58 protein-coding genes (1 of these 58 running past the window's edge) are annotated in these 57,671 nt (G+C 45.1%); 26 read left to right on the forward strand and 32 right to left on the reverse strand.

Annotated elements, in window-relative coordinates; translation table 11 throughout:
• Positions 1-181 precede the first annotated feature (181 nt).
• The 4 genes from FFR00_RS14730 to FFR00_RS14745 form a co-directional block, all read right to left on the reverse strand.
• Complete coding sequence (locus FFR00_RS14730; protein WP_137674182.1) at positions 182-922, reverse strand: OmpA family protein; 741 nt, start codon at positions 920-922, stop codon at positions 182-184.
• A gap of 662 nt (positions 923-1,584) precedes the next feature.
• A complete protein-coding gene (yaaA, locus tag FFR00_RS14735) occupies positions 1,585-2,364 on the reverse strand; it encodes a peroxide stress protein YaaA (protein WP_137674183.1) in 780 nt (259 codons plus the stop codon).
• 18 nt (positions 2,365-2,382) lie between these two features.
• Positions 2,383-3,501: a PilT/PilU family type 4a pilus ATPase gene (locus tag FFR00_RS14740; RefSeq protein WP_137674184.1), complete on the reverse strand. Its 1,119-nt coding sequence runs from the start codon at positions 3,499-3,501 to the stop codon at positions 2,383-2,385.
• A gap of 8 nt (positions 3,502-3,509) precedes the next feature.
• Positions 3,510-4,544 (reverse strand): type IV pilus twitching motility protein PilT, encoded by a 1,035-nt coding sequence (locus FFR00_RS14745; protein ID WP_137674185.1) that lies wholly within the window; start codon positions 4,542-4,544, stop codon positions 3,510-3,512.
• A 25-nt stretch (positions 4,545-4,569) separates the two neighbouring features.
• On the opposite strand from FFR00_RS14745, the gene FFR00_RS14750 reads away from it, so the two are divergent.
• From FFR00_RS14750 to hemW, 7 genes are all read left to right on the forward strand, one after another.
• Complete coding sequence (locus tag FFR00_RS14750; RefSeq protein ID WP_137674186.1) at positions 4,570-5,268, forward strand: YggS family pyridoxal phosphate-dependent enzyme; 699 nt, start codon at positions 4,570-4,572, stop codon at positions 5,266-5,268.
• A 24-nt stretch (positions 5,269-5,292) separates the two neighbouring features.
• Entirely contained in the window at positions 5,293-6,114 is an 822-nt protein-coding gene (gene proC, locus FFR00_RS14755; RefSeq protein WP_137674187.1) for a pyrroline-5-carboxylate reductase, read from the forward strand.
• A 17-nt stretch (positions 6,115-6,131) separates the two neighbouring features.
• Positions 6,132-6,707 carry a YggT family protein gene (locus FFR00_RS14760; RefSeq protein ID WP_137674188.1) on the forward strand — a complete coding sequence of 192 codons (576 nt, stop codon included), beginning with the start codon at positions 6,132-6,134 and terminating at the stop codon, positions 6,705-6,707.
• On the forward strand, positions 6,708-6,995 hold the full coding sequence (yggU, locus tag FFR00_RS14765; protein WP_137674189.1) for a DUF167 family protein YggU: 288 nt from the start codon (positions 6,708-6,710) through the stop codon (positions 6,993-6,995). It begins immediately after the preceding gene.
• A 58-nt stretch (positions 6,996-7,053) separates the two neighbouring features.
• Complete coding sequence (locus FFR00_RS14770) at positions 7,054-7,488, forward strand: DUF4426 domain-containing protein (protein ID WP_137674190.1); 435 nt, start codon at positions 7,054-7,056, stop codon at positions 7,486-7,488.
• A 101-nt stretch (positions 7,489-7,589) separates the two neighbouring features.
• A complete protein-coding gene (gene rdgB, locus FFR00_RS14775) occupies positions 7,590-8,189 on the forward strand; it encodes an RdgB/HAM1 family non-canonical purine NTP pyrophosphatase (RefSeq protein ID WP_137674191.1) in 600 nt (199 codons plus the stop codon).
• On the forward strand, positions 8,183-9,331 hold the full coding sequence (gene hemW / locus FFR00_RS14780) for a radical SAM family heme chaperone HemW (RefSeq protein WP_137674192.1): 1,149 nt from the start codon (positions 8,183-8,185) through the stop codon (positions 9,329-9,331). The genes rdgB and hemW overlap by 7 nt, the downstream gene beginning before the upstream one ends.
• 8 nt (positions 9,332-9,339) lie before the next feature.
• Here the strand turns inward: hemW and trmB are convergent, their stop codons facing one another.
• Together trmB and FFR00_RS14790 are read right to left on the reverse strand one after the other, a co-directional pair.
• Positions 9,340-10,074 (reverse strand): tRNA (guanosine(46)-N7)-methyltransferase TrmB, encoded by a 735-nt coding sequence (trmB, locus tag FFR00_RS14785; protein ID WP_137674193.1) that lies wholly within the window; start codon positions 10,072-10,074, stop codon positions 9,340-9,342.
• Between the two features lie 113 nt (positions 10,075-10,187).
• A complete protein-coding gene (locus FFR00_RS14790; RefSeq protein ID WP_137674194.1) occupies positions 10,188-10,496 on the reverse strand; it encodes a DUF1272 domain-containing protein in 309 nt (102 codons plus the stop codon).
• A gap of 78 nt (positions 10,497-10,574) precedes the next feature.
• On the opposite strand from FFR00_RS14790, the gene FFR00_RS14795 reads away from it, so the two are divergent.
• From FFR00_RS14795 to FFR00_RS14830, 8 genes are all read left to right on the forward strand, one after another.
• On the forward strand, positions 10,575-11,111 hold the full coding sequence (locus FFR00_RS14795; RefSeq protein WP_137674195.1) for a type II secretion system protein: 537 nt from the start codon (positions 10,575-10,577) through the stop codon (positions 11,109-11,111).
• A 69-nt stretch (positions 11,112-11,180) separates the two neighbouring features.
• A complete protein-coding gene (locus tag FFR00_RS14800; RefSeq protein WP_137674196.1) occupies positions 11,181-11,672 on the forward strand; it encodes a cupin domain-containing protein in 492 nt (163 codons plus the stop codon).
• Positions 11,673-11,677: 5 nt separating this feature from the next.
• Positions 11,678-12,607 (forward strand): Gfo/Idh/MocA family oxidoreductase, encoded by a 930-nt coding sequence (locus FFR00_RS14805; RefSeq protein WP_137674197.1) that lies wholly within the window; start codon positions 11,678-11,680, stop codon positions 12,605-12,607.
• A gap of 82 nt (positions 12,608-12,689) precedes the next feature.
• Complete coding sequence (locus FFR00_RS14810) at positions 12,690-13,157, forward strand: Lrp/AsnC family transcriptional regulator (protein WP_137674198.1); 468 nt, start codon at positions 12,690-12,692, stop codon at positions 13,155-13,157.
• A 9-nt stretch (positions 13,158-13,166) separates the two neighbouring features.
• Complete coding sequence (gene mutY, locus FFR00_RS14815) at positions 13,167-14,225, forward strand: A/G-specific adenine glycosylase (RefSeq protein ID WP_137674199.1); 1,059 nt, start codon at positions 13,167-13,169, stop codon at positions 14,223-14,225.
• A gap of 49 nt (positions 14,226-14,274) precedes the next feature.
• Positions 14,275-14,547: an oxidative damage protection protein gene (locus FFR00_RS14820; RefSeq protein WP_137674200.1), complete on the forward strand. Its 273-nt coding sequence runs from the start codon at positions 14,275-14,277 to the stop codon at positions 14,545-14,547.
• A gap of 261 nt (positions 14,548-14,808) precedes the next feature.
• Complete coding sequence (locus FFR00_RS14825) at positions 14,809-15,690, forward strand: AEC family transporter (protein WP_137674201.1); 882 nt, start codon at positions 14,809-14,811, stop codon at positions 15,688-15,690.
• Positions 15,691-15,806: 116 nt separating this feature from the next.
• Entirely contained in the window at positions 15,807-17,756 is a 1,950-nt protein-coding gene (locus FFR00_RS14830) for a methyl-accepting chemotaxis protein (protein ID WP_137674202.1), read from the forward strand.
• A 68-nt stretch (positions 17,757-17,824) separates the two neighbouring features.
• Here FFR00_RS14830 and FFR00_RS14835 read toward each other — a convergent pair whose 3' ends face one another.
• Positions 17,825-20,194 carry a fatty acid cis/trans isomerase gene (locus FFR00_RS14835; protein WP_137674203.1) on the reverse strand — a complete coding sequence of 790 codons (2,370 nt, stop codon included), beginning with the start codon at positions 20,192-20,194 and terminating at the stop codon, positions 17,825-17,827.
• Positions 20,195-20,395: 201 nt separating this feature from the next.
• Here FFR00_RS14835 and FFR00_RS14840 point away from each other — a divergent pair, with 201 nt between their 5' ends.
• Positions 20,396-20,584, forward strand: coding sequence for a DUF2061 domain-containing protein (locus FFR00_RS14840; RefSeq protein ID WP_137674204.1), 189 nt, complete (start codon positions 20,396-20,398; stop codon positions 20,582-20,584).
• Positions 20,585-20,595: 11 nt separating this feature from the next.
• Positions 20,596-20,790, forward strand: coding sequence for a DUF4250 domain-containing protein (locus tag FFR00_RS14845; RefSeq protein ID WP_137674205.1), 195 nt, complete (start codon positions 20,596-20,598; stop codon positions 20,788-20,790).
• Here the strand turns inward: FFR00_RS14845 and FFR00_RS14850 are convergent.
• The 3 genes from FFR00_RS14850 to FFR00_RS14860 all read right to left on the reverse strand — a co-directional run bounded on the left by FFR00_RS14850 (position 20,777) and on the right by FFR00_RS14860 (position 22,773).
• Entirely contained in the window at positions 20,777-21,325 is a 549-nt protein-coding gene (locus tag FFR00_RS14850) for a peptide deformylase (protein WP_161985178.1), read from the reverse strand. The genes FFR00_RS14845 and FFR00_RS14850 overlap by 14 nt on opposite strands.
• Positions 21,312-21,992, reverse strand: coding sequence for a hypothetical protein (locus FFR00_RS14855; protein WP_137674207.1), 681 nt, complete (start codon positions 21,990-21,992; stop codon positions 21,312-21,314). Before FFR00_RS14855 ends, FFR00_RS14850 begins: the two co-directional genes overlap by 14 nt.
• 67 nt (positions 21,993-22,059) lie before the next feature.
• Positions 22,060-22,773: an HAD family hydrolase gene (locus tag FFR00_RS14860; protein WP_137674208.1), complete on the reverse strand. Its 714-nt coding sequence runs from the start codon at positions 22,771-22,773 to the stop codon at positions 22,060-22,062.
• 152 nt (positions 22,774-22,925) lie between these two features.
• On the opposite strand from FFR00_RS14860, the gene FFR00_RS14865 reads away from it, so the two are divergent.
• Positions 22,926-23,162: a DUF2375 family protein gene (locus tag FFR00_RS14865; RefSeq protein WP_161985179.1), complete on the forward strand. Its 237-nt coding sequence runs from the start codon at positions 22,926-22,928 to the stop codon at positions 23,160-23,162.
• Here FFR00_RS14865 and FFR00_RS14870 read toward each other — a convergent pair.
• Both FFR00_RS14870 and metE read right to left on the reverse strand, forming a co-directional pair.
• Positions 23,159-24,631 carry an MATE family efflux transporter gene (locus FFR00_RS14870; protein ID WP_137674210.1) on the reverse strand — a complete coding sequence of 491 codons (1,473 nt, stop codon included), beginning with the start codon at positions 24,629-24,631 and terminating at the stop codon, positions 23,159-23,161. The genes FFR00_RS14865 and FFR00_RS14870 overlap by 4 nt on opposite strands.
• Before the next feature lie 109 nt (positions 24,632-24,740).
• On the reverse strand, positions 24,741-27,008 hold the full coding sequence (metE, locus tag FFR00_RS14875; RefSeq protein ID WP_137674211.1) for a 5-methyltetrahydropteroyltriglutamate--homocysteine S-methyltransferase: 2,268 nt from the start codon (positions 27,006-27,008) through the stop codon (positions 24,741-24,743).
• Between the two features lie 271 nt (positions 27,009-27,279).
• Between metE and FFR00_RS14880 the strand changes: the two genes are divergently transcribed.
• On the forward strand, positions 27,280-28,203 hold the full coding sequence (locus tag FFR00_RS14880) for a LysR substrate-binding domain-containing protein (RefSeq protein ID WP_161985180.1): 924 nt from the start codon (positions 27,280-27,282) through the stop codon (positions 28,201-28,203).
• Between the two features lie 106 nt (positions 28,204-28,309).
• Complete coding sequence (locus FFR00_RS14885; RefSeq protein ID WP_137674213.1) at positions 28,310-29,326, forward strand: GGDEF domain-containing protein; 1,017 nt, start codon at positions 28,310-28,312, stop codon at positions 29,324-29,326.
• 162 nt (positions 29,327-29,488) lie between these two features.
• On the opposite strand, the gene FFR00_RS14890 is transcribed toward FFR00_RS14885, so the two are convergent.
• Positions 29,489-29,878, reverse strand: a complete 390-nt coding sequence (locus FFR00_RS14890; protein ID WP_137674214.1) for a hypothetical protein — start codon at positions 29,876-29,878, stop codon at positions 29,489-29,491.
• A gap of 206 nt (positions 29,879-30,084) precedes the next feature.
• Here FFR00_RS14890 and FFR00_RS14895 point away from each other — a divergent pair, with 206 nt between their 5' ends.
• The gene (locus FFR00_RS14895) at positions 30,085-31,044 is read left to right on the forward strand and encodes an endonuclease/exonuclease/phosphatase family protein (protein ID WP_137674215.1); all 960 of its coding nucleotides are present in this window, start codon (positions 30,085-30,087) and stop codon (positions 31,042-31,044) included.
• On the opposite strand, the gene rarD is transcribed toward FFR00_RS14895, so the two are convergent.
• From rarD to FFR00_RS14920, 5 genes are all read right to left on the reverse strand, one after another.
• Positions 31,025-31,969 (reverse strand): EamA family transporter RarD, encoded by a 945-nt coding sequence (gene rarD, locus FFR00_RS14900; protein WP_235836239.1) that lies wholly within the window; start codon positions 31,967-31,969, stop codon positions 31,025-31,027. The two genes, FFR00_RS14895 and rarD, sit on opposite strands and share 20 nt — an antisense overlap.
• 68 nt (positions 31,970-32,037) lie before the next feature.
• A complete protein-coding gene (locus FFR00_RS14905) occupies positions 32,038-32,616 on the reverse strand; it encodes a hypothetical protein (protein ID WP_137674216.1) in 579 nt (192 codons plus the stop codon).
• Between the two features lie 75 nt (positions 32,617-32,691).
• A complete protein-coding gene (locus FFR00_RS14910) occupies positions 32,692-33,339 on the reverse strand; it encodes an HAD family phosphatase (protein ID WP_137674217.1) in 648 nt (215 codons plus the stop codon).
• 59 nt (positions 33,340-33,398) lie between these two features.
• Positions 33,399-34,763, reverse strand: a complete 1,365-nt coding sequence (locus FFR00_RS14915; protein ID WP_235836240.1) for a YjiH family protein — start codon at positions 34,761-34,763, stop codon at positions 33,399-33,401.
• Positions 34,764-35,018: 255 nt separating this feature from the next.
• Positions 35,019-35,372 carry a hypothetical protein gene (locus FFR00_RS14920; protein WP_137674219.1) on the reverse strand — a complete coding sequence of 118 codons (354 nt, stop codon included), beginning with the start codon at positions 35,370-35,372 and terminating at the stop codon, positions 35,019-35,021.
• A gap of 299 nt (positions 35,373-35,671) precedes the next feature.
• On the opposite strand from FFR00_RS14920, the gene FFR00_RS14925 reads away from it, so the two are divergent.
• Complete coding sequence (locus tag FFR00_RS14925; RefSeq protein ID WP_137674220.1) at positions 35,672-36,052, forward strand: PilZ domain-containing protein; 381 nt, start codon at positions 35,672-35,674, stop codon at positions 36,050-36,052.
• On the opposite strand, the gene radA is transcribed toward FFR00_RS14925, so the two are convergent.
• On the reverse strand, positions 36,049-37,410 hold the full coding sequence (gene radA, locus FFR00_RS14930) for a DNA repair protein RadA (RefSeq protein ID WP_137674221.1): 1,362 nt from the start codon (positions 37,408-37,410) through the stop codon (positions 36,049-36,051). The two genes, FFR00_RS14925 and radA, sit on opposite strands and share 4 nt — an antisense overlap.
• Positions 37,411-37,566: 156 nt before the next feature.
• Here radA and FFR00_RS14935 point away from each other — a divergent pair, with 156 nt between their 5' ends.
• Positions 37,567-39,966, forward strand: a complete 2,400-nt coding sequence (locus tag FFR00_RS14935; RefSeq protein WP_137674222.1) for a PilZ domain-containing protein — start codon at positions 37,567-37,569, stop codon at positions 39,964-39,966.
• Here the strand turns inward: FFR00_RS14935 and serB are convergent.
• Entirely contained in the window at positions 39,955-40,953 is a 999-nt protein-coding gene (gene serB / locus FFR00_RS14940) for a phosphoserine phosphatase SerB (protein WP_235836241.1), read from the reverse strand. The genes FFR00_RS14935 and serB overlap by 12 nt on opposite strands.
• Before the next feature lie 10 nt (positions 40,954-40,963).
• Here serB and FFR00_RS14945 point away from each other — a divergent pair, with 10 nt between their 5' ends.
• Complete coding sequence (locus FFR00_RS14945; RefSeq protein ID WP_137674223.1) at positions 40,964-41,740, forward strand: YtjB family periplasmic protein; 777 nt, start codon at positions 40,964-40,966, stop codon at positions 41,738-41,740.
• Here FFR00_RS14945 and deoD read toward each other — a convergent pair.
• From deoD to FFR00_RS14975, 6 genes are all read right to left on the reverse strand, one after another.
• Positions 41,737-42,441, reverse strand: a complete 705-nt coding sequence (gene deoD / locus FFR00_RS14950) for a purine-nucleoside phosphorylase (protein WP_137674224.1) — start codon at positions 42,439-42,441, stop codon at positions 41,737-41,739. The two genes, FFR00_RS14945 and deoD, sit on opposite strands and share 4 nt — an antisense overlap.
• A 59-nt stretch (positions 42,442-42,500) precedes the next feature.
• Positions 42,501-43,721 (reverse strand): phosphopentomutase, encoded by a 1,221-nt coding sequence (locus FFR00_RS14955; protein ID WP_137674225.1) that lies wholly within the window; start codon positions 43,719-43,721, stop codon positions 42,501-42,503.
• Between the two features lie 9 nt (positions 43,722-43,730).
• Positions 43,731-45,062, reverse strand: coding sequence for a thymidine phosphorylase (deoA, locus tag FFR00_RS14960; RefSeq protein WP_137674226.1), 1,332 nt, complete (start codon positions 45,060-45,062; stop codon positions 43,731-43,733).
• 25 nt (positions 45,063-45,087) lie between these two features.
• Positions 45,088-45,861 (reverse strand): deoxyribose-phosphate aldolase, encoded by a 774-nt coding sequence (deoC, locus tag FFR00_RS14965; protein WP_137674227.1) that lies wholly within the window; start codon positions 45,859-45,861, stop codon positions 45,088-45,090.
• A gap of 101 nt (positions 45,862-45,962) precedes the next feature.
• The gene (locus FFR00_RS14970) at positions 45,963-47,201 is read right to left on the reverse strand and encodes a NupC/NupG family nucleoside CNT transporter (protein ID WP_137674228.1); all 1,239 of its coding nucleotides are present in this window, start codon (positions 47,199-47,201) and stop codon (positions 45,963-45,965) included.
• A gap of 383 nt (positions 47,202-47,584) precedes the next feature.
• Positions 47,585-47,755, reverse strand: coding sequence for a XapX domain-containing protein (locus tag FFR00_RS14975; protein ID WP_137674229.1), 171 nt, complete (start codon positions 47,753-47,755; stop codon positions 47,585-47,587).
• Between the two features lie 186 nt (positions 47,756-47,941).
• Between FFR00_RS14975 and FFR00_RS14980 the strand changes: the two genes are divergently transcribed.
• A complete protein-coding gene (locus FFR00_RS14980; RefSeq protein ID WP_137674230.1) occupies positions 47,942-49,363 on the forward strand; it encodes a hypothetical protein in 1,422 nt (473 codons plus the stop codon).
• Between the two features lie 87 nt (positions 49,364-49,450).
• On the opposite strand, the gene FFR00_RS14985 is transcribed toward FFR00_RS14980, so the two are convergent.
• The 3 genes from FFR00_RS14985 to prfC are packed head-to-tail and all read right to left on the reverse strand — an operon-like array spanning position 49,451 to position 52,018.
• Complete coding sequence (locus tag FFR00_RS14985) at positions 49,451-50,245, reverse strand: TatD family hydrolase (RefSeq protein ID WP_137674231.1); 795 nt, start codon at positions 50,243-50,245, stop codon at positions 49,451-49,453.
• Position 50,246: 1 nt separating this feature from the next.
• Positions 50,247-50,378: a hypothetical protein gene (locus FFR00_RS21980; RefSeq protein WP_255437904.1), complete on the reverse strand. Its 132-nt coding sequence runs from the start codon at positions 50,376-50,378 to the stop codon at positions 50,247-50,249.
• 50 nt (positions 50,379-50,428) lie between these two features.
• Positions 50,429-52,018: a peptide chain release factor 3 gene (gene prfC, locus FFR00_RS14990; protein ID WP_137674232.1), complete on the reverse strand. Its 1,590-nt coding sequence runs from the start codon at positions 52,016-52,018 to the stop codon at positions 50,429-50,431.
• 452 nt (positions 52,019-52,470) lie between these two features.
• On the opposite strand from prfC, the gene FFR00_RS14995 reads away from it, so the two are divergent.
• Positions 52,471-53,172, forward strand: a complete 702-nt coding sequence (locus FFR00_RS14995) for a PEP-CTERM sorting domain-containing protein (RefSeq protein ID WP_137674233.1) — start codon at positions 52,471-52,473, stop codon at positions 53,170-53,172.
• Positions 53,173-53,236: 64 nt separating this feature from the next.
• Here FFR00_RS14995 and FFR00_RS15000 read toward each other — a convergent pair whose 3' ends face one another.
• The 3 genes in view from FFR00_RS15000 to FFR00_RS15010 are tightly spaced (at most 2 nt apart) and all read right to left on the reverse strand, a layout consistent with a single transcriptional unit that may run on beyond the window.
• The gene (locus FFR00_RS15000; RefSeq protein ID WP_137674234.1) at positions 53,237-56,302 is read right to left on the reverse strand and encodes an efflux RND transporter permease subunit; all 3,066 of its coding nucleotides are present in this window, start codon (positions 56,300-56,302) and stop codon (positions 53,237-53,239) included.
• A gap of 2 nt (positions 56,303-56,304) precedes the next feature.
• Complete coding sequence (locus FFR00_RS15005; protein WP_137674235.1) at positions 56,305-57,372, reverse strand: efflux RND transporter periplasmic adaptor subunit; 1,068 nt, start codon at positions 57,370-57,372, stop codon at positions 56,305-56,307.
• On the reverse strand, positions 57,372-57,671 hold the 3' portion of the coding sequence (locus FFR00_RS15010) for an efflux RND transporter periplasmic adaptor subunit (protein WP_137674236.1). It continues 780 nt past the right edge of the window; the window shows 300 of its 1,080 coding nt (coding positions 781-1,080); its start codon lies off the right edge, out of view — the gene reads right to left on this strand; the stop codon is at positions 57,372-57,374. Before FFR00_RS15010 ends, FFR00_RS15005 begins: the two co-directional genes overlap by 1 nt.

Below are 57,671 nucleotides of genomic sequence, written 5' to 3' on the forward strand. Positions count from 1 at the left end.
ACTTGGTCTACCACTGCCAATTTAAAGGCAAGAGAATAATTTCGTTGGGTACGTTTACTGGTTGTTTTCATGACACTCTCCAATTTCATGTTGGATATGTGTCAACCTTATTTAGGACGGTACACAATCACTAAAAAAGCCACGTTATGCGTGGCTTTTTGTATTTAAGAGAGCAGTAATGTTAATGGTATACGCGTACTTCCACTCTTCGGTTATGCGCGCGTCCTTCTTCAGTTGCATTACTAGCAATGGGAGCGGCAATACCTTTACCTTCTTCAACTGCAGCATCTCTAGTGACACCGGCAGCCAATAACGCTACACCAACGTTATGAGCACGACGATTACTTAATTCTATATTGTAACCTGGGTCACCAATGTTATCGGTATAACCAACCGCATCAATTTTGAGGTCATTGGCAATCACGGTTTTAGCGATACACTCTACTTTATGTTGCTCGTCGTGATGATATTCATCTTTATTAAAGCCAAACAAAATGTGTTCAAAGCTCATTATTTTATTGTCTTCAACCAACACATATTGCTCACAAGATTCGGGGATTAAAACCGCCGCTGCAACAGCAACTACCGCGACTTCTTCAATGACGACTTCTTCAACAACAATTTCTTCAACGATAACTTCTTCTACAATTTCACAGCCACGTTCATCAACTTTTGCACCAGCAGACGTGTCTGGACATTCATCAATACTGTTGGCCACACCGTCGCCGTCTAAATCAGGGTTTGAACATATTAAGGCACCAGCGATAACACCACCAACCATGCCTCCTCCGCCAGCAACAGAACCAAAAGCACCGCCAATAATGGGACACAATACTCTAACATCTCCCTCAGGAGGACTTGAACACCCTGCCAAGGTGGTTGCGCCAACTAGCGCCAATATCACTGCAATCTTATTTTTCATATTATCTCCATATGGCCTTGCTCGACGATTCTTGTCGATTACCTTGAGTAAAAAATAAGTCAGTTATTTACCAAAAAAAGCTGCTCTTCGGCCGCTACTTTTGATATTGGCAGGGCAGGAGTAAAAGCTCAAGTGAATTTAAGGTTAAAATCAATAAGGTGGTTTTGTTAAACTGATTAGTGAACTCCAACAGAGGTCTTTGGCGACTCGCAATCAAAGCCTATACCAATAGGAAAGCAGCTGCGTAGATCATAAGCGAAATCAAAATCACGGCAGGCAAACAACAACTCATTAACACCTATAGAGGGTTAGCGACACCTTGCTGAGGAATTCTTTAACCGTGTAATCCCACCCAAATAAAGGCGTAGCCTTAGATCTAGCTAAGTACTATTTCCAGATTACACATTTAGCGCGAAAACTTAGCCCCATCGAATACCACGCATAATTATCTGTCCTATGGCGAATAACGAGTTTATCTAATTTGCAAATAGGACTTCAGAAAAAAATTATGGGCTGGCGAAGGCTACAAACAATAGGCGCGAGCTTGGTTAAGCTGATTCTTAGCGTAAACAGTTCACCTACTTTTCACGAGGCGCTGTAAAGATTTTACGTATAAAAAAGCCCCATCGAAATGAGGCTTTATCATCTAAAAAAGAGAATGACTATTGCTGGGCTTCGTCGCGCAGAAACACGAGAGTGCTGGCATCAGAGCTCGCTTCATCAAAGTAGTAACCCTGGTAATCAAAATCACTCAATTGTTCCAAGCTAGTCACCTGCTTATCGAACATGTAGCGAGCCATTAAACCACGCGCTTTTTTCGCGTAAAAGCTGATGATTTTGTATTGGCCGTTCTTTTGATCTTTAAAGACCGGCGTAATTACCGTGCCATCAAGTTGCTTGGTTTTTACTGCCTTAAAGTACTCATTCGACGCCAAGTTCACCAGCACATTGTCACCTTGTTCAGCTAAAGCCTGATTTAACTTGCTGGTGATTATGTCACCCCAAAACTGATACAAATTAGTACCGCGAGCATTGGCCAGCTTTATGCCCATTTCTAAGCGATAAGCCATCATCAAATCAAGCGGACGTAACAAACCATATAAACCCGACAATATACGTAAATGCTGCTGAGCAAAATCCAGCTGTTTGCCGCTTAAGCTGGCAGCATCTAAGCCGGTGTAAACGTCGCCTTTAAACGCAAAAATAGCCTGGCGAGCCAAGTCTTGCGGTAGCTCAGTGCTCCATTCAGCAAATCGAGCCGCATTTAACCCCGCAAGTTTATCGCTTATTTTCATCAAGCTAGAAATGTCCGCCGGGCTTAACTGCCTAGCCACATCAATTAGCTCAGCACTATGCTCTAGCAACTCCGGGCGAGTATGCGATTGCTTGGCTAACTCTGAACTAAAATCTAAGGTTTTAGCGGGTGAAATAACGGCTAACATAATGCTCCTTTAATGACCTTAAAAATCGATGGTTACCCCATCTAACATTCCGCCATCTAAGTTATTCGATTTTTCAGAGCCATGCAATTTAATCATCAAGCGCAAATCGTTTGGCGAATCTGCGTGCGCAATTGACTCGGCATAGCCAATCACACCCGATTCATAGAGTTCAAACAAGCTTTGGTCAAAGGTTAACATGCCCTGTTCACGCGACTTAGTCATGAGCTCTTTCAGCTTATGCATGTCGCCTTTACGAATTAAATCTGCAGCCAATGGGGTGTTAAGTAGGATCTCAAATACACCACGGCGCCCATTACCATCTTTGGTTGGCACTAACTGCTGCGCCACAATCGCTCGCAAGTTAAAAGACAAATCAAAACATAACTGGCGATGGCGTTCTTCAGGCACAAGGTGCATAATTCGGTCTAAGGCTTGGTTGGCGTTGTTGGCGTGCAAGGTCGCCATACATAAATGACCGGTTTCAGAGAACTGCAGGGCAAATTCCATGGTTTCACGAGTACGGATCTCACCAATAAGAATAACGTCTGGCGCTTGGCGCAACGAGTTTTTCAACGCTTCTTCAAACGACGGCGTATCAATGCCCACTTCTCGCTGATTAACAATACAACCAGCATGTTTGTGCATAAATTCCACTGGGTCTTCAATGGTAAGAATATGCCCACTTGAGTTATGGTTACGGTAATCAATCATGCTCGCCTGAGTAGTCGATTTACCGGCACCCGTTGCCCCTACAAACAGAATCAAACCACGTTTAGACATTCCCACTTCTTTAAGAATTTGTGGTAGTTGAAGCTGCTCAAAACTGGGAATATCGGTTTCAATTCTACGAATCACCATACTTGGCTGTTCGCGCTGAAAAAATGCGCTCACACGATAACGACCCAAACCTTTACGGGCGATAGCAAAGTTAGCCTCTCGTCCGCTTTCAAATGCCTCAATTTGAGCGGGCGTGCGAATGGTTGCCAGCATTTCCATAACATTTTCAGGCATGAGCTTATGCTCGCTTAACGGTGTTAAGCGACCACTCACTTTTGCGCTAGGAGGAACGCCAACCGATAAGTATAAATCGGAGGCTTTACGCTCCGACATATCACTCAGTAGTTCATCAATTAACATGGTGACTCCTAAAAGTTATTTGCGTCAGCTGCTTTAAGCTTAGCGTCTTCATATGACACCATACCTTGGTTCACTAACTCTTTAAGGTTTTGATCAAGAGTTTGCATGCCATGCGCCATACCGGTTTGAATTACCGAGTACATTTGCGCCACTTTATCTTCACGGATCAAGTTACGAATGGCTGGTATACCAATCATAATTTCATGGGCTGCAACACGGCCGCCACCTAGTTTTTTAAGCAGGGTTTGCGCAATTACTGCACGTAATGATTCAGACAACATTGAACGAACCATGTCTTTTTCTGCCGCTGGGAATACATCAATCACACGGTCAATGGTTTTAGCCGCCGAGGTAGTGTGCAAGGTGCCAAATACTAAGTGACCGGTTTCGGCCGCGGTAAGCGCTAAGCGAATGGTTTCCAAATCACGTAATTCACCCACCAGAATAATATCGGGATCTTCACGCAGCGCCGAACGTAAGGCGTTGTTAAAGCTGTGGGTATCACGGTGTACTTCACGCTGGTTAATCAAACAGTTTTTGTTTTTGTGTACAAATTCGATAGGGTCTTCAATCGTCAGAATATGCTCGTGACGTTGCTCATTCACATAATCAATCATCGCCGCCAAGGTCGTTGATTTACCCGAACCAGTAGGGCCGGTGACTAAAACTAAGCCACGTGGGTGATCTGCAATTTGGCGAAAGATAGCAGGCGCGCCCAATTGGTCTAAATTCAATACTTCCGAGGGAATGGTACGAAACACTGCTGCTGCGCCGCGGCTTTGTTGAAAAGCATTTACCCTGAAGCGAGCAACACTTGGCACTTCAAACGAGAAATCGATCTCTAAGTTTTCTTCGTACTCTTTGCGCTGCTTGTCGTTCATAATGTCATAAATCAAGCTGTGTACTTGTTTATGCTCTAATGCTGGCATATTAATTTTACGCACTTCGCCATCAACTCGAATCATTGGTGGTAATTCGGCAGATAGGTGTAGATCCGACGCGTTATGTTTTACACTAAAGGCCAGTAATTCAGTAACATCCATTTAATTGTTTCCTCAATGTGAGACTATGAGCAGTATTACCCAAGCACTTCAATTTGTTAACCACGAAATTCAGCAAGCGTTAGCTCAAGCACATCGCCCCAGTGATGCTGTTGATTTATTAGCCGTTAGTAAAACCAAGCCTTTGAGTGACATTGCTGCCGCTTATCAAGCAGGCCAGCGCAAGTTTGGCGAGAACTACGTGCAAGAAGGCGTGGACAAAATAAACCTTAGCCAGCAACAAGCGTGGCTAAACGATCCCATTGAATGGCATTTTATTGGTCCCTTACAATCCAATAAAACCCGCTTGGTCGCAGAACACTTCGATTGGATGCAAACGCTAGAGCGCGCCAAAATCGCCGACCGCCTAGCCGCTCAACGCCCTAGCAACATGGCACCGCTACAAGTATGTATTCAAGTTAATATTAGCGGAGAGCAAGCCAAATCAGGAGTGAGCCTAGAAGATGTTAATCATTTGGCTGCACACATATCGCAACAGCCACAGCTGTGTTTACGCGGTTTAATGGCCATTCCACAAAATTTGAATCAAGGCCAAGAGCTTGCGCAACAATTTGCCGCAATGGCCAAAAAATATGCTGAATTGCAAAGCCAGTATGCTAGTGTCGATACCCTTTCCATGGGGATGAGCGGCGATATGCAGCTAGCCATCAATAACGGCAGCACCATGGTGCGGGTCGGCAGTGCTATCTTTGGCCAACGAAGCTAACTTTCACGAATAAAGGAATACAACATGACAGCTCGAATTGCGTTTATTGGTGGCGGTAACATGGCCAGCAGTTTAATTGGCGGCCTAATTGCCAACGGCGCAAAAGCTGGCGACATTACCGCTAGCGATCCCAATGTTGAACAACAGCAAAAGCTTCAGCAGCAGTTTTCAGTAAATGTTACCGGTGATAATGGCCAAGCCATAAACCAAAGTGATGTTATTGTGTTAGCCGTTAAACCGCAGCTTATGGCAGTTGTTTGTCAGGCCATCGCCGACTTAGGTATAAACCTAAGCAGTAAGTTATTTGTATCAATTGCCGCTGGTATTAGCGTACAACGCTTAAAAGGTTTGTTAGGTGAGCAGGTAGCCGTTGTTCGCACCATGCCTAATACTCCTGCTTTAGTTGGCCGCGGCATGACCGGTTTATACGCCCCTAGCGACGTAAGTGCCGAGCAAATCGCCGCAGCAGAACAGCTAATGCAAGCGGTAGGCGAAACCTGCTGGGTGAAGCAAGAAGACGACATTAACCACATTATTGCTGCTGCAGGTAGTGCACCTGCCTATTTCTTCATGTTTATGGAAGCCATGCAACAGCATGCTGAGCAACTTGGCTTTAGCCCAGAGCAAGCCAGAACCTTAGTGCAACAATCAGCTTTAGGCAGTGCCGAATTGGTTGCAGCAAACCCAGACCTTGATTTAGCGACACTTCGGGCCAATGTTACTTCTAAAGGTGGTACCACTGCCGAGGCGGTTCGAATTTTTGAAGAACAAGGTTTACGTAAAGTGGTTGCCAACGCCATGAACGCTGCGGTAGAACGCGGTCGTGAAATGGAAAGTTTGTTTTAATTTAATCAGAGGATCCTATGCAAGCGTCTAGTTACTTAATTGAAGTTGTATTCAACCTCTACTTAATGGTGGTGTTGTTACGTGTATGGCTGCAATTGGCTCGTGCCGATTTCTACAACCCACTCAGCCAATTTGTGGTTAAAGTTACTAACCCTGTGGTAGTGCCATTGCGTCGAATCATTCCCGGTTTTGCCGGAGTAGATTGGGCAGCAGTAGTGATTGCTTTTGCTGTAGTGGCTGCAAAATGGGTGGCTTTATACTTTATCACTGGCGGGCAAATATCTACGAGACTTGGAGTCGTGGGATTTGACTTATCTTCTGTACCTTTGTTATCGCTTGTAAATATTATAAAAGAAGCTGGAATGCTGCTGTTCTGGGTATTGTTACTGCGCGCTATTTTAAGCTGGGTAAGCCAGGGAAGAAGCCCGGTTGAATACGTACTTGGCCAATTAACCGAACCACTACTGTCGCCAATTCGCCGTATTCTGCCATCAATTGGCGGGTTAGATTTGTCCGTCTTGGTATTGTTTATCGGACTTAACTTCCTTAACCTTCTCATCGGCGAATGGTTTTATATATGGCAGATCGTTTAATTGCCGGCGATTAGTTATGATGACGTAAGCCTGCTTTTGCAGGTTTACGTGCAACCCAAGGCCAGCCGAGATGCCATTGTAGGTTTACATGACGAAGAGTTAAAAATTGCCATTACCGCCCCACCCATTGATGGTAAAGCTAATCAGCACCTCGTCAAGTATTTAGCCAAGCAATGCAAAGTGGCTAAGTCTCAAGTGAGCATTATACGGGGCGAACTGGGGAGACATAAAACGGTGAGCGTAAGCAACCCCACTATTATTCCCGAGATAATTGCCAAGTTGATGTAACTTTTGTTAGCTACATTCTTTCTATACTAAAACCATATTTGTTTAAAAGGTCGCCATTATGAGTAAGTTTTTATTAATAAGCTTAATCTCAAGTTTGATGTTGTTTACCCTACCTAGCCGCGCAGAACAAAAGGTAGTATTGGGTGATTACGAAGTCCATTACGTGGCATTTAATTCTACTTTTATTCCCGCAGAAGTCGCCAAAGTATATGGGCTGCAACGCAGCCGCTATAACGGCCTAATCAACATAACGGTATTGGATGGTAAATCGGCTGATAAAAAGCCCGTCGCCGTCAAAATATCAGGCACAGCGCGCAACTTAATTGGCAATCAAACCAATCTAGAATTTAAAGAAATTCGCGAAGGTGAATCGGTGTATTACATCGCTGAATTGCGCCACAGCAATGAAGAAACCTTTCGCTTTAAAGTGATTGTAGATGATGGGAAACGCCAGCAAACCCTCGAGTTTCAGCAAAAGTTTTACGTTGACTAAACGTTTTTCTGGCTAAGTTTCGCCCTAAGGTTATCTTTAGGGCGAATGGTTTTAAGCCCCTATCTCCATTCTTCAACCACTGCTACTTTATAGGAACCGTCATGCAAAAAGTTGTACTCGCCACCGGTAACCCCGGCAAAGTTGCCGAGCTCTCTGAGCTACTCAAACCGCTGCAAAAACAAATTATTGCCCAAAGTGAATTTACAGTTGAAGACGCAGACGAAACCGGCACTACCTTTGTAGAAAATGCCATCATCAAAGCCCGTCATGCTGCCAAAATCACTGGCCTTGCGGCCATTGCTGATGACTCAGGTTTAGCCGTAGATTATCTAAATGGTGCGCCAGGCTTGTACTCTTCTCGCTATGCTGGCGCGAATGCAAGCGACCACGATAATGTGCTTAAACTGCTTGAAGCATTGAAAGATGTGCCCAGCGACCAACGCGGCGCTGAGTTTCATTGTGTATTGGTGTATCTACGTCATGCCGAAGACCCTGCTCCGCTAATTTGTCATGGCAAATGGCGTGGCACAATTACCACAGATATTCATGGTGCTGGCGGGTTTGGCTATGACCCTGTGTTTTGGGTTGAGCAACACCAAGCGACTTCTGCGCAAATTAGCAAAGCCGATAAAAATGCCTTAAGCCATCGCGGCAAGGCACTACGCCAGTTGCTTACGCAAATGGAAACAGAAGCATGCTAAGCCCTGCGCTAAGTTTGTATGTGCACGTGCCTTGGTGCGTGCAAAAATGCCCCTATTGCGATTTTAATTCCCACGGCTTAAAGCAAAACCTACCCGAGAAAGAGTACATTCAAGCCTTGCTGGCTGATTTAGACCAAGATTTACAGCGCTTCCCTGCCATGCAAGGGCGAGAATTACACAGTATTTTTATTGGCGGTGGCACTCCTAGTTTGCTTTCCGCTCAAGCGATTAGTGATTTACTTAATGGTGTAAAGCAGCGTTTAGTCCTCAGCTCTAACACTGAAGTCACCATGGAAGCCAACCCTAGCACAGCAGAAGCCGATCGTTTTGCTGGCTATTTTCAAGCTGGCGTAAATCGCTTATCAATTGGTGTACAAAGTTTTCAGCAACAACACTTAGACAAACTAGGTCGCATCCATAATGGTGAAGAAGCGATTCGTGCCTTTGAGTTTGCTCAACAAGCGGGCTTTAAACGGATTAACCTAGATTTAATGCATGGCTTACCTAATCAAACGCTTGAGCAAGCCATGCAAGACCTACAGCAAGCTTTTGCCCTTGGCCCAAGCCATTTGTCTTGGTATCAACTTACCATTGAAGCCAACACTGCTTTTGCTTCACGCCCGCCTAAATTGCCTAACGAAGATTTACTCTGGGATATTTATGAACAAGGCCACCAGCAATTACAGCAAGCGGGGTTTAATCAATACGAAGTATCGGCGTATTGCCGCGATAGTGACCGCTCGCAACACAACCTCAATTACTGGCGCTTTGGCGATTACCTCGGCATAGGCTGTGGCGCTCATGGCAAACTAAGCGACTTAACTGGCCAGCGTTTACTTAGAACCGAAAAAGTAAAACACCCTAAAGGCTACCTGGAACAAGATCGCGACTTTTTGTTTAAGCAATGGGCAGTGGAGCCTAGCGACTTAGCCTTTGAGTACTTTTTAAATCGTTTACGTTTGTTTGAAGATATTCCTAAGGCCGAATTTGAAAACCTAACGGGCTTAGGGCTGGATACGCTTGAATCTTCATTAAGCGATGCCAAGCAGCAAAGCTTATTGGAAGAAAATGAGCACTATTGGATAGTGACAAAAAAAGGCCGTTTATTTCTAAACGACCTTCTTAATTGCTTTACCGATTAAGGATAGGCTTAGGCTTCTCTAGCGAAGATTAAATCCCACACGCCGTGGCCTAAACGGTGGCCGCGGTTTTCAAACTTGGTTAATGGGCGCCATTCTGGGCGTGGCACGTAATCATTGGTTTCTGAGGTGTTTTTATAACCTGGAGCCGCTTGCATCACTTCCAACATATGCTCTGCATAGTTTTCCCAATCGGTCGCCATGTGGAACACACCGCCAACTTTTAGCTTTTTGCGCAGCACTTCTACAAACTCTAATTGCACAATACGGCGTTTATGATGGCGAGATTTATGCCACGGATCTGGGAAGAACAATTGCACAGTATCGAGGCTGTTATCAGCAATACTATCATTCAATATTTCTACGGCGTCGTGTTCAAATACACGCAGGTTTTTAATCTCAGCGTCAATGGCGTCGGCCATACAAGCGCCTACGCCAGGGCGGTGCACTTCAATGCCAATAAAGTTGGTGTCTGGTGCGTTTTTAGCCATTTCAACTAACGATGCGCCCATACCAAAGCCAATTTCTAGTACCGTTTTAGCGTCGCGACCAAATACCGCTTCAAGCGAATAATTGCTTGCCTGATGATCCAAGCCTAACGTAGGCCAAAACTCGCTTAGCGCATTCTCTTGGCGTTTGGTTAAACGGCCTTCGCGTTTAACAAAGCTACGAATCTTACGTAAACGTTTGTCTTCTACTTGCTCTTGAGGTGCCTCAGGAGTTGGATTTTGGTCTTGCTCGCTCATGATATTTCCAGACTAGATATTACAGTGACATTCTAAATGTAGAACAGGGCTGGCATTATCCAAAGATCTCGCAGTTGTGCAAGCTTTGCACGCGCGAGTCCTTAAGATTTTTCCTAGCGTTGTTCAGGTAACTTACCCGCCAAGCGCGTGACTAACAACTGCTGAACAAGCGGGTCTACCGGCTTAACAACCCGCTCTGTGCTAGCGGGATAATGAGTGACACAATTGCCGTTTACCCAATCGTGCTTAGGCCGAATAGGCCGCGCAGTAAAACCACCGCCGCAATTGGGGCAAACATTATCTAAGTGGGTCTCCACGCATTCCACACAAAAAGTGCACTCAAAAGAGCAAATCATTGCGTTGCTAGCATCGGCAGGTAATGGTGCTTCACAACACTCACAGCACGGACGTAATTCCAGCATAGTCACTCCTATTCGTTATTGAGTATCTATAATAGAACAAGAAACGGTTTTATAAACATATTGGATACAACACTATTGATGACAAGCTTTAGGCAACAGCAATTTGGCTTCACCCTGATTGAACTAGTGATGGTGATTGTTATTCTTGCCATTATTGCGGTGGTGGCAGTGCCTAAACTTATCAACCTTAAAACCGATGGCAAAGCTGCAGTACTCAACACCATCGGCGGCTCTATGCAAGAAGGCCTGAGACTGGTTTACACTGAGGCTGCACTGGAAAATAAAGCCATTGGTAATCAGCAAATCAACTACCTTGGCACGCCTTTACCAATTTACAATGGTCACCCTGCCGTAGAGGGAACAGACAGCTTTGAAGAACTGAATCGACAAGTACAAGCTTGGCTCAGCATCGACTCTGTAGCACTAACCACCATTACCGCAGACAACAATGCAGCCCCATTTTTTATAGATAAATCCACCGCGTTTAATCATATCTATATTTTCTTTTCTGAAGACTTAGCGAGTAAGAGTGTGTTCTTTAATTGCCATGTGCTTTATACCAACCAAGAAAATGGTAGCGGGCCTAGCGTTACGGTAAAAACTAGCGATTGTTAAAGCAAACCGCTGCTTCATCATCTCACAGATATCTATTACACTAAGTTTGAATACATTGAAGGACACATCATGAAGTCAAAGCCAGCAGTCCGCTTGTTTAGAGAGCAGCAATTTCATGGTGGCGACCACCCACTTTATCTCGGTAACGGACACAGTTTTAAGCAAGCAGAACATATGGCCACCGTGGTTTACCAACCCGCTCATTTAAACCACAACGCACCACAAGGCATGCAGGGTAAAGGCCGATTAGACGGCACTTGGATTTATAGCGAAGAGCCAGATAAAGCCGAAGGTATTCTGGCTAGCGGCATTGAACTGGTCATGGACTCAAGCTTAGAAGCAAACGCTAGCATCGGGCTACATCAGCATACACACACCGAAGAATTGTATTACCTGCTGAATGGCGAACTTCAGATCACTGTTGTCGACGGGAAGCAACAGCAAACCCAGCATCTAAAGGCTGGTGACTCACACTGCATTCACCCAGGCCAAAGCCATTTTGTGCAAGCCGGTGAAGATGGTGCTCGCTTCATTGTTGTTGCAGCTAAAGCTAGTACGTAGAGCGTATGACTGTGTTAAAAAATCCGCTAATCAACAACATTAACACCGCAGCAATAATTGGCTGTAACTGGGGCATGGTGCATGTTGATGCGCTCAAACAAAGTGGCCTAAAAGTCGTTAGCCTTGTCGACTTGGAGCTGGCAAAAGCGCAGCGAGTTGCTCAGCAACACAATATTGCGCATGCCTGCAACCACATTCAGCACGTTCCCGCTGTAGACTTGGTGCTTATTGCCACACCAGCGCTAAGCCACCAAAAGCTTATTCAACACTTTAAAGACAGTGCGATTATTTGTGAAAAACCACTACTGGGTTTAAGCCAAGTAGATAACAACTTTATTTGGCCGCAGCGGCTTTGGGTGAATTATGCCTTTAGCCAACTGGCCAGCGCTAAGCTGCTTGATTCATTGCTTAGCGGCTATTCTCAGCCAGCCCATGTGCGGTTGAACTCACAGGTTAACCTGCCCCTCAACTTTACCTTAGAGCAGTGGTTTTTAGAAACCACTAGCCATCCTTTATCTTGGCTATTACACCGTTTTGGTAAACCTTCTCAACAGCAAAAAATAGTGGACGGCCAAAGGCTGAAATTACAACTACAAGCTGGTAAACACCTCATCGATGTGGATTTTCACTTAGGTGGAACTGCTGGTATTTTTCATCAAATAGACATCACCATTGGGCAAGATAGTTTATCCCTGAACGGCGAATATGTACCGGGTAAACCTTGGCGATTTTCGCCGGTAATGCTGAATCAACAAGCACAAAACCAAGGTGAATATAGCCCACAAGACTGCTGGATTGAGGCTAATCAACGCTCCAGCCAAAAAATGATTGAACAATTTAGGGGTAACATCTCTCACGCCGATTTTCTTGAGCAAGGGGGTTTTGATGCCAGTAAAGCACTGTGGTTAGAACAAGCCTTATTCGGTGACAAGTAGCCACACAAAGATAGCGGTTGTTAATTGGCGTAAAGCACGTAAAAATAGAATCACTTTTCTTGATTTGGGCAATCGTTAAAAAATGAAACTCGATAGTAAAGACAAGTTAATACTCGATTTGCTGCAACGAGACGTGAGTATTGCGCTCAACGAGATTGCCGAGCGTGTAGGTTTATCGGCCACACCTTGCTGGCGCCGCGTGCAAAAACTAGAGCAAGCCGGGTTTATTCGCCATAAAGTGGCTCTACTCGACAGAAACAAACTCAATCTAGGTGTCACGGTGTTTGTTAGTGTTCGCACTTCACAGCACGATCCCTCTTGGTTAGCGCAGTTTAACCAAGCAGTACAAGACATTCCTGAAATCATTGAAGCCCATCGCATGAGTGGCAGCATCGACTATTTGCTTCAAGTCGTAGTGCCCAGCATTAACGACTACGACAAAGTGTATAAACAACTGATTGAGCGTTTAGCCTTTACCGATGTCAGCTCTGCCTTTTCAATGGAAGTCATGAAATCCACCACTTCTTTGCCCACACATTATTTAAGCTAGCCCTACGTTATGAGTAATACAATTCAAGCATTTCCCACTCGAGTGGTGGACTGGTACCACCGCGCTGGCCGTAAACATCTGCCTTGGCAGCAAGACAAAACACCTTACAAAGTGTGGCTGTCGGAAATTATGTTGCAACAAACCCAAGTCGCTACGGTAATACCTTATTTCGAACGCTTTATGCAACGCTTTCCTAATGTCACTCACTTAGCAGCAGCAGATACTGATGAAGTACTACACCTATGGACAGGCTTAGGTTATTACGCCCGCGCCCGCAATTTACATAAAGCAGCCAAAGTGATTGCCGAGCAGTACCAAGGGCAGTTTCCAGAAGACATTGAGCAAGTCATAGCGCTGCCAGGTATTGGCCGCTCTACCGCAGGTGCGGTGTTATCACTTTCTCTTGGTCAGCACCACGCCATACTCGATGGCAATGTAAAGCGGGTATTAGCTCGTCATCAGGCCATCGCTGGCTGGCCCGGTAAAAAGCCCGTAGAAAACCAACTTTGGGAACTTGCTGAAGCAAACACTCCTGCTCAGCAAACCACTGCTTACAACCAAGCAATGATGGATTTAGGCGCGATGATTTGTACTCGCTCAAAACCTAAATGCGAGCTCTGCCCTGTGGCGGAAGACTGTGTGGCACTAGCCACTCAGCGCCAAGGCGACTTTCCAGGGAAAAAACCTAAAAAGGTACTGCCAGAAAAGCCAGTGCAAATGTTAATACTGCACTGGCAACATGAATACTTGCTGTTTCAACGCCCCATGCAGGGTTTATGGGGCGGTTTGTACTGCTTTCCAGAAATAGCGCTAGAAGACAGCATTAGCCAATGGTTAGAGGCACAGCAATTAAGTGCCGATGCGATTTACGAGCTAGAACCACTTCGCCACACCTTTAGCCACTACCATTTGGATATTCAGCCAGCATTGGTTGAGCTAAGTGAAGCGCCGCCACTACAAGTCATGGCAGACAACCAACAACTTTGGTATAACATGCAAAACCCGCCAAAAGTTGGCTTAGCGGCCGTAACCGAAAAGCTGCTAAAAATAGCGCAACACGCACTTTAAAATTTAAGCCTGCCGTACAACACAGCAGCGCATGTAATAAGGGATAATTATGGCTAGAACAGTATTTTGCCAACGTTTAAAGAAAGAAGCCGATGGCTTAGATTTCCAACTGATTCCTGGTGATGTCGGTAAGCGCGTGTTTGATAACATCAGCAAAGAAGCTTGGACTGAGTGGCAAAAGAAACAAACCATGTTCATTAACGAAAAAAAGCTCAACTTGATGAATCAAGACGATCGTGAGTTGCTTCAGGCTGAAATGGTGAAATACTTATTTGAAGACGGCGAAGTAGACATTGAAGGCTACACCCCGCCAAGCAAATAGCTCATGCTAATACCGCATTAAAAAACAGAGCCTTGGCTCTGTTTTTTTCACATGGATTATTTGCTATTAGGCGGCACTTGAAAATAAGCACTTTTTGCTGCTTGGTAAGCATTCAAGTCAACACCTTTCCCCTGATAAGTCATTCGAATTTGAGTCGGGTGCTTACTGTGACCGCAAACGGCGCTTGCCCTTGCCACTATTTGCTAATGAGCTTATCAATGCGTTTCTGCTAAGCTAGTTTTTTTATTCGGGGTAAACGCCGTGGCTTGGCAAATATTAAGTATTGTTGCTCCACTTGTAATTATAGTGGTGCTAGGACTGCTTTACGGGCGCAAACATCGCCCCGACATTAGTGCTGCAAATCGCATGAATATGGAAATATTCTGCCCTGCATTAATCTTTTCGGTATTGGCGAACACTCAACTTGAACTAAGCGATTACAGTGAATTACTGCTGGCATCCATTTGGGTGGTATTAGGTTCAGGGCTTATTTTATGGCCGCTAATCAAAATTTTTAAACTTAAAGCGCGCACCTTTCTACCACCAATGATGTTCAACAATGCCGGTAACCTTGGACTACCGCTGATTATTTTGGCCTTTGGTGAAGCCGCCATGCCCATTGCAGTGATCCTGTTTGTGGTAGAAATGGTATTGCACTTCTCGGTGGGGCTGTATTTTATCGACTCCCAAGCCAAGCTGCTTTCTACCCTAAAAATCCCGGTGATTATTGCTGCTATCGCTGGCCTCATTTGGGGCGGCTTGGAGCTATCCTTGCCCACCATCATTGCTACTCCAATCGACCTGCTCGGTCAAATATCGGTACCACTTATGTTGTTTACCCTAGGTGTAAGATTGATTGACGTGGATTTGAAAGACTGGAAAATTGGCTTATTAGGCGCTGTAGCTTGCCCGCTTAGTGGCTTGATATGTGCAAGTATTACCATAATGATATTGCCGCTAACACCGCTACAACAGTCTTGTTTGATTTTGTTTTCTGCGCTGCCACCAGCAGTACTCAACTTTATTGTTGCTGAGCAATATCAGGTAGAGCCACAACGCGTGGCCTCTATTGTGATGTTAGGAAACATCGCCAGCCTGTTTTTTATTCCCTTAACATTATTCTGGATATTACCTGCAGCTTAAGCCAATGCTTAGTCTTCTAAACTCCCGAGCCATTTAAACAAAGCACAATCCTCATTTAGTAATGCCGTTTAATTTAACTATATTTATCTATACAAACTCGATTAATGGATTAACAAATGAAAATAAGAACAAAGTTTTTGTTGCTGTTACTCGCTGGTGTAGTTTTTCCGGTTTTAGTCATCTCAATCATTACTGTATGGAACGTTAGAAGTAATGCCGAACTCAGTTTTGAACAACGAAGTACCGCGGAACTAGGGCATATCGACACAACCTTTTCTATCTACCTCAATGGCTTGGCCGAAGATGCTAAGTTTCTTGCCAACTCCTATACCATCCGTCAATTAGATCACTCTATTACCACCTATATGGGCAAAGCAAGTAAACCTATGACCCCCGATAAAAACGGTGGCGTTGAACAAACTGCGTTTCATTTCATGCGCGAATTTGGTGAAGCTCGCCCAGACTTAGCCTACGTATATTTAGCCATGGACCACGGTGGCTATATCCAATGGCCACTCGGCAAAAACTCTGCTGATTATGATCCTCGTATACGCCCTTGGTATCCGCTTTCCATCGACTCTACTACGCCGGTTCGTATTCCTGCTTATCAAGACCTAGTCAGCAAGACACCTTTAGTGGATTACATGGTACGTTTTGAAGGACAAAATGGCGCCTTTGGTACCATTGGTGTAGACGTGACGCTAAACAAACTCACCGACTTAATTAAAAAGATTAAATTTGGAGAACAAGGCTACATCATCATGATTGAGGACTCCAATACCATATTGGCCGACCCCTCCAGCGAAGATAATCTATTCCAAGACATTAGCGACGTAACCAGCTACCAAGCCATTAAAGACTCGCCCCCCGGTTTGCACACTATTGAAAAAGATGGTGAAACTTGGTTAGCCAACGTGTATTTATCTCCCGACCTCAATTGGCGCTTTATTGGCTTTATGCCCGCCAGCGAGGTTTACCAGCAAGCCAACTCCTTAATTACCTTAATCATGGGCGTGGCTATTTTAATGGTGGTGGTCTTTATTGCACTTGGGTTCACCTTGATGAATGTCATCACTAAACCAATGATAACCATTACCGAAGGCCTAGAAGGTATAGCCTCAGGTGAAGGCGACTTAACCCAGCGCCTTAATATCCACTCCAATGATGAATCGGGACAGATGGCCGATGCCTTTAACCGCTTTGTTGAGTCTATAAATTCCTTAGTGGCCAGTATCAAAGGCAATAGTGAGCAAGTAGATAATTCAGCGGCTCATGCCAGCGAACTGTCTAGTACCATGAAACAAATAGCCGAAGGACAATTAGCCGCGGTAGAGCAAGTATCCACCGCTTTTCATGAAATGGTGGCCACCTCTAACGAAGTGGCCTCAAACTGCAGCCAAGCAGCCACCAGCGCCGATGATAGCCAACAGCAAGTGGAAGAAGGTCATCAGTTGATTCAAGATACTGTACTAGCCGTTGGGCAGCTCGAAACGACCTTAAACGAATCTAATCAGGCTATGGATGAACTGTCACAAGAATCGGCCAATATTACGGTCATTTTAGATACCATTCGTGGTATTGCTGAACAAACCAACTTACTGGCGCTCAACGCAGCTATTGAAGCGGCGCGTGCTGGTGAACAAGGCCGTGGCTTTGCAGTAGTCGCCGATGAAGTTCGTACTTTAGCTGGGCGTACCGCTGAGTCCACCGAAGAAATCGATAAACTACTAAGTAACCTACGCCAACAAACCGCTAATGTTGCCTCTAAGCTGTCGAGCAGCATTGAGCATTCATCAACCTCAGTTACGGCCACCAATCAAACCAGTACGGTATTTGAGGCTATTTTGCAGTCGGTACTCACTATACGGGATATGGCGACCCAGATTGCCGCTTCGGCAGAAGAGCAGCATTTAGTCGCCGAGGAAATTAATCGTAACATCACTGATATTCACGACGGCTCTAGTCAAGCTAATCAAGTATCACAAGAGCTTGAAGATAGCGCGACCACCTTAAACTCCCTGGCCGGTAGCCTACAGGAAATGGTCTCACGCTTTAAAACTAGTTAGTCACTCTCTAATACAAAAAGCCCAAGCAAACTTGCCTGGGCTTTTTCTGTTTCTATCGCACATCTGGCTTAGCGATTTTCTAAACGGCTGTAATCCAATATTCCAGACTCAAGCGGCTCTGCTTGTAGGTATGCTTGATGCAAACGGTCGCTAAATGGCCAGAACTCTTGGCTTGTTCTGCGAATACCATAGCGCTTCATAAAGGCTTGATATGAAGCTTCGTCATTCACATGCACAAGTTGCTGCTGCAAGCGTTTAAGTTCAGATTTCTGTACCTGCCAAAATGCGCCAGGATAAGCCCCCACTATACCGGGTAACAAAGAAACATGATCTTGGTCTGGGATACGATTATCGTCTTCTAGGAATAAACTAGAGATGTTGGTATGCGCATTGTGTCGCAATAAGGTGAAATACTCGGGTTCAGTTTTACTCGGTTCATCCACTTGAATAAACACCACCTGCGGTAACAGTTTAACCGCCCCTCCTTTCCAAGCATCTATCTGAATCGCAAAGTCGCTGATTTCGCGAGAAAACTTAGGGAAGGTAATATCATGTTTCTTAGGTAATGCCGACGCTAGCTTCTCATCAAGCATATCAAACAGTTGCTGTTTATAGGGTAAGTCATCTCGGTATTCAACTGCGCTTTTAAAAAATGCTTCTTGTGGACGAGACTCTACAAAATCAACAATTTGTTTATCGGCTCCCACATACCAGCTGCGTAGTTCGTCGTAACGCATTTCGGCAGGTAACAAAGAAGTAAAGCTGCCCTCGCCTTCCATACGTAAAAAGTCCATATACAAGCGCGTAACTAACTGATGACCTAAATTGCCATAAGGGTCAAAGCCAGCCACCAATAAATAATGAATACGCTCAAATAAGGAATAATCAATTACCCATGCTGTTTTAGGTTGTTTACCTACAGTGCCTTTGAGTACGCTGGCACTGTCAAAGTGACGAAATATGGTTAATGCAGCGTTGGGGTTGTCACCATCACCATCCCAAAGTAAATCTAAGTTCAATAGGCTATCGTCTTTATTTAACCAGTTTTTCGCTTCTTCAATACTGGCTTTAATGTATTTACGGTGACGCTTGGAATAGCTGATCCAAGTACTAATTGGCAGTACATTACTTTGCTCCACAGAAGGCATGCGTAAATGTTCACTTTGCTCTACCAAAAACTTTGCTTGTTGCTGTTCATAGCGGTTATCTGGATTAGCAAAATACACCCAAAAATGATCTTGAATCACATTGAGCGCGACCTGACCTCTACATACTGGGCCTTTCATAAAGCCCATAATGAAGGTTTCCGCATCGTCTAACATAAAGCGGTAACGGCCATTAACGGTGAGATCCTGAAAGGCCACAAATGGGTTGCCAGCCACTTTAGGTTCATAACCAGGCAGCTCATTCACGACCGTATCATCACCCAAAAACCAGTTTTTCCAACGCTCGGCGCGAGCCTGATCTAAACGGTAAGGAATATGCGTTTTTACCACTATGCTTTCACGTTCTGGCGCAAGGCGGTAATAAACTCGCTCAACTTTTGGATCATCATAAGGTCTGCGAGTAGCAATTTGATCAATAGGATTGCCCGGCGCGGTGCGCGAGCGAACTAGCTTAAAAAAGGCCGGACGAGTATTGGGATCGTCAGCAAAATAAAGGTGGGTTATAAACAAATGCTCGTAAATATAACGGGCCATCAGGCGTTGTTTTTTTGAATCGCCATTTAACAAGGCTTCCCATTGTTCAACCTTATCCATTAGTTTGTTATGGGCGCTTAAGTCATCAGCCATTGGAGCACCACTAGCTAACCAAGCGGTGAGTGTATCGAACTCCTCATCGCTTATCTCGGGCAAGCCGTAAGGCATGCCCCACTCAGGGTGAGATGCTTGCACCTTAGCGTAACCCTCAATGCCTACACATTGCTGGGTTCTATCCAATGCGAAGTCAAACGCTTCGGGGTCGAGGATCTCATCGCCGGGATCTACATAGCTGCGCTTTTGTTTTAACGCTTGATACATTACGCCCGCTTCAAGGTTTGCCTCTTCAGTTTGAACCCGTTCATTTAATACCGGATTAAACCCTTTTTGACGCCACATTTGAGTAGATTTAGCATCGGTATATAAACGTGTTGTTGGCGCAGCAGTAACCCGGCTTCCATGATAAACGCGAGCAGTAGTAACACCCCGGTCGATGCCAGCAGCTGAGGTTAGTTTTAATTGGCAGGGCGCGTCGTAACAGGCGTGGCACATAACGCAGCGTTGATCGAGGATCGGTTTAACCTCACTCAAAAACTCAGCGGCTGGAGGATAATTTTCAGAAAACACGCGGGGTTGCACAGAGGCTTTGCCAAAGCGCTGGTCGAATTGATTAACAATAATGGTAGAACAGCCTGCAATTAACAGCAGGAGCCAAAAAACACTAAAACGTCGAAACATAGCTCTTCCCTGATCAAGTTAGCGCGGCATCTTACACTACTTACAATGCCTTAAGTATACATCAACTCATGATTTTTTAGCCTGGCTTTACACTTCACCACAGTAGCGTTTCAACAAAGATTAAAAAAACATCAAAAACTACTTGAACCATCAAATGATAATGATTATCATTTAGATATAGATTAAAGAGGGGACAGACAAATGATTAAAACAATAACTTTTGCCAGCATGCACTTTAGCATCGCTTTTTTGGTCACTTGGTTATTAACTGGCGATATTATGATTGGTGGTTTAGTAGCTATTGTAGAGCCTGCAGTGAACAGCGTGGCCTACTTCTTCCATGAAAAAGCTTGGGTAAAATGGGGTTTAAGCCCTACTCCTCAGCATTAAGGAGCGGATAAATGTTAGACCAAAACCGTGTACAAACAATGGATATTAATATCTTACTGAGCATTATTAACATGCAGGTGAGAAATGACTTTTCGAGCTTTGAGGAGTTATGCCATTTTTACGAGCTCAACCAAAACCAATTAGTACAGCGCTTGGCACTTGCAGGTTATACCTTACAAGCAAACCAGCAATTTACTGCGGCATAAACTGTTGCTGGTAGTCTTGTTCAGAGATAAGACACGCCGCATCAGGTACCCGTTCAACAATACAAATACCTTGTAAGTGGTCATACTCGTGTTGAATGATCCTGGCAACAAAACCACTATAGCGCGCTTCTAAATACTCGCCTTGCACGTTTTGATAACGCAGCATAATTTCGCTAGCCCGAGCAATCTTCGCTCGCTTACCTGGCACACTTAAGCATCCCTCCCAACCAAGCTCTTGCTGTTCGCTATACGCGACAATCTTAGGGTTACAAATTTCAAAGGCCGGCAGATTTGGGGCATCGGGATAACGCTGATTTGCCTTACTGGCCACAATCATTAACTGCCACGACTTTCCTGCTTGCGGCGCGGCTATACCTACACCTTGAGCGTCTAACATGGTAAAACGTAAACGTTCTATCCATGCCAGTTCTTGCTCATTTAAAGGAAAGCGCACAAGGCCTGCCACTTGTTTAAGCACAGGGTCTGGGTAAGTCGCTAATGTTAAAGGCTGAATGCTTATGTTAGCTGGCCTCACTCTCACTGTTCATGGCACTATAAGCCCGATAAGCAAATACTAGAAAGAATGCTTCAAGTATTTGTCCTAGCACTCGGTTACTAAACACCAGTACTTCACTGGCTTGCTGCGCCAACAACCAACGATGAACGCCCCATACAGGAATCATAGTGACTCCAGCTACAATAATCACACCAGCTAATAGTGGCCACTTGTATTCTTCGGTTTGTTTCCAACTGGCGCTAATCGCTTGCAGCGGTGTAGTTCTATGTAATACGCAGTGCAAATCGGCCACAATTAAACGGCTGGCGATAACAATGCCCGGCAAAACAAAAAAACTCAGCCCTAACATCACTAAGCTAAAAGTCATGGCAATTACTAAAAATAAACTGGGCCAGATGCTCAGGGCAGCTTCAAAGCAACGACTAATCGACCACGGCTGTTGCTTAATGTGACTTCGCATATAAAGAATGATTGCGCCTTGGTAGATTGGCTGCATTAACAAGCCCAAGCCAACAAACATCCAATAATTAATCGCCGACTCTTCGGGTAAGTTCTGTACATACATACTTTGAATTGCCGCAAAGGGGATTGCAAAAGGCAACACCATTAAAGCAATAGCCATAAAGTGCCGACGGTAGAAATGAACACTGTCGGCTAACCAATCCCACAAACCACTAACTGCCATGGTACTCCTTTAACCATTTCCCTTGCGTTAAATACAAAACCACCTCTTAAACCTGTTTGCGCCAGCGCTACGCCAAGCGAACACATTCCAATAATTGAGAAAGACCCGAAATTTGCCAAGTCACATTATCAAAAGGTTGAGCAACTACTTCACCAGCGACTTGGCGCTGTAACCATACACTAGTAAGGCCAGCTGCTTCAGCCCCTTGAGCGTCATTTTTAAAGTTATCCCCCACATAACAGCAATCTTTGGCAGAAAGCTTGGCCATAGCGAGGGCTTTATCAAAAATGGCGGGATCAGGTTTAGCGGAACCGGCCGCTTCGGCAGTTAATACAAACTCAAAATAGTGAGTAAGACCAGCCGCTCTAACCTTACGCTGCTGCATATCTTCTGGGCCGTTCGAGACCAATGCTAATCGCCACCCTTGCTGACGCAATTTGTCTAAACAAACTAAAGTATCGGGGTAAAGCTGAGTGGCAGCTATATATTGCTGCATAAAATACTCAAAAGCGTCTTCAGCTTGCTTATCGCTTAATTCAGGTTTTTGTAAGGCTTCGCGGGCGCGCGCTTGGCGCATTTCTGCAGCACTTAACTGGCCCTGCAAAAAAGCGGGATAATGCTGTTTAAGCGCGCGACGCCAATGGCTCATTGCTTCAGCTTCGAGCTCTGGTTGGTAGTGTGTAAACAGCGCTTTAGCCGCGGTTTCAGTGGCGATGGCATCATCAACCAAAGTATCGTCTAAATCGAATAACAGCATGCTTGCTGAGGTTTGAGACGTCATTCATTTCCCCTTTTTTCAGCCAGATTAGCGAGCTAGCTTTAGAAGTCAACGATTGTTTACAGGCTGCATATTAAGCCTGACAACAAAATGCAGTGATCTATCAGTAGCCTGCTACCGTTATTTGTATGAGTAACATATTAAAGGGCATAAAGATGAACACTCCATCAGTCAGCTTAAGTGAAGTGACCCTGCTATTTTACCCTGAAGATAAGCCCTATCAGCTACAATCACTGGTGCTTAAAGATCAAGTAAAAACCCAGCAAGGCCGGGTAATGATCAGCGCTAAATACAAGCAAGGCAAAATCATTGTGGCGGTTATTGAAGGCCATGCTGAATTGCTAAACCTATTGGGCGATCGCTTTGATGGGCGACCCGCCTCGGCAGCTTAAGACTTGGCTTGCGCAGGTTCAGCTTCGCCGTTGCTTATGTTGTCCACTTCCGCTTCGGCGCACATGTAGGCGCGACTAGAACAAAATGGGGTAAGCGGCACACTTGGCTCCATTGCTTGCTCTTGCTCTGTAATGTGAGATTGATGTTTATCGGTCACTTTACCTACCACATAAAACGCCATTCTTAAGGCCAACAAGCCAAACACAACGGTGCCTAAGGCTTGCCCACCCAGCACACCTAATGGGCCAAACCACTCCCCGCCTAAATATACAAACGGCATGGTGCCTAAAGTTGCTTTACCAAAATTGAGCATGGTAGATGTGCTGGGATAACCTAGATTATTAAAGGCGGCGTTGGCCACAAACATGGCGCCGTTAAATACAAAACTAAAGCTAATCCACGTACAAAAAAAGGCGATCACTGTGGCGGCTTCCCCACCCACTCCAAACACCCTAATGATGTGGTTTTGGCCCAATAACATAAGCAGAGATACCACGACCACAAAGCCACCGTTAAACCATAAAGCCTTGCTCAGTGCTTCACGAACGCGATCGTAATAATGGGCACCAAAGTTTTGTCCGACTATCGGGCCAATAGCACCAGATAAGGAGAAAATCATCCCAAAGGCCACCGGCATGATCCGTCCAACCACAGCCCAACCAGCAACGTAAGCATCGCCAAAAACCGCAATCGCGGCAGTAACATAAGCATTTCCGAGCGGCGTTGCTACATTGGTCATCATCGCAGGGCCAGCTACTTTTAAAATACCGCGTAAATCTTCCAGCAACCTTTGCCCGCTGAATCGAGCAAACAGGTTATGCTCGTACACCACGCCGTATAGCGCGACACCAGCCACCACAAAACGAGCGATAACAGACGCAATAGCCGCTCCTGGCAAACCTAAACCAAGGGCAAAAATGAAAATAGGGTCAAGAACAGCATTCACCCCTCCCCCAGCCAAAGTAGACCACATGGCTCGCTTGGCATCGCCCACCGAGCGCAATGCTGCGCCAGCACTCATGGCTAAACCCAGTATCGGCAATGAAGGCAGCAAAATACGAATATAAGTTACCGCCAGCTCATGGGTACGCGCTTTAGCACCAATAAGGCTTAATAATTCAGGGGCGAAATACCACACTAAAGCGGCAAAGGATGCGCTAATGATAAAGCCAGTAAACAGAATATTGGTGACCAGTTGCCTAGCTCTAGCTTTGTCTTGCTGGCCAATGGCCTTAGAGACCAGCGCGGTCATAGCAATGGATAAACCAATGGAAATAGAGGTAGTAAAAAATGCGATAGTTCCAGCGTAACCTACCGCGGCAGCCAGCTCTGCTTCCCCCAGTAAACTGATGAAAAATAGATCGGCCAAATCAACGAGAAAAAGAGCAGTTAAACCAATAGCATTGGTTGAAGACATCACCACTATGTGGCGAAAAATATCACCGGAAACAAACTTGGCCTTTGGCATAGAAACTCGCAACACGATTGGATAGCTTCTAGTGTAGGCGCAAACTGGTGTTGAGTCATGGGCAGAATAGCCCCTTATTTAAAGGGGCTATTGCTCTGCAACGCTAAAACTATACTAAGCTGGCGCGTAACTCTTTAGTCGCTAACACCATGTTTTTAAGGGCAGCTTCGGTTTCTTCCCAATTACGGGTTTTAAGGCCACAATCTGGATTTACCCATAAACGCTGATGAGGGATCCACTCGGCGGCTTTATCGATTAAGCCTTTTATATCAGCAATGCTTGGAATGTTTGGCGAGTGAATATCGTAAACGCCCGGACCAATTTCATTGGGGTACTCAAAGTGCTCAAAAGCCTGCAGCAAACTCATTGCCGAACGTGAGGTTTCAATGGTTAATACATCGGCATCTAGCGCTGCAACGGAGGGCATAATGTCGTTAAACTCGCTGTAACACATATGCGTATGGATCTGGGTTTCAGGTTGAGCACTAGCTGCAGACAATTTAAAGGCTGATACTGCCCAATCTAGATAGTGCTGCCATTCGCTGCGCTTAAGCGGCATACCTTCGCGAATAGCTGGCTCATCAATTTGAATAACCTGAATACCTGCTTGTTGCAGCTCAGCCACTTCATCATTCAAAGCCAAAGCTATTTGTTCGGCAATTTCTGCTCGGCTAATGTCTTCACGAGCAAAGCTCCAAGTAAGAATGGTTACCGGTCCTGTAAGCATGCCTTTTACTGGCTTCTTGGTGAGTGATTGTGCGTAGTTGGTCCACTCAAGCGTTAATGGTTTAGAGCGCTCGATATCATCAACAATGATTGCCGGTTTCACGCAGCGTGAACCGTAGCTTTGCACCCAGCCAAAACGGCTAGCGATAAAGCCATCTAATAACTCGGCAAAGTATTCCACCATGTCATTTCGCTCAGCTTCGCCATGTACTAATACATCTAGGCCTAGCTTCTCTTGGCGCTCAATAGCATCGGCAATGTGTTTTGCTAACGCGGCATCGTAATCCACTTGGCTTAACTCACCAGCTTTGTATTCACGACGTTGACGGCGAATTTCATTGGTTTGCGGAAACGAACCAATCGTAGTAGTTGGCAGTGGTGGCAATTGTAAGCTTTGTTGCTGAATAGCTTGGCGCTGAGTAAACGCTAACTTACGCTCGCGCTGTTCCGGCGCCAGCTGTTCTATACGCTGCTGTAGTTCTGTATTTTTCTGATTACTAAGCGATTGCAAAGCAGCGCTGTATTGGCGCGATAAACGTAAGGCATCAGCGTCGCCATTTAAGGCATCATCTAATATTTGTAGCTCTGTTAGTTTTTGCTCTGCAAAGGCTAAGCGGAATTTTGCATCGCCTAAATCTGTTTCACTTTCTAAATCAAGTGGGCTGTGCAGCAACGAACATGATGAAGCAAACCACAAACGTTCACCTAAGCGCACTTTCAGTGAACTATATTGCTCGATAAGCTGCGGTAAGTTAGCGCGCCATACATTGCGACCATTAACTACGCCAGCCGACAGCACCCAATGCTCTGGCAGCCAAGTGAGCACTTGCTCCAATTGCTCTGGTGCAGCACTTAAATCTAGGTGTAAACCGTCTACGGCCAACTGTTTAATTACTTCAGCGTTATAAAGCACATCGGCAAAGTAGCTGGTAAGAAGTAACTTACTAGAGCTTATGCGCGTGCTGTAGGCGTCTAGCAAGGCTGCTTGCCACTGCGGCTCTAGCTCCAAACCAAGCACTGGCTCATCAACTTGCACCCACTCAATGCCTAAATCAGCGATTTTTTGGAAAATCTCGCGATAAACGGTAAGCAATTGTGGAAGCAAAGAGATACGTTGAAAGCCGTCTTCTGCTGCATCATCATTTTTACCTAGGTATAAATACGATACAGGGCCAAGAATAACCGGTTTAACTTCGTGCCCTAAGGCTAGTGCTTCTTTAATTTCATCAAACAATTGTTGCCACTGTAAGCTAAATTCAGTCTTTTCAGAAAACTCAGGAACAATGTAGTGGTAGTTAGTGTTAAACCATTTACTCATGTCAGACGCAGCATGGTTACAACCACAACCTTGCTGGCCACGAGCCACTGCAAATGTGCTGTCTAAGGTAATCTCATCTGACTGATGACGCTTCGGCACATTGCCTAATAGCAGTGAAGTATTCAGCACTTGGTCGTACCAAGCAAAGTCACCTACCGTTACCCAAGCCTGACCACTGTCTTGCTGGGCTTGCCAATTTTGTTGGCGAATTGTTTTGCCTACTTCAAGTAGTTGCTGCTGCGATGACTCACCGCGCCAGTAACTTTCTAAGGCAAACTTTAGCTCTCGCTGCTTACCTATTCGCGGATAACCCAATACGTGTGTAATGCTCATTTCAATAATCCTTTTAGCCGTCTAGATGTATATAAATCCATAGTGACTAGTCGAACCAAGCAATACAATTGAAAAGCTATCAAGTGAAATTGAAGTTTATTCAACACCATCAATCTCATACCCAAATTAGCAAGGCTTGAAAGCGAACAACTTATTTGCAAAATTGAATATTATTCATGATTAACTAAGTAACTAAGCCTCACGCTATACAAGCTGAGTAGCCATGCTTAAGCTGGCAACTTAGTGTTAAGAAATGGAGGGCAAGGCACACATGTTAGAGTTAAAACACTTACGCAGTATTAAAGCTATCGCCAATAGTTCTTCACTAAAAGCAGCGGCCGCTAAGCTGTTTATTACTGATTCTGCGTTATCTCATCAGCTAAAAGATATTGAGCAGCGCATTGGAGCCAGCTTAGTCGTAAGAAAACAGCAACCTTTGGCGCTTACCGAGCAAGGCTGCCAATTGTTATCCCTTGCCACACAAGTATTGCCGCTAATAGAAAAAGCGGAGCAAACACTCTTACACTCTCATCAGCAACAGAGTCGATTGAACATTAGTGTCGATTGTCACGCTTGCTTTCAGTGGTTACTGCCTAGCTTGCAGCAATTTCAACACACCTGGCCACAGGTTAGCAGTAGCTTTTGCCAAGATAAGGACTACAACGGGTTGCCGCTGTTGCAAAGTGGTGAAGCAGATTTACTCCTCACCTCCAATGTGAAAGTAGATCAGCAGATTCATTATCAGGCATTATTTGAATATGAAATGGTATTAATTTGCCCTCCGCAGCATCGTTTAAGTCAGCACCAAAGCATTCAAGCTGCAGACTTAGTCGGTGAAACGGTTATTAGCTACCCAGTAGCGCTGCAACGATTAGACCTGCACCAACACATACTCGCGCCCGCCAACATTGAACCAAAGCAATGGAAGCATGCCGACAACCCCGCCATGCTGCTACAAATGGTTGCAGCAGGAATGGGTGTGGCAGCCATGCCTTATTGGGCTGTGGAGCATTATGCGGCCCAGCAATTCATTAGCCTACGATCGTTTAAACAAGCACTATGGCGACCTATGTACGCTGCATACTCCACTAACCTGCGAACCAGCACTCCCTTACAAGCGTTTATTTCTCTCATTCTAGAGCAAGCCTTTAGCCAACTAAAAGGCACCAGAACCCTGCGCGCTAAACCGCAATAATCCTCACTAATTATTTGACGAAACGCACAAAAAGAGTTTACTTTTAATAACATAAGTTAAGTTGTTCCCTTCTCATCAATTTGCAGTTTGGCAAAGGTTTCGCACTATGGTGTCTGACTGGTCTCCAGCAGAATTTACAGAAAGAAAAATGAGCCTTGTTATGCACTTGGCCGGTTTAATTCCTTGTATTTATTTCTCTTACGTTCACCTTTTTGGTGGCGTTTTTTGGTATGGCTTAGTGGTTCTTCCCTGCACATTTGCCATTTTGGTTTCATTATTTTTATTATTCACTCAACCAGACTCACAGAGTTACAAAATAGCCGATGTGTGGTTTTTGCTGCTAGCAATTCCGCCAGTGTTATTAGCACTAACCCGCCATGATATGCATGGTGAATTTTTTGTCCCGCCGTTAATTCTTGCTTGTTTTATTCACCTACCGTTAAAGGTGGCGGAACGCTTAGTGTTAGCAGTGAGTATTGTGGCGGTTGTACTTGGGGTTAACCATCTGGGTATTCATCAAGGTATACGTTTTGGCATCGGGATCCTTGCTACCCACATATTCGCTTGGGGCTTAGCAAGGGTGTTGGTTAAACAACATAACGAGCTAAAAGATCTCGCCTTTAAAGATTCGCTCACTCGCTGTTACAACCGCAGAGCCCTATTCGATGAACTATTAAAGGCAAAACAGCAAGATAAGCGCAGCGGCATTAAAGCAGCGATTGTGTTATTAGATTTAGACCACTTTAAACAAGTGAACGATCAACTAGGGCACAATGTAGGGGATCAAGTACTGGTGTGGTTTGCTCATTTTCTGCAGCAGAATACTCGAGTCAACGACCGAGTATTTCGTTATGGAGGGGAAGAGTTCTTAATTCTTTTTCACGATGCTGACTTTGACATGGCTTACAAAACCAGCGAGAAGCTGGTGAGTACCATCGCCAAGATAATAGCGCCAGAGCAATTAAGCGTTAGCTTTAGTGCCGGAATTTCGGTGATTAAAGATGGTGAAAGTATCGACGATTGGATTCAACGTGCAGATATGGCCTTGTATCAAGCTAAACAAGCTGGCCGTAATCAAACCTGGCCGAGTCAGTTTTCCTCTGCTGAAGTCACCATTGAGTGAAAGTGGGTAATTAGGGATTAAGTACCAAGGCAAGCGATATAAATATTTGAGCGGAGAATAGAGCGCCAATGCTTGTTCTATTCACCAGTATTTTTGAGCATACTAAGAAATGAGTAAAGCGGTAAACCGAGTTGAATATACCGCTCGGTTTAGGTGGTAGGGTTAAGAAGTACTAACACACTTGGTTTGTTGTACGGCTAGGCTCTCTTGTTCAGTACGCCACAACCGGTGGCCACACTCTAAACAAACACATTCTCGACGGTAATCCATTAAGCTTTCTAAGCCGTACTCCCAAGTTTGGTTGCTATTACAATGAATACAACGAATAGTGGCTTCGCTCTCCACCTTTTCAGGGTAGCGCTGTTGGTAATCTTTTAGTGTTGGCAAGCGTAGCCATGTGCGCTCGTTGTTATCACGCCGACTAAAAAACAACACCACCGCACCAAACAAAATCAACAACAGTTGAAGCAAAACACCCACCTTGGTTTTTTTTAAGCTTAAGTTCTTAATATCGAACTCTATTTCCGCTACAGATCCTTGCTTAGATACCATTTTAAATCAACCTGGTTTTTAACAAATATGCCAATAACAGCAAAAAGGCTCTTCACTAACTGTTACATATTGTTTACGTTTTAGTGGTTAATAATACTAATCGAGTTTTATTACGCTTAAACGACGTGTTTTTGCTATATTTTGACTTTCCTCGTGCAACAATAATTACAGCATCTCGTACGACTAAGGACAGTCTCTGTAAACCCATGAATAAACTGCTAAAAGCATCATCCGTTATACTTTCTCTTATCAGTTTGCTGTTAGCAGCACTGATCCTCATTTTGGAATATTTACCCGATACCACTTGGGGTATCTCGCTCAGTTATTTAATGTTATTTTCACCCCGCTGGTGGGCGATTTTAGTGTTGTTAAGTCCAGTCGTGTTCTTAAGCATAATGACCAAGTGGCAATATTTGTCTTGGGCACTTTGCGCGGTAATTTTTGTTCAGTTTCAAGATGTTCAGCTCGCACTGCCTAATCAAAGTGCTGGCGAATTTACCGTGTTGTCCTTAAACAACGGTAATGGGGCCAGTTCAGAACAGATTCGAACCTTGGTGGCTCAGCTGCAACCAGATGTTGTGTTTATGCAGGAGTCAAAACCGGAACGTGTTGGGCAAATCTTTGATGACAGCTGGTTTAGCCATTGTGATCACCTGTGTACAGTGAGTAGAACCCCAATTGAGCATCAGGGGAGTTTGTCACGGGAGACCTTTGGCGGTTGGGGAAAATTTGCGGTGTTTTACCAAACTCAAATTGGCGATACCACACTGCAACTTGCCAACATCCACATGGATACCCCACGCCCTACTATTAATGCCTTGATACACCGGAGTGTCGCCGCTGAAGAATTTGCCAATCTGCACTTTGCCCGCAACATGCAAGCTTCATTGTTGGCATCATGGGCCAAGCAACAGGCTAACTTTATCGCCGCTGGTGATTTCAATATGACCACCTATGAAAATATCTATCAGCGCCATTTAGCAGAGTTAAATAATGCGATTGATATTGCCGGTAGCGGCGTAAATTACACCAAATATACTTCATGGCATGGCGCAAGAATCGACCACCTACTGGCCTCGAAACATTTTGAAGTAACCCGAGCAATGGTATTGGAGTCGATGGGCGGAGATCACCGCCCTATTACGGTTAGTTTAAACTTACGCTAGCTTTACGTTTAAATCCTCTTCTACTGCCATCAATTGCCAATAACAGTAAGGCCAGCACTATCAATATATAGGTTGGCCATTGCTCGGCAGATAAACGCTCTCCCAATAGCCAGCCTACACTAAACACCAAAACTGGCTCTAAATAGCCCATTAAGCCAAACAAGCTAAGCGGTAAGTGGTTAGATGCCAATAAAAACAACAGCATAGGCACTGTACCAGCAATACCTAAACCAAAATAATAGAGCCAAGGGGAGTGATTATAAAAGCTGACTATTTGGCTTTGTTCAACGCTTACACCGTCATTGAGCAATAGATACACAATCGCCAGTGGCAACAACAATAAGTTGTCTACGGTGAATGCGATATGGCTTGGCAGCGGATACTTACGTCGCAACATAAAATATAAGGGGTATCCAAAGGCTACCAGCAACACCACCCATGATAAGCCATCAGCCATTAGGTAAGCATAAGCAACCCCCAATCCTGCTACACATACGGCCACCCACTGAACGCGACTGAGTCGCTCTTGGTAAACAAATCGTCCTACCAACACCAATACCAACGGCAAAGAAAAGTAGCCCAATGCAACTGGCAATGTTTGCCCGTTGGCTGGTGCCCAAATAAATAGCCAGAATTGCAAACCCACTAATATTGAGGCGACCATCAATCGTGGCCAAGCTTTAACATTAACCAATTGGCTTACGATCAGAGGAAGTTGCTTCATTAGGCCTAAGCCAATCAGCATCAATAAACAACTCCATACAATACGTTGCGCAGCTAACCAGTTACCGCTATTTGGCTCTAGGGGAAATTGATGGATATACCAAGGTAAAAAAGCAAACATGCAGGAGGCGGCTACCGAGCTTAGCAGGCCCACATAGAGCTGAGAATTTTGTGAGGAAGGTAAGGCCAATTTACTGCTCAATCATTCGGCTAAAGAACTGATTAAGCAGTAAATAATGACTCGCCGCAAGTATTTTGACTAATTTTTAACTAGTGCAATACTGGGCTAGGAATTGGTGCAGCAGTCAGTTGGCTAAGCTGAGCCGAAGCCGCCATTGCTTGCCATTGCTGCTGCATTTTTTGATATGGGCTAATGCCAGTTTGGCGCTGGGCGTAATCGTTTAAAATGACTCCCCAACGAAACTCTTCCATTTGTTGGTTAGGCACCTTGGTTTCTCGTTTAGCCATGGCCAGTACTAAAGCCTTAACCTTCTCTAATTGCGGCGCTACCGGGTGATTTACCCCGTCGGTTACCAACACATTCTGAAAGTCAGCCAACATATTTTGTTTTAAGGCGTCCACTTCTTCGTCTTGTAAATCAGCAACGGCGATAGCTTCGGTTAATACTCGTAACTGCCATACGCGAGAAAAGTTTTGGTAATCATCTTGGTGTAAATCAAAAAACAACATCACGTAACCGCTGGCGCGCTCTAACACTGCTAAACATTCATGCGAGCCAACTGCAAAAGAATGCGCACTCCAGCTATGGCGAACGGAGGCATTTTCTAGGGAAGGTAACTCTCGTGGCAAGCTTGCTTGCACATTGTTACTAATTTGAATTTCTATCATAAGTTGCTCATCACTGATCCTAATAATCACTAATGAGCAAAAACAATGCCAGCACTTGGCGTCAAAAAAACGCTGCTAACGTAATTCGCTTAATACTTCATGCAAAGAAGGTCGAATTTGATGACCTAACTGTTTAAGCTGCTCGCTAGGTGGTATCAGGTCTGGAATTTGATAAACCCGCATACCCGCTGCTACAGCCGCTCTTACACCATTGTCTGAATCTTCAAAGGCTAAACAATCTTCGGCTTGAATATTTAAGGCATTGGCCGCCGTTAAAAATATCTCAGGGTGGGGTTTGCTATAAGTCACTTCGCAGCCTGAAGAAATGCTGTCAAAGAAGTCGATTAAGCCTGCGTTTGCTAATTTAGTTTCGGCAGCGTGGCGATTCGATGAGGTAGCTACAGCCAAGGGAATCGACTGTGAGCGCAACCACTTAAGTAGCGCAACAGCGCCGACTTTAACCGGTACCGGTTTATGTAAAATAACCGCATGGTATTTTTCCAACCAGCAAGCGCGCAACTCATCGTAAGCTAAATGTTCACCATAACCAGCACAGATGATCTGTTTTATCTTCTCAGCATTAGAACCAATAATGCCAAGGTAAACTTGCTCTTTAAACTCTAAACCCAAGTCACCACAGGCCGCAGCAAAGGTATCATAAGCAAGACGCTCACTGTCGAGTAACAAACCGTCCATATCAAATACCGCAGCACGATAAGTCATTACAATCTCCACTAAGCTAGGTAAAAACTGCTCGCCAGTAGCCTAGCGAGCAAACGGGTTTAAAAGAACAAATGCGCCATTAAGCTGATAATGGGTAACGTCACCAGCGTACGGATTAAGAAAATAGCGAACAATTGCCATAATTTAACCGGTAATTGGCTGCCCATAATAAGCGCACCCACTTCAGATAAGTAAATTAACTGAGTGACCGACACTGCTGCGATAACAAAGCGAGTGATATCGGCTTCAATAGAAGCCGCTAGAATGGATGGGATGAACATATCAGCAAACCCCACCACTAGCGTCTCAGAAGCACGCGCAGCTTCAGGCAATTGCAGCAGTTCTAATAGCGGAATAAAGGGCTTACCCAAATAGCTAAAGATAGGCGTGTACTCAGCCACAACTAAAGCTACTGTACCCACCGCCATAATGACTGGCAGCACACCAAGCACCATATCTAGTACGTTGTGCATGCCTTGTTTAACCAGTTGCTTCGGATGGCTAGCGCGACCAGCTTGGGTTAAAGCTTGCTGCCAACCCCAAGTAAAACTGTTGTAGCCACTGGGGATCATTTCATCATCTTGCTGGCGTTTACTGCCATCAATAAACTGATCTTTAAAACCAGACAAAGGCGGTAAGCGTGGAACAATCACTGCGGCAGCAAGACCCGCAACACAAACCGTTAGGTAAAATGGGGCAAACATATGCTCAAGGTTTACCTGTGCCAATACCACCAAGCTAAAGGTAATAGACACTGCAGAGAATGTAGTCGCAATCACTACTCCTTCGCGTTGAGTGTAGTGTTTTTCTTCATACTGTTTATTGGTCAACAGTATTCCCACACTACCGTCACCCAGCCAAGATGCCATTGAATCAACGGCACTGCGCCCTGGCAAACCAAATACCGGGCGCATCACTTTAGTGAGCAAAGTGCCAATGAATTCAAGTAAACCAAAGTTAAGTAATAGTGGCAGCAATAAGCCAGCAAAAATAAACACGCTTAATAACGTTGGCAGCAAGTCACCTAAAATTAGACCGCCGGTGTCACCAGACCACAGGGCTTCAGGGCCTATTTTAAAAGCACACACTAACACCAATAGCCAACCGAGCATTCTTACTGAGTACCAAGCCTTTGACACTTGAAACAAAGAGGTTAGCAAGGCATTTTTACCTAGAAAAGCGGGTTTAGCCAGTAAAGTATAGGTCGACATTACAGCGCTAATGCTAATCAAACCCACCAATACCCATAGCGCGCTGTCACCCAAAACCGCCACTAACGCTTTGGCTAAAATAGCCACCGGTATGGTGTAAGAACCGTCGTAAGGCAGCGGTAGCATAAATAGGAAGATACCTAGCAGCGAAGGTATAACAAATTTCCAGGCTGCTACATTTTTTTGGGGGCTAGTTGAGCTAGCTGTTGGCATAGGTGCCGTCTCCGCTTCACGCATACAAAATCACTCGAATATGTAAATCTAGTAGTTGTATTCACTAAAGGTGAATAAATTTTCGCGAAAGAATACAAGCAACAAGCCAATCAATCAAGATTTATGAACTACTAAAAGCCAAATAAGCAACATCTTGAACCATAAATTGCAAATTATGCGACACAGTTTCACCACTAGGCGCGAGATTTAACTCACTTTAGCCCTAGTGTTACAGCGAGCAGATTGGAGGTTGGTTTAAAAATCTTCACCACGAAAGCTAAACTCTGCTAGCTGAGCCGAACCTAAAGTGTGTTTAATCACCAGCTTTTTACCGCTAGAGTTATAAGCGAAACCTACACTGGGACTTTGCTGCCACACACTATCTGCAGATCGCCGCCACAGCACATTGTCGGCTTGCAGTTCACAATAAAAGCTGTGCGTGTTGCCACCTTGGCTCAAACGAAGTTGCATAGTGTCACCGTTACGCCGGTACTGGCGAACCAAGTGAGGCTCAACGCCTTGCAAACTAGCGATTGCAGCTTGGCATACTTGTTCGGGTTTAAAACCTCCCAAGTTGGGTTTGGCCGCAATCAAAAAACTTGCTGCCATTAGCAACAGGGCTGTTTTAATCCATGGCCTCATCTCATTAACACTCGTTTTATCAACTCCATTCATTTAGACACATATTGCGAGCGCCCAATTAGGCGAATCAATACTCTGCTATCGACGTTTATTATTCGTTAGCAGCGTTTCACAATAAGCCCTTAAAAAGCAGCGCTTTATTGTTGTCTTGCGGGCTCAATAATCAGTTAACTTAAGTTTACGTTAAATAGCGATGGCTTAGCTGCAACTTTGCCGTAATTAAGCTAGGCTTAAGCTTAGATTATAAGAGAAATAGGAAACCCAGTATGCACGAGCGCCGCCAATTTTTGCGAGTTCTATTTGATCGCCCCGCTTACTTGAATCATGGGGAGCAATCTTGGTCATGCCAACTGTTGGATTTATCGTTGCAAGGAGCATTAGTCACCTTGCCTAATGACTGGGATAGCACCCTTACTCAACTCACCTTAAGCTTTAGTTTAAGTGATGTAGCAATCGATGAGCTAAGTATTACTATGGATGTTGAAGTAAAACACGAACGTAACCAGCAACTTGGTTTGCGCTGTGTTCACATTGACATTGAAAGTGCCAGCCACCTCAAGCGCCTAATCGAATTAAATTTAGGTGACGACGATTTACTGCATCGCGAGTTAGAGCACTTGATTGATCAAAAGCAGCAACAAGACTAAACCGCTTCTAGCGCCTCTGCGAGTTTACTTACCGCTATCACTTCTAAACCTGCAATCGGCTGTTTTGGCCGATTGCCTAAAGGCACAATCGCTCGTTTAAAACCATGTTTAGATGCTTCGTTTAAACGCTCTTGCCCATTACTCACCGGGCGAATCTCTCCCGATAATCCTACTTCACCAAATACCACTAAATCTTGCGGTAATACTTGATTTCTAAAGCTCGATACCATAGCAACCAATAGCGCTAAATCAGCCCCTGTTTCAGCTACTCGTACTCCGCCTACAACATTGGTGAATACATCTTGATCAGACATTTGTACGCCAGCATGGCGATGCATAACCGCTAACAACATGGCTAACCGGTTTTGTTCTAAACCTACTGCAACTCGGCGTGGATTGGCCATTTGGCTGTAATCGACCAAGGCTTGAATTTCTACTAACAAAGGGCGTGTGCCTTCCCACACCACCATTACCACCGAGCCAGGAGCGGCTTCTTGGCCACGCGATAAGAATATCGCCGATGGGTTAGACACTTCACGCATGCCTTGCTCTGTCATGGCAAATACGCCGAGCTCGTTAATTGCGCCAAAGCGGTTTTTGTTGCCACGTAAGGTGCGAAAACGGCCGTCGGCATCCCCTTCCAGCATAATCGAGCAATCAATACAGTGCTCTAATACTTTAGGGCCTGCCAACGATCCGTCTTTAGTTACGTGCCCCACCATAAACATGGCAATATTGTGCTGCTTGGCAAAGCGCGTTAACCAAGCGGCACTTTCGCGAACTTGACTTACACCACCCGGTGCCGACTGAATATCAGCCATGTGCATCACCTGGATAGAGTCAATCACCATCATCTTTGGCTTAACTTCCAAAGCAACTTGGCCAATTTGCTCAACACTGGTTTCGGCTAACAGTTTTAGTTTGTCTTTAGGCAGGCCTAAACGCTGAGCACGCAAGGCAATTTGCTGCAAAGATTCTTCACCCGTAACATACAAGGTATCCATGGTTTGCGCTAAGCCACACATGGTTTGCAGCAACAAGGTACTTTTACCCGCGCCAGGGCTTCCGCCAATTAAAATAGCGCTGCCCGGCACTACACCGCCACCCAGCACGCGATCAAACTCAGTAAAACCGGTAGAAAATCGCGGCAGTTCGGCTAAATCGATACTCTCAAGCGTTTGCACCTTACCAGTGGCGTTGCCAGCGTAGCCGGTAAAACGGTCATTACGCGCTGGCGCGGCACTTAAACGTACTTCGCTAATGGTATTCCAGGCTTTACACTCTCCACATTGCCCCTGCCAACGAGGGAAATCGGCTCCACAATCGTTACACACATAGGCCGTTTTCACTTTTGCCATTTTCACTCCGGGCGGTCACATAATGCTAAAATACTGTTAATAATGCTTGCCTTAGCCGAGTCACAAGGCACAATCTTTGCTTATTATCTAAGATTGTAAAGACTGAGACAGAGTTTTGACAGCAAAACAACCGTTTAAGGAATAATACCCAGCAATATGGCGGACACCAAGCACTACGCAATAATTGAACGTTTATTACCACTAATGGGAAGCAGTGACTTTAACCAAGTATTTAGTCGCGCCACCCAAGAGCTGTCTAATAATGAACGCTTCTTATTAAAAATGGAAATGAACCGCTTATCGGCTCCTTGCCAACGCTTGGTTGATCTTAGAACTAAAGTAGATGGCGAATGTGAAGAGTTTCACTATCAAGGTAAAACACACTATCTAGACGACATTGCCATTAAAGTCTTTAAACAGCAGCTCAAACTCTATAACAACCAGTACACCTTAGGCATATTTGAAAAACTGCAAACTACCGAGAATAACTTCAAGGTAATGCAGAAGAACAATATCAGCCCACAAGAAGCGGCCGCCCGTCGCCCCAAAAATATCGTCGCTCGCGCAGTACGTTTAGGCCATTACATCGGGCGCAGTGAAGAGCGCATGCACCTTACCGCGCCATTAAAAATGGCAGGCGTAAACGGCGTATTGTTTGATGCTCGTACTTCAAACATGTCAGTTTCGGGACTTAGAGCTAAGGTCGACTCGCAGCGAGAGTTTGTCGTTGGCGAGCATTACTTCATTTACTTTAGCGGCTTAGAAAAAGAATTTGTTAATCGCGTGCTGAGCGCTGGCACGGAATACCAAGTAGTAGGCATCGACCGTAAAGGTAGCCAGCAATGGGTACGCTTAATTGTGGTCGATCCAGGGGAGGAGTTTAATAACTTCTTCAAAAACTTTTTACGCTCTTATCGTGGGCGCTATAAAGTAGATGTAGATAACATCACTGCAGCGGTTATCACTAAAGGTTATGAGCAATATTTAATGCCGCGCTTAAGCAGTGTGCCGTTGTATTTTTCTGGTGAAACACCCGCGCAACTCAACTATGTGTTAGCCACACAAAATAATTTAGAACTGCTGTCTTATTGGCGAGATGAAACCAATAACAGCCATTTGTCGCAGTTGTTTCACCCGCCAAGAATGATGCGTTATCAGCAGCAGGGCCAAGGGGAAAGCTTAATTTATTGCTTTACTCACACTGCCAACAACAAGTTATTTTTCTATTCTGCCTCTAGTGAGGAACTGGCCGAGCACCCAGAACTTCGAGAATTATATTTTGCTTTTGGCTGTCGCAAACCCAGCTGGAAAGTATTCAAGTTTCAGTATCACCCGGCTCAGGCCAGCGATGCCGAGGTAAGCTCCCCTCTTCCTAAAAAGGACTCGCAAATTGAGCGTGAGCGTGTAGCTAAAGCCTTAGGAAACCTAAGCATGGTAGGTTTGTTAAGCGACGTTACCAACTTACATATTGAGCAAAGCTACCAATTAGCCTACCCGCTTGACGGCAACCCCAATAAACTTGCGCTGTTTAATCAAAGCAAACAGCCCAGCAAGCACTTTGAGCAGGTAAACTATAAGTATCTGCAGCTACGCAAAGAGAATCGCTACAAATACCGCTCATTAGTAGAGGTTGAACATCATGGTGATAATGAATCAGGTTGGATTAGCGATTTTTCAATCAGCGGAATGAAGATTGAAGTCGAGACACCGCTGGATTATACCGTTGGCGATACCGTACACATTGCCCTGCCGCAGTTTCAAAAACTGGTGAAAAGCTTTGAGCTTAAGCACTTGGCTTACGAAGTAACGAATTGCAATAACAGCCACACCATATACAACTTGAAAGTGATTGAAGTGAAGGGACACTCGCACCAAGGTGTAAGTTTTTTCAAACAGCTCATCGATAACAACTTAGACAAACTGCCAATGCTGCCAGAAGGCAAAACCATCGCCGGTTTGTCTGACGCGCTACGCCAAATAGTATGCGCACCACTATTTTGCCGAGCGATGTTTATTCACAAAGTACCGGGCGCACTTGATGTAGGTTGCGTGACTTACGGCTCTATTCCACAGGCCAGTGATAATTGGTTGAATATTGATAGCAGTTCGCATCAGGCAGATTTAACCAAGTTCCTTGCCAGCGAAAACTTAGCATCTTTCCTCGCCACCCAATTACGTAGCCATACGCCCAGTGACAACCCTGAGCGTATTGAAGTGATCACGGTGAGTACTAAAGACAACAGCAAGCTGTTGTCGGTACGTTGTAGCGACAATTTTACTTCGGTAGCGCAGTTACGAGAGTTTGTTAACTTGAGTTTAAGTCGAGGCCAAGTCAATGCTTTTTGTTTACAATTGTCTCGAGTAGGTCGCCCAGATACAGAGTATATTCAACGCGAACTAGACTACATTAGCCATTACGCAATTCATCGCGCTAAACAACTAGAAGATGAGCTATGGAGTGTGGCGGGAGTGATTGAAGTGACCGATGTCACCGAAGAACTGATGCAGCGCTTTAACTTAAGCGCTGCACCTCAACAGCTCAAACTAAGCAGCTAACATTTTAGCGGCGCGTAAAATACATACTGCGCCGTCTAAATCACTGTGTTTAATGGTAAGTTGTGCTTGTTGCTGTACCAAAGGTTTAGCATGAATCGCAACTCCAAAATCAGCCGCTGCCAACATCTTAAGGTCATTAGCTCCGTCACCAATCGCCATTGTTTGCTGAGCGGCATACTGCTGCTTAAGTTGTAATAGAATATCAGCCTTGGCTTGGGCATCCACCACCGGGCCTAATACCTCGCCAGTCAGCGTGTCATTTTCTATTTCTAGTACATTGGCTTGTACATGATCAAAACCTAAATCTTGCTGTAAGCGCTCGGCAAAATAGGTGAAGCCACCTGAGGCTATCGCCACCTTCCAGCCAGCATCATGAATTGTCTCTATCAAACATTTTAAGCCCGGCATTAATGGCATGTTATCGGCAACTTGCTTGAGAATACTTTGAGGCGCATCTTTCAGCAGTGCTACGCGGCTACGTAAGCTTTGCTCAAAGTCTAACTCTCCGCGCATAGCGGCGGCAGTAACCGCGCTCACTTGCTCGCCGATGTTGGCTAACACAGCTATTTCATCAATACACTCAATTTGAATGGTGGTGGAATCCATGTCCATCAACACCACACCTGGCTGACTAAGATCTGGCAGACTATCTAGCACAGCCAAATCAAAGTTAAACTCAATACCCGCGAGTTTTTCTTTACACCACTGAGTATCAGCTTCACTTTGCAACAATACGCAAATATTTCCCGCTTCCGGCATTACGCCGCAGAAGTTTAACGCGGTAGAATCGTCGACCAGTGGACGCAAAACGGCGAAGTCTGGAATCAACAATTCTTTTGCCCATACCAAAATATACGCACCAGTCAGAGCACCACTGGTTTCTAAGAGCCCTTCATCAGGACATACCCGATATGGAAATTGCTTTAGGGCCAAAGACCACTGACTTAATGACTGCGGTAAGCTTTCAAGACTATGTGGTGATTGCAAAACGAGATCCTTGTTTCTAAAAATTGCGGCGCATCAAGATAGCGTATTGCTTTTTGGTTTGGCAAGCACCTACAATGGCTTTAAGCATAAAAAAGAGGTTCGTGTGGCCAAATCTGCAGTTAGACGCTATCGAATTATTCAATTCACTCAATTGGTGTTAGCCATTGTATGTTGTGTTTGGGTACTTTATTACTACGTTGATTTAAAACACAGCGGTGAACAGTTAATCGAAAACCAAACCGAAAAACTGGCGCGCTCGTTAACCTCTTTAGCCGCGTTAAATGCAGCAGGCTACATCGAAGAAGACAATCAACAAGATTTAACCGAGTTGGTGAACTCTTTAGTCAAAGAACATTTTGTAAAAGATGCCACCATCTATGACCATCAAGGGCTTCGCTTAGCCGCTTCTCATCTGGCCTTACCGCTCTCGCAATTGCTGCCTTTGGCAGGCAATAGCCATTTACCGTTAGAAGGTTTAGGCAGGCGCCCTTATATTGCTGAAGTTCGTGGAGAAAAAGGAGAAACCTTAGGTTTTTTACGAATAACTCTAGAGCATACAACCTTACTGGCCGAAGCAAATACTTACATCACTAATGGCCAATCAAAAATCATGATAATGTTTTTGATGTCGATTAGCATTGGATTTTTGTTAACGCGGGTATTGTCGAGGAAACGCCATTTGGCCACTTTGTTTAATATAAACAAACGCGCCCAACGTAAAGAAGCGAAGAAAGCGAAGAAACTTCTAGCGGACATTGCCGCTAGAAGTGATACCGCTAAAGGCTAAAGTAAAGACTCAAGGGTTAGGGTAATCATCTCGTTAAATGTGGTTTGACGCTCTTCAGCGGTAGTTTGCTCACCACTGCGAATATGGTCTGAAATAGTCACAACACATAAAGCCGCTTTACCGCATTCAGCCGCTACGCCATAAAGACCAGCCGCTTCCATTTCTACTGCATATACATTATGTTTTTCCATCACATCGAACATATCTGGTTCTGGTGAATAGAATAAATCTGCAGAGAAAATGTTACCTACTTTTGCATCAATGCCTTGTGCTTTAGCACTGTCTACAGCTGCACGTAATAGCTCGTAGTTAGCAATAGCTGCAAAGTCATGGCCTTTAAAGCGGCTACGGTTTACTTTTGAATCGGTACACGCGCCCATGGCAATAACCACATCACGCAACTGAATGTCGTTACTGACTGCACCGGCACTGCCTACGCGGATAATGTTTTCAACACCGTACTGAGTGTATAGCTCGTGAGCGTAAATAGAACAGCTTGGAATACCCATGCCAGAACCCATTACAGAAACACGTTTGCCTTTGTAGGTGCCCGTATAACCAAGCATGTTACGCACACCGGTTACTTCTACAACGTCTTCCAAAAAGGTTTCAGCAATGTGTTTAGCACGCAGCGGATCGCCAGGCATTAAAACCGTTTCTGCGAAATCACCAGGGTTAGCATTGATATGTGGGGTAGCCATATAAACTCCTAAATAAAGTTAGTTCGAGGTGGCGGCAGATTAGCGACCACCCTCAGTTATTATTTTTGTAAAAAACTGCTGCCATATTCTAAGGCTGGCAATTTCATGTAATCGGCAATGGTTTGTCCAATGTCAGCAAAGGTATCGCGCTTACCAACATTTTTTGCGCCTAAGTTTTTACCATAAAAAATCACTGGGATATGTTCACGAGTATGATCGCTGCCCGGCCAAGTAGGGTCACAGCCATGATCAGCAGTAAGGATCACAATGTCGTCATCACTTAACTGGGCCAGTAGCTCAGGCAAGCGTTTATCAAAGTACTCTAAGGCCGCTGCGTAACCTGCAACATCGCGACGGTGGCCGTACGACGAATCAAAATCGACAAAGTTAGTGAAGATAATACTGTTATCAACTTGGCGATCCATTTCACTCAAAGTTAAGTCAAATAGGCCTTCTAAACCTGTGGCTTTTACCTTGCGAGTGATGCCTTGTTGAGCGTAAATATCGGCAATTTTACCAATGCTTACCACCTCTCCACCGGCATCTGCCATGCGGTCTAACAAGGTAGGTGCTGGCGGCAGTACCGATAAATCTCGGCGATTACCCGTGCGGGCAAATTCTTGGGCATTCGCGCCCACAAATGGCCGCGCAATCACTCGACCAATATTGTATTTGTCTACCAACTCTCGGGCTAACTCACACAACTTAAGCAAACGCTCGACACCAAAGGTTTCTTCGTGAGCGGCAATTTGGAATACGCTGTCTGCCGAGGTGTAAAAGATCGGCTTACCTGTGGCCATGTGCTCTTCGCCCAAGCGTTCTAACACTTCGGTGCCCGATGCATGACAATTACCTAAGTAACCCGGCAGATCAGCACGCTCAACTAACTCATCTAATAAGCTTTGCGGGAAGCTATTTTCTAAGTCGCTAAAGTAGCCCCAGTCAAATAACACAGGTACGCCAGCAATTTCCCAATGGCCACTTGGAGTGTCTTTACCACTCGACATTTCAGCTGCATAGCCATAGTGGCCAATCGGTGTTACTTCGGCATCTAGGCCAGGAGGGAATACCCCGCCACTTTCGCCACAGGCTTTACCTAAACCTAAACGGTTTAAGTTAGGAATGTTTAACGGGCCAGAGCGACCAACATCCGCTTTGCCTAAAGCACATTGCTCGGCAATGTGCAGCATCGTATTTGCGCCCACATCACCAAACTTGTCGGCGTCGTCGCTGGCACCAATACCAAAAGAATCCAGCATTAAAATAATTGCACGTTTCATAGGATCTCCTTACTGCGGACCAATACGCTGATAAACAGGGTTTACATCGGCCTGCACTGCACTAGGCTCATCAAGTTTGATGGCCTGTTGAATTTGTTTTGCGGCGGCTTGCCAAGCGTCTTCATCATCAGCATGTAGCATCAGAAGGTTTTGGCCTTTATCTACCAAGTCACCTAATTCTACGAGTTCGCTAATGCCAACACTGTGATCAATCGCAGCACCGGGCACACTTCTGCCACCACCTAAACCCACCACTGCCATGCCTAACTCACGGCAATCGAGTTGTTTAATCATGCCACTGTGTTTTGCCAATACCGGCTTAATCACTTTAGCTTGTGGCAAGTAGTGATCACTGCGTTCCACAAAGTCAATTGGCCCGCCTAAGGCACTGACCATTTTGGCAAAACGCTCTAGGGCTGCGCCCGAGCTAATACTGTCGGCCAACTTTTGCTCCGCTTGTTGCTTACTGTTGGCTAGGCCACTTGATAGCAACATTTCTGCGGCTAATGCAGTCGTTACTTGATGTAGGCGATGCGCAGACGTGTCACCTTTTAAGTAACGTAAAGTCTCTACTATTTCGACCGCATTACCGGCACTTGGTGCCAAAGGCTGATTCATGTCGGTGAGTAAAGCGCAGCATTTCACACCAGCAGCGTTAGACACTTCAACAATGCTTTCAGCCAAGGCTTTAGATTGGGCGAAATCGGGCATGAATGCCCCGCTGCCCACTTTTACATCCATGACTAAAGCTTGTAAGCCAGAGGCTAACTTTTTACTTAAAATCGAGGCCGTGATCAGTGGAATAGACTCCACCGTCGCCGTCACATCGCGAATGCCATAAAGGCGCTTATCGGCCGGCGCCAATTCACCGGTTTGGCCGATAATGGCAATGCCTACGTCTTTTACAATGCTTTCAAATTGTTGCGAACTTGGGCTAATGGAATACCCAGGGATCGCCTCTAACTTGTCTAAGGTACCGCCAGTGTGGCCCAAACCGCGTCCCGAAATCATCGGCACGTGCCCACCACAAGCAGCCACCATTGGCCCCAAGATCAACGACGTTAAATCCCCAACACCGCCAGTAGAATGTTTATCTACCACTGGACCAGGCAAATTAAGGTGATCCCAATTGAGTACCTGACCAGAATCTCGCATGGCGCAGGTTAAGGCTGTGGATTCACTGCCATTCATACTGTTGAAGTACACCGCCATGGCAAATGCGCCAATTTGGCTATCACTCAGTTGGCCATTAGTAATGCCATCCACCATGAATTGGATTTCTTCTAGCGATAGCGCATTGCCATCGCGTTTACGTCGAATGATTTCTTGAGGTAACAACATAAGCATTCCTTAGAAAAGCTAAACCTTAGTAACCCGCGCCTGCTTGCGCGTTTTCGTCACCAGAAATGGTGGCTTGAAGCGCTGCTAATAAGCTTGATGCGCCAAAACGGAAGTGAGCCTCGCCCAACCAATCGTTACCTAGCGCGTTAGTGGCAATATCTAGGTAAACTTTAGCTTGTTCGGCACTTTTTACGCCACCAGCCGCTTTGAAGCCACAGGCAGGATTAAACTCGGCAATCGCCTTAAGCATAATTTCAGCCGCCTCTGGGGTGGCGTTTACAGGCACTTTACCGGTAGAGGTTTTGATGAAATCAGCACCGGCTTTAATCGACAACTCACTAGCTTTAGCGATCAGGGCTGGCGTTTTTAACTCGCCACTTTCAATAATTACCTTTAATTTAATCTGGCCGCAGGCTGCTTTACACTGCTTAACCAGCTCAAAACCTACCTCTTCGTTGCCAGCCATTAGTGCGCGCCATGGGAACACTACATCTACTTCGTCTGCTCCGTAGGCTACTGCTGCTTTGGTTTCTGCAACAGCTAGCACAACGTCATCTTCGCCCAGCGGGAAGTTGGTTACGGTAGCAATTTTCACCTCACTAGCGCCGTGTTCGGCTAGCACTTTACGGGCGAAAGGAATGAATCGAGGATAAATACAAATTGCCGCCACTTGGCCTTCAGCTGATTTAGCTTGAGCACACAATGCCGCTACGCTTTCGCGAGTATCATCATCATTTAGCGTGGTAAGGTCCATTAAAGAAAGGGCTTGACGCGCCACAGCAGTAAGAGACTGAGACATAATTATTCCTCAAAATTTTAAGATTAAACCGATTGCCAGAGCAGCAATCGATTGAGCTGAATTAGAGGCTTCTCGACAGGTTGCCGAGAAGCCTTATTAGCTTATAGCAGGCTGAAGAAGAAACCAGCAAGTGCAGCACTCATTAAGTTAGCTAATGATGCAGCCGCTACAGCTTTAAGACCTAAGCGAGCAATGTCAGAACGGCGTGTTGGCGCCATGCTACCTAAGCCACCTAGTAAAATTGCAATTGATGAAAGGTTAGCGAAACCACATAGCGCAAAAGTAATAATTACTTGGGTATGCTCAGATAGTGTTTCACGGATTTCAACAAAGTTAATGTAAGCAACAAATTCGTTAACAACTAGCTTTTGACCAATAAAGCTACCCGCTTGAACGGCTTCAGCCCATGGCACACCAATAATCCACGCAACCGGTGCGAAGATGTAACCAAGGATAAGTTCAATGGTTAGGCCTTCAACACCAAACCAACCGCCAATGCCGCCAACCATACCGTTTAGCAAAGCAATCAAACCAATAAAGGCAAGTAGCATTGCACCTACGTTAAGGGCAAGGTGCAAACCCGTTGATGCACCGCTTGCTGCAGCGTCAATTACGTTTGCAGGGCGATCTTCTTCAGCTAAAGTAGCGTCCATATCTTGCTCTGAAGCATTGGTTTCAGGCTTGATAATCTTGGCCATTAATAAGCCACCCGGCGCTGCCATAAATGAAGCGGCAATAAGGTACTTAAGCTCCACACCTAAACCTGCATAACCGGCTAAAACCGAACCCGCAACAGAGGCTAAACCACCTACCATAATGGCGAATAATTCAGACTCGCTCATTTTAGGAATGAAAGGCTTAACCACAATTGGCGCTTCAGTTTGGCCAACAAAGATGTTTGCTGTCGCAGACATTGACTCTGGGCGACTTGTACCAAGCGCTTTTTGCAGTGCACCACCAATAACCAAAATGATCTTCTGCATAATGCCTAAGTAGTAAAGCACTGCAATGAGTGATGAGAAGAACACGATGATTGGCAATACGCGAATCGCGAATACAAAGCCAACACCGTTAGAAAACATTGCGTTAGTGCCTAAGCCACCAAACAAAAAGTTGATACCCGCTTGCGCGCTATCAATAACCGATTGAACACCACCAGAAACAGCAGCAAGCACGTCTTGGCCAAATGGAAGGTAAAGTACAAATGCACCAAAACCAGCTTGGATCGCAAAAGCTCCAAGTACGGTACGTTTGTTAATTCGTTTTTTGTTGTCGGAGAGCAAGAATGCTATCCCTAGCAGCGCAAGTACGCCAACCAAGCTCATTACTGTACTGTTCATACGTGTCCCTATTGTTTAATTGTCTTTTTTAGTGAAACTCACATCGCTTCCATCTTCTTGCCACATGCAAAAGAAGCCATCTACAACGCGTTTATTTAGTATTCCATTACACTCAGGTATCTGTTCAGGTAACTACCTATAGTGCCGACCGAGGTGTAATGACTTCTACTGCCGGCGATCATACCTTGGGTTTTTAGCCCAAATGATAACTAGATCAAATCTAATCCACTTCTGAGCGCTTGCCATCAACTTGTTAACCAAATGTGTTGATGATTTTTCACAATTTCCCTAAGATGCCTGACTATTCACAATCTTGTTAAGCAAACTATAGGAAATTTCTAATTTATTTCCCAAGCACTTAACCCGAATGTTTAACGAATTTGTTACGAAAAAAAACGCTCTAGTACATTTTGGTAGGCCATACCGCCCAAATAAATACCCAAAATACCAATAATGCCCGACAACACCGGAGGAGCCGGTAAAGGCAACTTAATAGCACTAAATACTATGCCAACAACAGCGCCAGTAATTAGAGCAATAATAACTTCGTACATTTTTTTCGTCCTTTAAATACAGAGGAACTAACACAAGACACAGCGCTATTGCTGTTTTTTCCCTCAGTTCATGGGAAGCAGTTTAAGTTTCTAAGTTGTTAAAAATCGTGAGGTGCATCACGGGATAATAGTCAAAGATTAGTCAAAATGAAGTTAGTTACTAAATGTGTTGAAAGGGAGCGTTGAGTGGTTGATGTTATGGTGAGCAAGAATGAGGAAAAAGTGACCTTTAGACAACAGTTTAACTGCTGTAAGAACTGTCGCTGCCCTAATTTTGGTTTAACCGAGAGCTCAGACTATTTAGCCGAAAGTCATCAGCTTGGCTACCCTGCTCTGCATTGCAAAGCGTGTGGCAGTTACCCCCCTTTGGTAGACAGCCATAGCGTGAATTTAATTGTAGAAGAGCGCGCCAAATTACATTTAAGCAAAGCCCCTTGCGGCTGTAACCATTGTGAACCGGGCTTTTTCTTAGGCCCCACCGCTGGAGTTAAGCGCTACGGTAAAACGGGAGCGAATAGCCAGCGCTACCAATGCCGCCAATGCCAAAGTGTTTTTACTCAAGTTCACGTTAAAGGCACCGATCAACTATGCCGACTATTTAATTTTTTGAGTTTAGGCCACAGCCCGCAAAAGATTATGCAGCAGTTAAGCATTGCACCCAAAATTTACTACCAATTATTACAGCGGCTGTTTCACTGCTTACGCTTTTATTCACGCCAGCAAGAGACCGCGGTGCTAACACGCAAATTTATTGCGATACACACCGAGAGTAATGTGCACGAGTTTTCTGAACAAAAGCGCGTATGGGCGCTTTGTTCTAGCGAAGCAGAATCTGGCTATGTCTTGCTGCATACTCATAATCAAACTCAATTGCAGCTCAACAACTCTGTATACTATCAGCAGCAAGCTTCCACCATGCTGCCAAGTCTTAGCGATAGCCCTATCGTGGACGCGTTAAAACGCCGTTATCAGCTCACTTTGAATCGCTATCATTTTGAAGATTTACACTATGGACCCACCTCGCATTTGCGCGGTACTCAAATCATTCAACCTTCGGTATGCGCCTATGCACATTTCCAGTTGCTGTTCGGTTTTACCCAACAAAGCGACAGCTGCCATCACTATATTGAGCATGAAAGTAGTATTCGTGGGGCTGCGTTAATGAGCTGTGTAGACGAGATAAAACATAAAACGGCTGAGGTATATTACATTTACCGCCACCCTCGTACCCAATCTGATATGGGTTCTGCTGGTAACAAAGTAGGTTGGTGGAATGACCGCTGGTTTCCTGCTGACTTTGGCGCTTTTTGTGGCATTACTTCCGGCCAACAAGTGCCAGCACCTATCGAGTTGCCCAGGCCGCTAGCCTGCCATTTGTTCTTTGAGCATCTTGAACAAAACATGTCCAAGCAGCTAAAAAGCGCCAGCTCGGTAGATGCGCTATTTGAGATAAACCGAGCACTATTTAACTATGTAATTTGTGACGATAACGGGCAAACACCCTCCATGCGCTTGGGTTGCAGCGATTCCCCCTTAAGTGGAACCGCCTTAGTTACTGCCGCAGTAGCCGCAGTGAATGCAGACCATATTGATAAGTTTAAAGCCTAAAGTCTGCCCTTGATTAACTTGATGGAGTATTGAACTGCAATAGCTTCGTGCTCGTCCCTAGAGCCTGCTAAACAATCTGCAGTGGGGTTACATTGGTAGATGCAGAGCCTGAAGGCTGTTATCCCACAACGCTTGCTCTAACTGCTCTGCCGGTTCGCTACGCAACGCAATTAGTTGTTCAAAGATAATAGATAAATTAAGCGGAGTATTGTGAGCTTGTTTCATCTCAAATAGCGGCATATCGGGGGCGTCAGTTTCTAATACGAGAGCATCAAGCGGCAGCCGCTTTAAAGCCTTACGGTTTTTTTCTGAACGTGGCCATGTGATGGTGCCACCCACGCCAATTTTAAACCCTAAATCCACAAAACGACTAGCCTGCACGTAGCTGCCACTAAAGCCATGAATAATGCCGCCTTGGCTGAATTGTTGCTGCTTTAGCAACTGTGCCACTCGGTCGTGTAAACGCACCGAATGGATCAGTAGTGGTAACTGTTGTTGCTGGGCTGCCTGTATTTGCCAATCAAAAGCAAACTCTTGGTGAGCCATAGTATCCGAGAACCGTCCGTCTAAGCCGCATTCGCCCCACGCTTGTACTTTATCACCCGCTTGTTTAACTAAGGTCTGCAAGCTATTTAGCTCGCCTAACAAGGCATCAGGGTGCTGTGTTAAGGCTTGTTCATTTAAAAAACACGGGTGATAGCCCAAGGCTACAAATAGCGAAGGAATAACACTTAAATCTAACACCGTTTGCCAATTATTAGGGGCAACTGCAGGCACCATACAATGGCTGACATTCGCTTGAACAAAAGTTTCTAGATGTGCAGTTAAATCATCTTTAAAGGGAGGGAAATCAAGGTGACAATGGGTATCAAACCAAGCCATGTTAATCTTGCTCGGGTTTAGTATGTTCGCGAGGGATACAACTGCGGCAGGGTTTATCTAATCCATTGGCCGCTAGCCACTTGTCGTAAGCAGCTAGGTATTGAGACATTTTACGCCAAATTCTGTTAAACATAATCTATCTCCGGCTACAAGCAGCGAACCTTGCAGCTCGCTGCCAACAAATTAGTGCTCGCGAGTCTGCATAAACTTAACGTCTGGGTAACGCTCTGTCGCTAAGTTTAGGTTAACCATAGTGGGGGCTAAATAAGTTAAGTTATCGCCGCCATCTAAGGCTAGGTTGTCGTGTGCTTTCTTTTTAAACTCTTCAAACTTCTTAGTATCGTTACCGCCACACCAACGCGCAGTGGCAATGCTAATACCTTCGTATACCGCTTCTACCTTGTATTCAGTACGCAGGCGGTGCACAACCACATCAAACTGCAACACACCTACCGCACCAACGATTAAATCATTGTTACGCATAGGGCGGAATAACTGCACCGCGCCCTCTTCAGACAACTGAATCAAGCCCTTAAGCAATTGCTTTTGCTTCAAAGGATCTTTTAGGCGAATACGGCGGAACATCTCAGGGGCAAAGTTTGGAATACCGGTAAACTTCATGGCCTGACCTTGAGTGAAGGTATCGCCAATTTGAATAGTGCCGTGGTTATGCAAACCAATAATATCACCAGCAATCGCTTGCTCGGCAGCCGAACGGTCACCCGCCATAAAGGTAACAGCATCAGAAATACTAACATCTTTACCTAAACGAACATGGCGCATTTTCATGCCCTTGTTGTACTCACCCGATACGATACGCATAAACGCGATACGGTCTCGGTGTTTAGGGTCCATGTTGGCTTGAATTTTAAAGACAAAGCCTGAGAAACTATCGTCTGTAGCGCTTACTTCGCCAATATCGGTAGCACGCGGTTTAGGCGCAGGCGCCCAGTTAGTTAGACCTTCTAACATATGATCTACACCAAAGTTACCCAATGCGGTACCAAAATACACAGGCGTGAGTTCGCCACTTAAAAATAGCTCTTGGTCAAACTCGTTAGATGCCCCCATAACCAGCTCTAACTCTTCACGAAGTTGCTCGGTTAGCTCGTCGCCAATAGCAGCTTCTACTTCTGGGTTATCTAGGCCCTTAATAATTCTCTGCTCTTGAATGGTATGACCATGACCAGTTTGGTAAAGAATCACTTCGTCTTTAAGCAAATGGTAAACACCTTTAAACAATTTACCGCAGCCAATCGGCCACGTAATTGGTGCACAAAGTATGTTTAGCTCGCTTTCAACTTCGTCCATCACTTCCATTGGGTCACGAATATCGCGGTCCAATTTATTCATAAAAGTCACGATGGGAGTATCACGTAAACGTGTCACTTCCATTAGCTTACGGGTACGGTCTTCTACACCTTTGGCGGCGTCAATCACCATCAAGCAAGAATCAACGGCAGTTAATGTGCGGTAGGTATCTTCCGAGAAGTCTTCGTGTCCAGGTGTATCCAGTAGGTTTACCATGCAATCGTTAAACGGGAACTGCATCACTGAGGTCGTTACCGAGATGCCACGCTCTTTCTCCATTTCCATCCAGTCTGATTTTGCATGGGTAGCATTACCACGGCCTTTAACAGTGCCGGCTTTTTGGATGGCGTTTCCGAACAACAGTACTTTTTCAGTAATGGTGGTTTTACCCGCATCTGGGTGAGAGATAATCGCAAAGGTTCTTCTGCTGGCAATATCTTGCAAGAGTGAAGCGTTAGACATCGAGTTGATTCTTCTAATTTGGCAACGCAAGGATGCAGCAAAGTGGCAATAATGGCCGAAACAGCACAATCACCCAGCGTTTAGTTAATCGTAATTGGCAGGTATTTTCGCCGATCTAGCTTTGATAAACAATCGGCGGTTTTGTTGGTGGCGTTAAAAGGTATATAGAAAGAAAAAACTAACAGATATAACTCACTTATTAAGGGCTAATAGTAACTAACGAGGAAACTCAATAAACTCATAGAAAAACGACATCAGTATCGAGAAAGACCTAATAGAATTTCAAGCCATCGACTAAGCTAAAATAAGAAGAATCCCCGTCAATATTCTTTACAGTTAGCAATTATTATCAATAAACTCAATAAATAAAGTCATACTGGCTAAGGGCTGAGCAATTTTGGTATAGTACTTGCCTATCACTGGTCGAACCATTTACATCAAGGAAGATCGAATTGAACCGCAAGCAAGTTTTATCCACCCTTAGTGGCTTACTGTTATCGTTTGTTAGCCATGCCACTATTATTGATTTTAATGAACTCGCTAACGGCGAAATAGTTAATGGCCAATACCAGCTAAGCCATGGCGTGAGCATTGATGCCACCAACCTACGTTTGGGGCAAAACAATTTGGCTGTCGCTTTTGATACCAGCTTAATCAATACCCAAGATCCAGATTTAGAATCACCTTTTAGCAATATTAATCAGCCTTCTTTAGGTATTGCTAACCCTGGTAATGTGCTGATTATTCATGAGAATCCAAACTCATGTAATGACTTTATTTGTAGCAACCCAGATGATGAAGGTCGCCGCCCTGCTGGTTACTTCACCATTAATTTCTCTAGCGCGGTATTGTTAGAAAGCATCGACTTTTTTGATATTGAACTTGCCGAAAATGGTTATACGCCACAAAACGCCATTCACTTGTTTGATGCTCAAAATAACGAGATTTTCCCTGCTGATTTTTACACCCCGCATACCGGTGGTGATAATACTTGGGATAGATTGAACTTTGATGTGGCCGAAGTGAGTTCTTTGCGTATTCACCTAAACGGTTCTGGTGCCATCGACAACATTAAGTTCTCGGTGCCTGAGCCTGGCAGCATTGCCTTATTTGGTTTGGCGGTATTTGGTTTAGTTGCCCGACGCCTTAAGTGAGCAAGTCAAATCCAATAAAAAAGGCGCTAATCAGCGCCTTTTTTTAATCCCAACACACCCGTTACTAGGTTGGATTTACACTCGGTTTGATACGATAAAACAAAGCATACAATACCGGAACAATCACCAAGGTAAGCACAGTCGCAAAGCCTAAGCCAAACATGATGGTGACAGCCATTGAGCCAAAGAAGGCGTCAAATACGAGCGGAATCATACCCAAAATAGTGGTTAAGGCCGCCATGCTTACTGGCCTCACCCGGCTAATGGCACTGTCTACCACTGCTTGATAAGGGTCTTTGCCTGAATGGGTTTCTAAGTTGATTTGATCCATCAATACAATGCCATTTTTAAGCACCATACCGCTCAAGCTTAATACCCCCAACAAAGCAGTGAAACTGAAGGCTGAATTAGTAGAGAGTAAGCCAACTGCTACCCCAATCACCGCTAGCGGTACCGTTAACCAAATAACAATCGGCTGACGAATCGAGTTGAACAAGAACACCGTAATGATGAACATGAACAAATAACCCATAGGCAGTGAGCTAAACAAAGACTCTTGTGCGTCTTTAGACGACTCATACTCGCCGCCCCACTCCAAAGAGTAACCAACCGGTAAGTCTATCGCTTCTACTTTTGGTCTCACTCTCGTAAACAAGCTAGCTGCAGTTTCATCCCCCAAAATATCGTGGTCAGCCAATACTGTTAGCGTTCGTTTACGATCTTGGCGCTGGATTAATGGCTCTACCCAATCTAGCGAAATATCGTCGACCACTTGCTGAATAGGCACATAAGTTTGTAGTGCGGGGCTCCACAATTTAAGGTTTTGTACGGTAGAAAAATCAACCCGTTCATCAACCGGCAAGCGAACCACAATAGGCAGCATTTCGGTGCCGTCTCTAAACAAGCCAATCGCACTGCCACCAAAGGCCATTTGTAGCGTATCCGCTAAATCTTGCTTGGAAATACCTAAACGGCGTGCTTGTGACTCGTTAAATTGAGGGAGCAAATCTTTGGTACGCTCTCGCCAATCGTGGCGAATATTTCTGGCACCAGAATCGGCACCTATAATATCTTCAACCTGAACAGCTAAATCACGCAATACCTGCGGATCCGGACCAATGATTCTAGCTTCAATTTTTGAGGCTGGTGAAGGTCCAATATCCATCAAGCGGAACTGGAAGCTCACCCTTTTAAACTTATCCCGTAAACTCACGTCTAAATCGCGCATTAGATCTAGCATCTGCTCGCGATCAGTTACCCTAACTTGCAACTGCGCAAAGGCTTCATAGCTTTTTTCAGGGCTGTAAGTAAGGCTAAAACGCTGCAAACCTTGGCCAGTCGTTGAGGTAACAAACTCCACTTGGTCTTTCTCTAATAAGTAGCCTTCAACTTGTTGTACTTCTTTATAGGTTTCACGGATGTCAGTGCCTTCTGGCATCCACATGTCTACGTAAAACATAGGGGTATTTGACGGCGGGAAGAATGAGTTCTTCACTAAACTAAAGCCGTAGAATGCCCCCGCTAACATGGCCAACATCAGCACAATTGTTAACATTCTAAAACGTAAACAGAATTTTAACAGGCGGCCAAACACCACAAACAATAAACCTTTATAGGGGTCTTCGTTGCTTTGCTCTTGCTCACCAGTTTTTGACGAAAGCAGTAAGTTTGCCAAGAACGGCGTAAGGGTAATAGCAGTGACCCAGCTTAAAAATAGCGAGAAACACAATACCCAAAAGAGTGAGCCCATAAACTCACCAGTAGCGTCTGGCGACAAACCAATGGGAGCAAAAGCAATGATAGCGATAACCGTAGCACCCAATAATGGCCACTTAGTTTGCTCTACAATATCAACTGCTGCTTGCACTTTAGTGCGGCCACGTTGCAAGCCAACCAATATGCCCTCGACCACCACAATGGCATTATCCACAAGCATCCCTAGGGCAATAATTAACGCGCCTAAAGAAATACGATGTAATTCCACATCGTAAATGCTCATCAAGATAAAGGTACCTAATACCGTGAGCAACAATACCGCGCCTATAATGACACCGCTGCGTAATCCCATGGTAAACAGCAACACCACAATCACAATGCCAACCGCTTGCGCCAAGCTTAATACAAAGCCACTTACCGACTGATCAACTTCTTTTGCTTGGTTATATAGGGTGTGAATTTGCACACCTGCTGGCTTAATGTTTTCTAGTTCAGCTAAGCGCACATCCAAGGCTTCGCCTACTGTTACTACGTTTACCCCTTTTGAAAAGGCAATCCCTAAGTTTAGGGCTGGTTGACCGTTGTAATTCAGCAAATTACTTGGCACTTCTTGCACGTCTCTAGAAACGGTAGCTACGTCTTTTAAACGGATTAAATTACCGGTATCACGACCATGAATAATCAGGTTTTCAAAGGTTTCTATTGAGTTAAGTTCGCCACTTGGGCGTAGTTTTAGAGTTTGTGAGTTTAAGGTAACTTCACCCGCACTAATCACCGCATTCTGCTGGGTCAATAAGCCCGCTATGGTTGTCATATCGAGGTTAAGTGCTGAAACACGCTTTAGCGACATCTCTACATATAACTGCTCATTTTGGTCACCCGCTAAACTAATTTTGCCAATACCTTCAACCAGCTCTAACTCGCGAGTCAGGTAATCAACATAACGTTTTAGTTCTACATACGAATAGTTGTCTCCGGTGATCATTAACATCACACCATAAACATCTCCAAAGTCATCCATCACCTGAACGGGATTAACACCCGGTGGCAACGACGGCTCCAAGTCGTTCACTTTACGGCGTAATTCATCCCAAATTTGTGGCAACTCATCAGAACCGTAGTCCATCTTCATGCTCACCATAATCTGCGATAAGCCTGCAGAAGAGGTAGAAGTGATCTTGTCGATATAAGGAAGCTGCCTAATCGCCTTTTCTAAAGGATAAGTTAGCTCTTCTTCCACTTCAGTAGACGTAGCCCCCGGATAAGAGGTAATCACCATGGCATCTTTTACGGTAAACGGTGGATCTTCCAAGCGGCCTAACTCGCCAAACGACACGACACCACCCACAGCAAGTATGACCAAAAACATCCAGCTAATGACTTTATTTTTTATTGAATACTCAGCAATGGTCACGCTTATTGCTCCTGCAAATTACTGTTAACTGCTCGGCCATTTCTTAAGCGAGCGAGGCTAGATACTATGATTTGATCACCTTGAGCTAAGCCCTCGCTAACCAATACACCTTCGGTATGAATTTGTGCCACTTTTACTTCCACTTTTTGAGCGAGACCTTCTATCACTTTCCATACATAAAACTGTTGGTCGCTGCTGCCTGGGTCTATGGCAGTCATCGGTAAAAGGTAACCACTTTTGCCCACTAAACCTGCGGCGTCTAAATCCACAAACATGGTTACTGCAGTACCCGGTAATATGGCGGGCGAAACTTGTTTCATTCTCATCCATACTTCAAACGCTTGGGTTTCAGGGTTTGGTTCAGAGGTATGCTCCAAAAACGTTAGGGTGTGTAATTCGCTAGTCCCTGCAAACCTTGCCTTTGGTTGATAGGTATAGTTACGCTCAGTGGGGTCAATTTGCGCTAATAAATTATCGGGCAGCTGCAAACGCACGTAGACTAAATCATCTTGGTAAATCGATATCGCAGTTTCCCCTGGCGCTACATTTTCAAAGGATTGCTTAGGCACCTCGGCCACTAAACCACTAAAGGGCGCGCGTAACTGGGTGTAGTTAAGTTGCGACTGCGCAAGCTGGTAGTCAATACCGGCCAGTTTAAAGTTTGCTTCTAGCTCGTCGTACTCTTCTTGAGACAGTAAGCTTTTACCCACCAAGCCTTGGGCGCGGTTTAACTGGCGTTCGGCCAAACTAAAGGTGGCTTTAGCATCATTGACTTGCTGTTTGATTTTGCGATCATCTAACTGTGCTAACAATTGGCCTTTGCTAACCTTTTGCCCAGGTTTAATCGACATAGCGGTAAGTTCGCCGGCAACTCGAAACGACAAAGGCGTTAGCTCTGCAGGTTCTACACGTGCGTTAAATTCGCGCTCTGGCTGAGCGGCAGATTCACTAATGGTAATAGTAATAACGTTTAAGCTTGGAATAGTTTGCACTTCTTGAGGCTCGCTACAAGCAGCCAGCAGCAAAACAGAACCACTTAACGCTAAGGCTTTAACAGTAGAATTCATCATTAAATTCCTCCCTCGCGCTGCCACGGTCTAATAATTTGTCCGGCAGTTAAGGACTTAGCCCCTGCCGCTACAATACTGTCTCCAGCGCTAAGTCCATCAATGACTAAGCCTTGTAAATTTAGTTCCACGGTAACTGCCTCTACACGCATATTGTCTGGCGATACACGCCAAACCTGTGCCTGTTGTTCCTCTATATTAAAAAATGCACCTTTAGGTAAGGCTAAACCGTTATCTGATTCTGATTCATTACGCACATAAACCGCGCCCGACATACCCGGTAGTATGTTCAGGTGCTCGGG

This window comes from Agarivorans sp. Toyoura001, assembly GCF_005405585.1.
Lineage (GTDB): Bacteria > Pseudomonadota > Gammaproteobacteria > Enterobacterales > Celerinatantimonadaceae > Agarivorans.

Coding starts and splice junctions, on each gene's coding strand:
- FFR00_RS14730 (WP_137674182.1), bottom strand. CDS start 922: ATGAAAAATAAGATTGCAGTGATATTGGCGCTAGTTGGCGCAACCACC.
- yaaA (WP_137674183.1), bottom strand. CDS start 2,364: ATGTTAGCCGTTATTTCACCCGCTAAAACCTTAGATTTTAGTTCAGAG.
- FFR00_RS14740 (WP_137674184.1), bottom strand. CDS start 3,501: ATGTTAATTGATGAACTACTGAGTGATATGTCGGAGCGTAAAGCCTCC.
- FFR00_RS14745 (WP_137674185.1), bottom strand. CDS start 4,544: ATGGATGTTACTGAATTACTGGCCTTTAGTGTAAAACATAACGCGTCG.
- FFR00_RS14750 (WP_137674186.1), top strand. CDS start 4,570: ATGAGCAGTATTACCCAAGCACTTCAATTTGTTAACCACGAAATTCAG.
- proC (WP_137674187.1), top strand. CDS start 5,293: ATGACAGCTCGAATTGCGTTTATTGGTGGCGGTAACATGGCCAGCAGT.
- FFR00_RS14760 (WP_137674188.1), top strand. CDS start 6,132: ATGCAAGCGTCTAGTTACTTAATTGAAGTTGTATTCAACCTCTACTTA.
- FFR00_RS14770 (WP_137674190.1), top strand. CDS start 7,054: ATGAGTAAGTTTTTATTAATAAGCTTAATCTCAAGTTTGATGTTGTTT.
- rdgB (WP_137674191.1), top strand. CDS start 7,590: ATGCAAAAAGTTGTACTCGCCACCGGTAACCCCGGCAAAGTTGCCGAG.
- hemW (WP_137674192.1), top strand. CDS start 8,183: ATGCTAAGCCCTGCGCTAAGTTTGTATGTGCACGTGCCTTGGTGCGTG.
- trmB (WP_137674193.1), bottom strand. CDS start 10,074: ATGAGCGAGCAAGACCAAAATCCAACTCCTGAGGCACCTCAAGAGCAA.
- FFR00_RS14790 (WP_137674194.1), bottom strand. CDS start 10,496: ATGCTGGAATTACGTCCGTGCTGTGAGTGTTGTGAAGCACCATTACCT.
- FFR00_RS14795 (WP_137674195.1), top strand. CDS start 10,575: ATGACAAGCTTTAGGCAACAGCAATTTGGCTTCACCCTGATTGAACTA.
- FFR00_RS14800 (WP_137674196.1), top strand. CDS start 11,181: ATGAAGTCAAAGCCAGCAGTCCGCTTGTTTAGAGAGCAGCAATTTCAT.
- FFR00_RS14805 (WP_137674197.1), top strand. CDS start 11,678: ATGACTGTGTTAAAAAATCCGCTAATCAACAACATTAACACCGCAGCA.
- FFR00_RS14810 (WP_137674198.1), top strand. CDS start 12,690: ATGAAACTCGATAGTAAAGACAAGTTAATACTCGATTTGCTGCAACGA.
- mutY (WP_137674199.1), top strand. CDS start 13,167: ATGAGTAATACAATTCAAGCATTTCCCACTCGAGTGGTGGACTGGTAC.
- FFR00_RS14820 (WP_137674200.1), top strand. CDS start 14,275: ATGGCTAGAACAGTATTTTGCCAACGTTTAAAGAAAGAAGCCGATGGC.
- FFR00_RS14830 (WP_137674202.1), top strand. CDS start 15,807: ATGAAAATAAGAACAAAGTTTTTGTTGCTGTTACTCGCTGGTGTAGTT.
- FFR00_RS14835 (WP_137674203.1), bottom strand. CDS start 20,194: ATGTTTCGACGTTTTAGTGTTTTTTGGCTCCTGCTGTTAATTGCAGGC.
- FFR00_RS14840 (WP_137674204.1), top strand. CDS start 20,396: ATGATTAAAACAATAACTTTTGCCAGCATGCACTTTAGCATCGCTTTT.
- FFR00_RS14845 (WP_137674205.1), top strand. CDS start 20,596: ATGTTAGACCAAAACCGTGTACAAACAATGGATATTAATATCTTACTG.
- FFR00_RS14855 (WP_137674207.1), bottom strand. CDS start 21,992: ATGGCAGTTAGTGGTTTGTGGGATTGGTTAGCCGACAGTGTTCATTTC.
- FFR00_RS14860 (WP_137674208.1), bottom strand. CDS start 22,773: ATGACGTCTCAAACCTCAGCAAGCATGCTGTTATTCGATTTAGACGAT.
- FFR00_RS14865 (WP_161985179.1), top strand. CDS start 22,926: ATGAACACTCCATCAGTCAGCTTAAGTGAAGTGACCCTGCTATTTTAC.
- FFR00_RS14870 (WP_137674210.1), bottom strand. CDS start 24,631: ATGCCAAAGGCCAAGTTTGTTTCCGGTGATATTTTTCGCCACATAGTG.
- metE (WP_137674211.1), bottom strand. CDS start 27,008: ATGAGCATTACACACGTATTGGGTTATCCGCGAATAGGTAAGCAGCGA.
- FFR00_RS14880 (WP_161985180.1), top strand. CDS start 27,280: ATGTTAGAGTTAAAACACTTACGCAGTATTAAAGCTATCGCCAATAGT.
- FFR00_RS14885 (WP_137674213.1), top strand. CDS start 28,310: ATGGTGTCTGACTGGTCTCCAGCAGAATTTACAGAAAGAAAAATGAGC.
- FFR00_RS14890 (WP_137674214.1), bottom strand. CDS start 29,878: ATGGTATCTAAGCAAGGATCTGTAGCGGAAATAGAGTTCGATATTAAG.
- FFR00_RS14895 (WP_137674215.1), top strand. CDS start 30,085: ATGAATAAACTGCTAAAAGCATCATCCGTTATACTTTCTCTTATCAGT.
- FFR00_RS14905 (WP_137674216.1), bottom strand. CDS start 32,616: ATGATAGAAATTCAAATTAGTAACAATGTGCAAGCAAGCTTGCCACGA.
- FFR00_RS14910 (WP_137674217.1), bottom strand. CDS start 33,339: ATGACTTATCGTGCTGCGGTATTTGATATGGACGGTTTGTTACTCGAC.
- FFR00_RS14915 (WP_235836240.1), bottom strand. CDS start 34,763: ATGCCAACAGCTAGCTCAACTAGCCCCCAAAAAAATGTAGCAGCCTGG.
- FFR00_RS14920 (WP_137674219.1), bottom strand. CDS start 35,372: ATGGCAGCAAGTTTTTTGATTGCGGCCAAACCCAACTTGGGAGGTTTT.
- FFR00_RS14925 (WP_137674220.1), top strand. CDS start 35,672: ATGCACGAGCGCCGCCAATTTTTGCGAGTTCTATTTGATCGCCCCGCT.
- radA (WP_137674221.1), bottom strand. CDS start 37,410: ATGGCAAAAGTGAAAACGGCCTATGTGTGTAACGATTGTGGAGCCGAT.
- FFR00_RS14935 (WP_137674222.1), top strand. CDS start 37,567: ATGGCGGACACCAAGCACTACGCAATAATTGAACGTTTATTACCACTA.
- deoD (WP_137674224.1), bottom strand. CDS start 42,441: ATGGCTACCCCACATATCAATGCTAACCCTGGTGATTTCGCAGAAACG.
- FFR00_RS14955 (WP_137674225.1), bottom strand. CDS start 43,721: ATGAAACGTGCAATTATTTTAATGCTGGATTCTTTTGGTATTGGTGCC.
- deoA (WP_137674226.1), bottom strand. CDS start 45,062: ATGTTGTTACCTCAAGAAATCATTCGACGTAAACGCGATGGCAATGCG.
- deoC (WP_137674227.1), bottom strand. CDS start 45,861: ATGTCTCAGTCTCTTACTGCTGTGGCGCGTCAAGCCCTTTCTTTAATG.
- FFR00_RS14970 (WP_137674228.1), bottom strand. CDS start 47,201: ATGAACAGTACAGTAATGAGCTTGGTTGGCGTACTTGCGCTGCTAGGG.
- FFR00_RS14975 (WP_137674229.1), bottom strand. CDS start 47,755: ATGTACGAAGTTATTATTGCTCTAATTACTGGCGCTGTTGTTGGCATA.
- FFR00_RS14985 (WP_137674231.1), bottom strand. CDS start 50,245: ATGGCTTGGTTTGATACCCATTGTCACCTTGATTTCCCTCCCTTTAAA.
- FFR00_RS21980 (WP_255437904.1), bottom strand. CDS start 50,378: ATGTTTAACAGAATTTGGCGTAAAATGTCTCAATACCTAGCTGCTTAC.
- prfC (WP_137674232.1), bottom strand. CDS start 52,018: ATGTCTAACGCTTCACTCTTGCAAGATATTGCCAGCAGAAGAACCTTT.
- FFR00_RS15005 (WP_137674235.1), bottom strand. CDS start 57,372: ATGATGAATTCTACTGTTAAAGCCTTAGCGTTAAGTGGTTCTGTTTTG.